The organism is Aeromonas sp. A35_P (assembly GCF_002259925.1).
Lineage (GTDB): Bacteria > Pseudomonadota > Gammaproteobacteria > Enterobacterales > Aeromonadaceae > Aeromonas > Aeromonas dhakensis.
On sequence record NZ_NEVB01000209.1, the window covers coordinates 27635 to 68424 of the forward strand.

A 40790-nucleotide genomic window follows, 5' to 3' on the forward strand; every position below is an offset into this window, starting at 1 on the left:
CAGGCGCAAGGCGACACCGCCGTGAGCGAGGGTGAAGAGGCCGTTGCGGCGGCCCCTGCTACCGCCCCGCAACCTGACGCTGCCGACGTGGATCCCAAGAAGGCAGCCATCGCTGCAGCCATTGCCCGGGCCAAGGCCAAGAAGGCCGCGGCTCAGGCGCAAGGCGACACCGCAGTGAGCGAGGGTGAAGAGGCCGTTGCGGCGACCCCTGCCGCCGTCCCGCAGCCTGACGCTGCCGACACAGATCCCAAGAAGGCGGCCATTGCCGCCGCCATCGCCCGCGCCAAGGCCAAGAAGGCCGCGGCTCAGGCGCAAGGTGACACCGCCATAAGCGAGGGTGAAGAGGCCGTTGCGGCGGCCCCTGCCGCCGTCCCGCAGCCTGATGCTGCCGACGCAGATCCCAAGAAGGCGGCCATCGCTGCCGCCGTGGCCCGCGCCAAGGCCCGGAAACTGGCGGCCGAGGCGGCAGCCCAGGCCTCCCCTTCTCCATCGACCGACAAGAGCCACTGATCCATGTTCAATATCGCGAGTGCGCCGTTTGCCCATAACCGCAAACAGACCCAAACCCTGATGTTGCTGGTGATGCTGGCCTGTCTGCCCGGTTTTCTGGCGCAAACCTGGTTCTTTGGCTGGGGCACCCTGATCCAGATCCTGCTGGCCCTGGTCACGGCGCTGGCCTCCGAAGCCCTGGTGCTGCGCCTGCGCCAACGCCCCGTCAAGCCAGCCCTGCTGGATGGCAGCGCGGCGCTCACCGCCGTGCTGATCGGTCTCTCCCTGCCGCCGCTGCTGCCCTGGTGGATGCTGGTGCTGGGCACGGCGTTTGCCATCATCATCGCCAAGCACCTCTACGGCGGGCTCGGCCAGAACCTGTTCAACCCCGCCATGGTGGCCTATGTGCTGCTGCTGGTCTCCTTCCCGGTGCAGATGACCAGCTGGCTGCCGCCGTCGAGCATAGCTGCCTACGACATCGGCTTTGGTGATGCGGCCTCGGTGATCTTCACCGGCTTCAGCCTGGATGGCTACAGCATGGCCCAGCTCAAGCAGGGGGTGGACGGGCTGACCATGGCCACGCCGCTGGATACCCTGAAAACCGGGCTGACCCAGGGCCTCACCGCCGGCGAGGTGATGACCCACAAGGTGTTCGAGGGCTGGGGCGGCATCGGCTGGAGCTGGGTCAACCTCGGCTACCTGCTGGGCGGTCTGTTCCTACTGCAACAGAAGGTGATCAGCTGGCGCATCCCGGGGGCCATCCTCGGCGCCCTGCTGCTGGCCGCCACCCTGGGTTATCTGGTGACGCCGGATGCCACCGCCACCCCCATGTTCCACCTGTTCAGCGGCGCCACCATGCTGGGGGCCTTCTTCATCGCCACCGATCCGGTGAGTGCCAGCACCACACCGCGCGGCCGCCTGGTCTATGGCGTGCTCATCGGGGTGCTGGTCTACCTCATCCGCCGTTTTGGCGGCTACCCGGATGCCTTCGCCTTTGCCGTGCTGCTGGCCAACCTGTGCGTGCCGCTGATCGACAGCCTGACACGCCCCAAAGTCTATGGAGCCCGCAGCAAATGATCTCGACAGCCAACGCCTGCATGGCTTGCTGGACAGACAGTCTGAGCTGTCCCAGCGCCCATGACGCCCGTCGTATGAGCGTCGCGCACACCTCACTCTCAGGAACGATGCAATGTTAAAGAGCATGCGCAAGAATGGCGTCACCCTGGCCATGTTCGCCCTGGCCTGTACCGCCCTGGTGGTGGTGACCAACGAATTGACCCAGGGCCGGATCGCCCATCAACAGCAGCTGGAGAAGCTGCGCACCCTCTCCGCCCTGCTGCCGGAGGGGAGCTATGACAACGATCTGGTGGCCAGTTGCAAGCTGGTGCAGAGCAAACGCTATCTGGGCAGCGACCAGCCGATGCCCCTCTACACCGCGACCCTGCAAGGCACCACCACCGGCTATGCGCTGGAAACCGTGGCCCCCGACGGCTACAGTGGGGCCATTCGCCTGATCGTCGGCACCGACGCCAAGGGCACAGTCAGCGCGGTGCGGGTGTTGACCCACAACGAGACGCCCGGTCTTGGCGACAAGATAGAGTTGAAAAAATCTGGCTGGATCAACAGCTTCGTCGGCAAGTTCCTCAACCGCGACAACGAATCCAGCTGGGCCGTGAAGAAGGATGGCGGCGAGTTCGATGCCTTCACCGGCGCCACCATCACCCCCAGGGCCGTGGTCAAGGCGGTGAAGAACCTGCTGTTGCTGCAACAGGAGCACCCCGAGCTGCTGCGGGACGCTCCCGCCTGTGACGCCACCCCCTAACGCCGGAGCACAAGCTATGGAACAAGTCGATGTGATTGACGGGCAGAGCCCGATCAGCGAGAGCAATGGCCGCCGTGAAGAGCTCAAGGAGCTGATGCTGCAGGGGCTGTGGAAGAACAACCCCTCCCTGGTGCAGGTGCTGGGGCTCTGCCCCACCCTGGCGGTCTCCTCCACCTTCACCAATGCGCTGGGGCTCGGCCTTGCCACCATGGCGGTACTGGTCAGCTCCAACCTGGCCATCTCCCTGGTGCGCAACTGGGTGCCCAAGGATATCCGCATCCCGGTCTACGTGATGATCATCGCGGCCCTGGTGACCAGCGTGCAGCTGTTGATGAACGCCTACACCTACGGCCTCTATCAGGCGCTCGGCATCTTCATCGCCCTCATCGTCACCAACTGCGTCATCATAGGCCGGGCCGAGGCCTATGCCTCCAAGAATCCGCCACTGCTGGCGGCCATCGATGGCTTCATGATGGGACTGGGCTTTACCCTGGTGCTGCTGGTGCTGGGGGGTCTTCGCGAGATCATCGGCATGGGCACCCTGTTTGACGGTGCCGACCTGCTGCTGGGTGAGTGGGCCAAGTCCCTGCGCATCGAGCTGTTCCACGCCGACGCCAGCCTGCTGCTGGCGATCCTGCCCCCTGGCGGCTTCATCGGTCTCGGCCTGATGATCGCCGGCAAGAACGCCATCAACGACTGGATGGGCCGCAAGCAGAGTGCCGAGAAGGCCCATTGCAGCGTGCCGGCCGCGGGCGCCCGCGCGACCCAGCTCTGAGCCAAGAGGGAGCCATGAACAACCAGAAACGCAGACTGATCCTGGAGCGACTGCGGGACGACAATCCCCACCCCACCACAGAGCTCAACTTCACCACGCCGTTCGAGCTGCTGATCGCCGTGCTGCTGTCGGCCCAGGCCACCGACGTGAGCGTCAACAAGGCCACCGACAAGCTCTACCCGGTGGCCAACACCCCTCAGGCCATGCTGGATCTGGGGGTGGACGGGGTCAAGGAGTACATCAAGACCATTGGCCTGTTCAACACCAAGGCCGAGAACGTCATCAAGACCTGCGCCATCCTGCTGGAGCGCCACGACGGCGAGGTGCCGGAGAATCGCGAGGCCCTCGAGGCCCTGCCCGGGGTCGGCCGCAAGACCGCCAACGTGGTGCTCAACACCGCCTTCGGCTGGCCCACCATCGCCGTCGATACCCATATCTTCCGGGTCTCCAACCGCACCGGCTTTGCGGTGGGCAAGAACGTCGATCAGGTGGAGGAGAAGCTGCTCAAGGTGGTCCCGGCCGAGTTCAAGCTGGATGTGCACCACTGGCTGATCCTGCACGGACGCTACACCTGCCTGGCCCGCAAGCCGCGTTGTGGCTCCTGCATCATCGAAGATTTGTGTGAGTACAAAGAAAAAGTCTACCCCGAGAGCTGATCCACAGGGCGAGGCCTGGCTCACAGGCGTCTGCGGACCCAGGCCGAGGGCCATGGATTCAAGGCAGTACCAATCACCAACCCGGAGAATTGAGCAATGAGAATTCTGCATACCATGTTGCGCGTCGGCGATCTGCAACGTTCCATCGACTTCTACACCCGTGTGCTGGGCATGAAACTGCTGCGCAAGAGCGAGAACAGCGAGTACAAGTACACCCTGGCTTTCGTCGGCTACGGCGACGAGAAGGATGAGGCCGTCATCGAGCTCACCTACAACTGGGGCGTGAGCGAGTACGAGCTGGGCTCGGCCTACGGCCACATCGCGCTGGAAGCGGACGACATCTACGGCACCTGCGAGGCGCTGCGCGCCGCCGGTGCCAAGATCACCCGCGAACCGGGTCCGGTCAAGGGCGGTACTACCGTCATCGCCTTCGTCGAGGATCCGGACGGTTACAAGATTGAACTGATCGCCAAGAAAGATGCCGGCAGCGGCCTTGGCGAGAGCTTCTGATCCAGGCTTGTCCCCGAAAGAACCAAAAAGAGCGCCGAGGCGCTCTTTTTTTATGGCAGAGATATCACTCAGATGGCGCCATTGCGGCCCATGTTGATCACCACCCGCCGGTTCTTGGCACGGCCACCCTCGGTCTCGTTGGAGGCGACGTGCTGCTTCTCGCCGTGCCCTTCCACCGAGATCTTGCCGGGATCGATGCCGAGATCGACGAACACCTTCTTGATGGCATCGGCCCGCTTCTCAGAGAGCTTCTGGTTCGGCCAGCGGCCACCGTAGCTGTCGCTGTAGGCGTCGATCACCACCACGTCGATGCTCTTGTCCACCTTCACGTACTCGCCGATCATCGCCAGCCGCCGCTTGGAGGCCAGCGACAGCTGATCGCTGTTCTTGTCGTAGGTGAGCACGCTGAAGGCGATGTCGTTGAAACTGTAGGGTAGCAGGCCGTTGACGCAGTCCATGAAGGCCTGGTACTTGACCCGGAAGTTGACCGAAGAGAGGGAGACCCGCACCGGCCGATTCTGGCGATACCAGTCCCGATACTGGAAGGTCGGCATGCGTCCCCCCTCCAGCTCGTCCAGCATGGTCCAGGCGGTCTGCCCCTCCACCAGACCATCAAACTGCTGGTAGAAACGCAGCTGGCTAATCTCTCGCCCGGCCAGGCCAGGGCGCCAGATGGGCGGCATGATGCCCAGACTCACCGTCTGGGTCTGGGCCTGCTGGCGCAGCCCCTTGAGTTCGAAATCCAGATTGATCTTGCGGCCGGCGCGACTGACGAAGGCCCCCGTGCCCCAACTGGGGATGGGATGCTCAAGCCGGCACTCCACCTGGGTATCAGAGGTCAGCCGCCAGACGGATTGATCCAGGCCGGCACCAAATTCGGTGACCCCCGCCTGCAACTGCATACTCACTGATATGCTGACCAACCCCAACACCCAAGCGTTCAACTGCCTGCCCTCCACACGATCTCTGGTTAGGTATCGGCAGGGGCAGGACAAGCTTTAGGGCAAAGCGCTCAATGGGGTGAAGATCCACCCATCAGCTTGAAGCTGGCGATGCGGCCCGCCAGCTCTCGTGCCAGCTGATCCAGCTCAACGCTGTTCTGCTGCAAGGTCTCCGAGTGCTGGCGATGCGCCTCGTACACCTCACGGATGGTCATCACGTTGTGCTGGATATCGTCGGTGACGTAGCGCTGCTCTTCGGTGGCGGTGGCCACCTGGGCTGTCATGTCGCTCACCTTGCGCACCTCGTTGACGATGTCGGTCAGCTCGCTGCCCGCCCGCTTGGCTTCGGTCACGCTCAGCCCCGCCTGCTCGGTACCCAGGTGCATGGCAGTCACCGCCTGATTGGCCCCCTGACGCAGGCGCGACAACATCCGCTCGATGTCGTCGGCGGCCTGCTGAGTGCGCGATGCCAGCGCCCGCACCTCTTCCGCCACCACCGCAAAGCCGCGGCCGGATTCGCCGGCACGGGCCGCCTCGATGGCCGCGTTGAGGGCCAGCAGGTTGGTGCGATCCGAGATCTGCTTGATGAGATTGAGGGCCTCCCCCACCGACTCGGTATCCTGATGCAGGCTGACCACCAGTTGCTGGGTATCGCTCAAGGTACCCGCCACCAGCTGGATGGCGTCTATGGTCTGATCCACCTCCTTGTCCCCCTGCCGGGCCCGGCCGATGGCCTGCTGGGTCGCCAGCGAGGTCTGGGTCGCGTTGCGCGCAATCTCTGCCACCGTCGAGGCCATCTCGGTGGCGGCGGTCGCCACCAGGTCCACCTGACCAAAGCCCCTGGCCACCCCGGCGTTCACCTCGGAGATGACGTTGGCCGAGGCGGCGGCGCTGCGGGTCAACACCTCGCAGGAGCGGCGCACCGCCAGCAACAAGCCTTCCAGGTGTTCGAGGAAGTGGTTCAGATCCCGCGCCAGCGCCCCCAGCTCGTCGCCGGATTGCCAGTTGACCCGCACCGTCAGGTCGTTCTCCTTTACCAGCCGCTTGAAGGTCTGGTGCAGCGCCGTGAAGCCCAGGTGCAGATCCCGCACCACCCGCCAGCAGACGAAGGTGGTCAGTGCCACGCACAGCAAGACCCCGATGGCAGCCCACCAGAAGTCGCTGGCACTCTGGGCCCGCATCTGGTCAACCCGCTCGGACAGCTGCTGATAGAGGCGATCCTCGCTCTGTTTGAGCAGGCCTATCTTGTCGGTACTCAAGGCAAACCAGGCTTCGGCATCGACACCGAAACCACCGGTGGCCGCCTTGTCGAGCGCCAGTTTCTCAATGGCGGCCACCTTGGCTACCACGGGCGAGGCCAGGCTGTCGGCCAGCAGCTGGCGCTGGGTGGGGCTCGCCACCGCCTGGAAGCGTTCAAGATAGGTATTCTGGGCTGCCAGCAGCGAGATGAACTGCTGCAGCAGTGCCGGCGTGAAGCTGTCTCGGCCGAACACGTTGCTCAAGGTTGCCCGCTCCAGCCCCATCCGCTCCTTGCTCTGCAAGAAAGCGGCATAGGCGTTGGTCTGCAGCGCTATGGTGGCATCCCGGCTGTGGATGCTTATCTCATCCACCACCGCCAGCAAGCGGGAGATGATCCGGCTGTAGACGCTGACCTGCTCCGCCACCTCCACCCCCAGCGCACTGACCCGCTCGCGCATGGCCGTCAGCCCGGCCAGCTCCTGCTGTACCTCGCTGAGCGCCAGCAGGGCCGGATCTTGCGCAAAACGCTGCAGCAGGCCATCCACCACCTTGCGCTGGGCCGGCAGGGCATCGCGGAACTTGTTGCCGCCGGAGCCGAGGAAGCCGGCCGACATGCCGCGCTCTTTTTGCAGCTCGTGGGCCAGTTGCGCCGCTTCCCGAACCACATCCAGCGCGGCCTGGGCCTGGCTCATCTCCTGTTCGACCCGATAGCGTTCATACACGTACCGGCCGGAGAAAAACAGCAGGGCCAGCAGTGGCAGGCAGACAACCAGCAACATCTTGTGCGCCAATCCCAGCTTCTTCATCCTTGCTCTCCATTCCATTGATTAAGTGGTCAATTATAAGCTCGCGTGTCGATAATAGAATCGGCTAGCGCCTGCGGGGCGGCGGAGATGGGACAAGGGCCCGCTTTTTTGCCATAATGCCGCCTCATTTCACGCCGACCGAGATACCATGACCGACGCAGTTCACACCCTCAAGGGCCGTTTTCGTGGCTTTTACCCCGTCGTCATCGATGTTGAAACCGCCGGGTTCAATGCCAGAACCGACGCTTTGCTGGAGATCGCTGCCCATACCCTCAAGATGGACGAGCAGGGCTGGCTCGTGCCCGATCAGATCTTCCATTTTCATGTCGAACCGTTCGAGGGCGCCAACCTGGAAAAGGCGGCGCTCGACTTCACCGGCATCGACCCCTTCAATCCCCTGCGTGGCGCCGTCAGCGAGAAAGAGGCGCTGACCGAGATCTTCAAGGGCATTCGCAAGGGGATGAAGGAGCAGGATTGCGGCCGCGCCATCATAGTGGCCCACAACGCTACCTTCGATCACGGCTTCGTGATGGCCGCCGCCGAGCGGGCCGGCCTCAAGCGCAATCCGTTCCATCCGTTTGCCACGTTCGATACTGCGGCACTCTCCGGCCTGGCCCTGGGTCAGACTGTGCTGGCCAAGGCGTGCCAGAGTGCCCGCATCCCGTTCGACAACAAAGAGGCACACTCCGCCCTCTATGACACCGAACGCACCACAGAGCTGTTCTGCCACATCGTCAACCGCTGGAAGAGCCTGGGTGGCTGGCCACCCGCTCACCCGGACAACGAGAGTGACGATGGGGGCGAATAAACCCCGATCTCAAGCAGGCTGCCACGGCAGCCGCTTTTCTTTGCACGGTTTGCCTCTGCTCGTTTATTCCTGATCTGGTTTGACCAGAATAGATAATAAAGTGCCATCCAGCGCCTTTTTTCACGCCTCCGACCCCGTTGTCGGCAGCAGGGCGCCGTGAATGCTGCTGATAGGCCATCAGCCTGATTTTTTACTCGACATTTGTCACATTTTTCGCAAACTAACTGCCTTTCACACGACAGACAGCAACACAAACTATAAGGAAATCAAATGAATCCTGTTGTTATCGCAGTGGCGCTGATGCTGGTGCTCAGCCTGCTGCGGATCAATGTGGTGGTCTCCCTCGCCATCGGCGCCATCGCGGGCGGCCTGATCGGGGGGCTCACCCTTGAGCAGACGCTCTCCACCTTTACCGGTGGCCTGGGTGGCGGTGCCGAGATCGCCCTCTCCTACGCCATGCTGGGTGCCTTCGCCGTCGCCATCTCCCGCTCCGGCATCACCGATCTGCTGGCCCGCAAGGTGATCAGCCAGCTCGGCAAGGATGCCAGCAGCACCCGCATTCTCTGGGTCAAGAGCCTGCTGCTCGCCTCCGTGCTCGCGGTCTCCGTCTCTTCCCAGAACCTGATCCCGGTCCATATCGCCTTCATTCCCATCCTGATCCCGCCGCTGCTGCACGTCATGGCCCAGATGCAGATCGACCGTCGTCAGGTGGCCTGCGTCATCACCTTCGGCCTGACCGCGACCTACATGCTGCTGCCGGTAGGCTTTGGCGGCATCTTCCTCAATAACATCCTGGCCAAGAACCTGATCGACAACGGCGTGCCGGTCGAGCTCGGCCAGCTGCCGATGGCGATGGCCATCCCGGTGCTGGGTATGTTCTGTGGCCTGCTCATCGCCGTCTTCTTCAGCTACCGTAAGCCGCGCCAGTACGATCTGGAGAAGATCCTGGCCGCCGAGCCGGAGACGGTCGAGCTCAACCTCAATCACATCTGGGTGGCCCTGCTGGCCATCGCCGTGGCGCTGGGGCTGCAACTGATGACCAACAGCATAGTGCTGGGGGCCCTGGCGGGTTTCGTCATCTTCACCTGTGGCGGCGTCATCAAGTTTCGCGAGAGTCAGGATGCCTTCACCCAGGGCGTGCGCATGATGTCCCTCATCGGCTTCATCATGATCTCTGCCGCCGGCTTCGCCGCCGTGATGAAGGAGACCCACGGGGTCGACAGCCTGGTGCAGTCCGTAGCCGGCATGATGACCGGCCACAAGGGGCTGGCCGCCCTCCTGATGCTGCTGGTGGGCCTGCTCATCACCATGGGGATCGGCTCCTCCTTCTCCACTGTGCCCATCATCGCCACCATCTATGTGCCGCTGTGCATCCAGCTCGGCTTCTCGCCCATGGCCACCATCGCCCTGGTGGGGGCAGCCGGCGCGCTGGGGGACGCGGGTTCGCCCGCCTCGGATTCGACCCTGGGCCCCACCTCGGGCCTCAACGCCGACGGCCAGCACGACCATATCTGGGACAGCGTGGTGCCGACCTTCATCCACTACAACATCCCGCTCATCCTCTTCGGCTGGATTGCCGCCATGGTGCTCTAAGCCGGGCAGCAAGAGACAAGACAACAAAAAGGCGACCTACGGGTCGCCTTTTTGTTGTCTTCATCATGCCATGTGTACGCCAGAATAAACGAGCGGACAGGTGAGGTACTTTTCCTTCCTAGCTGCTCTGTCGCCCCTCTCTTGTTCTGCTTCGCTCTCCCCTTCGCGCAGGTTCTGCTCGCAACGGCTCAAGGCGGCTCTTGGGCTGGCAACCTTAGTTACCATCCTGCGCCTGGCAGCAGATGCCGGGCCGCCTGTCGGCGATATCAACGGCGCTCAATGGGTGAGCCCCACCAGCACAGCCTGGGTAAACCACAGGCAACAAAAAGGCCGCTCGATGAGCGGCCTTTTTAGATAACCATCAGGGCTTAGCTGTCGCGGCGCTTGCCACCGAACTTACGACCCTTGTCGAAACCGCCTTCACGGCGATCCTTGTTGAAGGGACGGTCACCCTGCGGACGGCGATCCTTGTTGAAAGGACGGTCGCCACGGAACGGACGATCACCGCGCGGCGGACGGCTGCTGGTGTTGCCACCGGCCGGCACTTCGGTGTAGCGGCTGATCTGCAGCGGACGCTGGCAGACACGGGCCTTCTTGATCACTTCCAGCACGTCCGGGCTGATGCCCTTGGGCAGATCGACAGTGGAGAAGTCGTCAGCGATGTCGATGTTACCGATGAAACGGCTCTCGATGTTCGCTTCGTTGGCGATGGCGCCCACGATCTGACCCGGCTTGACGCCGTGATGGGCACCCACGTCTACGCGGTAGCGCTCCATCTCCACGTCCGGGTTGTCTTTGAGCGGACGCGGCTCCAGGGACGGCATGCGACGGGCCGGGCGATCGCCACGGTCACCGAAGTCACGACCGCCGCGGTCGTTGAAGTCACGACGCTCGAAACCACCGCGATCGTTGTTGTTGCTGAACAGCGGATCCGGGATGGAGTCATCCAGCAGCAGCGGCTGATCACCCTGTACCAGCTTGGCCAGGGCGGCAGCCAGCTCCAGCGGATCGGCAGAATCCTCTTCGATCAGCTCGTTCACCAGGTTCACGTAGATCTCGAGCTCTTCGCCCATCATGGTTTCGCGGATGCGCTCCTTGAACTTGGCCAGACGGTGCTGGTTGATGTCCTCGGTGCTCGGCATCTTCATCGGCTCGATGGCCTGACGGGTAGCGTGCTCGATGGCGCGCAGCATACGGCGCTCGCGCGGTGCCACGAACAGGATGGCTTCGCCCTTGCGACCGGCACGACCGGTACGGCCGATACGGTGAACGTAGGATTCGGTGTCGTACGGAATGTCGTAGTTCACTACGTGGGTGATGCGCTCAACGTCCAGACCACGAGCAACCACGTCGGTGGCGATCAGGATGTCCAGCTGGCCCTGACGCAGCTTGTCAACGGTACGCTCACGCAGCTTCTGCGGGATGTCGCCGTGCAGCGCTTCACAGGCGTGACCACGAGCAGCCAGCTTGCCGGCCAGCTCTTCGGCGGCGTTCTTGGTACGCACGAACACCAGCAGCGCTTCGTAGGGTTCCACTTCCAGCAGACGAGTCATGGCGTCCAGCTTGTGCAGACCGGTCACCTGCCAGTAACGCTGGCGAATGGTGGTGGCGGTAGCAGTCTTGGAGGCGATCTTGATCTCTTTGGGCTGCTTCAGGTGCTTCTGGGCCACGCGACGGATCTGCTCCGGCATGGTGGCAGAGAACAGGGCAACCTGACGACCGGCCGGGCACTGATCCATGATCCAGTCCACGTCGTCGATGAAGCCCATGCGCAGCATTTCGTCCGCTTCGTCCAGCACCAGGGCTTTCAGACCGGAGAGGTCCAGGTTCTTGCGACGGATCAGGTCCATCACACGGCCCGGAGTACCCACAACAACCTGAGCACCGCGACGCAGGGCGCGGGTCTGGGTTTCGTAGGAGGCGCCGCCGTAGATGGGCAGCACGTGGAAATCAGGCATGTGGTGGGCATAGCGTTGGCACGCTTCAGCCACCTGCAGGGCCAGTTCGCGGGTAGGCGCCAGCACCAGGATCTGGGTGTTGCGGTTACCAGCTTCCAGACGAGACAACAGAGGCAAGGCAAAAGCAGCGGTCTTCCCTGTACCGGTTTGCGCCTGCCCCAGCAGATCGTGGCCCGCCATCAGGTGGGGAATTGCTGCGGCCTGGATGGGGGACGGGCGCTCATAGCCCACGTCCTGCAGCGCTTTCAGTACAGGCGCGGCCAGTCCAAGCTCACTAAAAAGGGGCAGTTGTTCGGTATCAGACATAGATTCTTCCAGATTAAGGCAGGCGGCTAACACCGCGGAATAGCAAAAAGGCGGCGATTATAGCGCCACTTTGTTCTGCTGTCTTGAAAAATGTGATAGGCCTCTCAAGACGTTGGCAATTATAGAGGGATCTGACGACTATGGCTTGCTTATTTTTCACTCATGGTGCGTGATTGCGGATCACGCTTCGCCAGAGTCCTTGTCCCGCTTGTGCTTGAGCACCGCCATGGTGAGCCGGCTGGTGCACAATAAACGACCACGTTCATCGCGAATTTCTATCTGCCACACCTGAGTGGTCGCCCCCAGATGCAGCGGCGCGCAGCGCCCTGTCACCACCCCTTCCCGCTTGGCCCGCAGGTGGTTGGCATTGACCTCCAGCCCCACGCAATAACTGTCCGCCCCGACCGCCATGTTGGCCGCAAGTGATCCCAGCGTCTCCGCCAGCACCACGGAGGCGCCGCCGTGCAGCATGCCGAGCGGCTGATGGGTGCGGTGATCCACCGGCATGGTGGCCTCCAACCAGTCAGGGCCAAAGGCGGTATAGACGATGTCGAGGTGGGCCATCAGGGTATTGCGAGAGCTGGCGTTGAGCCCCTCAAGGCTCATGGGCTTGCGCCAGATGGGGGCGTTGTCTTGACTCATGACGAGCTGACTCCTTCTGTGATCAATGGGTTATCGCTGCGCGTAGCGGCAAACCAGCAGTGTCGGCGAAAAAGGCATAAAAAAAAAGATGCCCCGCTTGAGGGGGCATCTTCAGGGCTGGCCGGCTGGCCAGGCCCTGTCACCAGGGGTAGGTCACCCCAGGCCATTCGGCCCAGGGGACGTCCCGCCCGGGCAGGCTCGGCGCGGGCCACTGCCACACCTTGCCAAGCCAGGCGCGCAGTTCGGCCTCGAGTTCGGCATCGGTGAGCGGCGCCTCGGCCACCTTCCAGAAAAAGAGCTCCACCGCCACCTCCGGCAGCACCGAGGGATAGAGGTAAACCCCACCCCAGAACTCGGGCTCCCGCGCCGGGCTCCAGAGGCCATAGGCAAAAGAGCGCTTGGCCAGGAACTCGGAACGTTGCCACTCCAGATCGGCCTCGTGCTGGCTCAGGCTGAAACTGGCGGAAGGCCACACATCGTCCGGGCGAAACAGCTGATGAAGCTGGTCCCGTTCGCGCAGCATGGCGACGAACTCCACCACCGCCTGGGTCGGGCTGACCGGCAGCAGCAGGAAGTGCGGGTGCCGATAGGCTTGCGGCACCCTAAACCGCTTGGGCAGCGTCAGCATCAGAGCAGTTCCAGCAGGGCCTGCAACGGGTGCTTGAGTTTCTCCCCCTCCATCCGCTTGACCTGGCTGCGGCACGAATAACCGGTGGCCAGGCAGCGCTCCTTGGGCAGGCGCGCCAGCGGCTCGGCCCAGCTCAGGCCATAGATGCCCTTGGAGTTCTCCACCTGTTTGGCGTCGTGGCCATAGGTACCGGCCATGCCGCAGCAGCCCACCGAGACCGGCTGCAGCGTGGCACCGAAGCGGCGGAACAGAGTGCTCCAGTCGCCGTGGGTGGTGGGCTTGGCGGTCTTCTCGGTGCAGTGAGCGAACAGATACCAGGGTTCGCTGCCCGCCTCTTCCCGCACCGGCAGCGCCTCGGCCGGCAGGGAGAGCAGCCACTCCTGGGGCAACATCACCTGGAAGTCGCCACGAGCGGGGCCGAGTGCCTTCACGTATTCATCCCGATAGCAGAGCACCAGGGAGGGATCGACCCCCACCATGGGGATGCCGAGGGCCGCCACCTTGTTGAGGAACTGGGCGCTGCTGGCCGCGGTACGGGCAAAGGCGCGCAGGAAACCCTTCACGTGCTGGGGCTTGCCGTTGGGCTTGAACGGCAGCAGATAGGGCTGCAGGCCGAGCTTGCAGGCCAGTTTCACCAGATCACGCACCACGGGGGCGTCGTAGTAGCTGGTGAAGGGATCCTGCACGATGAGCACCACTTTTTGACGCTGCTCTGGGCTCATGGCCTCCAGCCCCGGCAGGTCGAAATAGCGGGCGCGGTGGTCGCGCAGCTCCTCGGCCAGGGTCGGCACGCTCAATAGCGGCACGTCCACCATGCCGATGCTCTTCTCGGTCGCCTTCTGGGCCCACTCTTTTTCGAGGAAGAAGTTGACCAGCTTGGGGGCCTTGGCCAGCAGAGGGGCATAGCTCTCCACCGTACCAACGAAGTAATCCTTGGGGCCGCGCAGATAGCGGCTGTGATAGAGCTGCATGAAGCGGGCACGGAAGGTGGGCACATCCACCTTGATGGGGCACTGGCTGGTGCACGCCTTGCACGCGAGGCACCCCTCCATCGCCTCCATCACCTCGTGGGAGAAGTCATACTGGCCGCGAGCGCGGGCCACCGTATTGCGAAACTTGTCGACAATCTGCTTGAAGCGCAGACCGCCGCTTTGCAGCGCCACCTCTTCGGCAAGAGGGTCGAAGCCCTGCTCTGCCAGCTGGCGCAGCCACTCGCGCATCAGGCCGGCCCGCCCCTTGGGGGAGTGGCGGCGATCGCGGCTGATCTTGACCGAGGGGCACATGGGGGAATCGGTCTCGAAGGTGAAACAGAGACCATTGCCGTTGCAATCGAGGGCCCGGGTATAGCTGGTGCGCACCGCCAGCGGGATCTGGCGGTCGAACTTGCCGCGCTTGGGCCCGTCCACCGACACCAGTTCGGCGCCGCTGCCGTAAGGCATGCAGATCTTGCCCGGGTTGATGCGATTGGCCGGGTCGAACGCCCCCTTGACCCGTTGCAACTCCTCCCACAGCTCGCCGAAGAAGGCGGGGCTGTATTCGGAGCGAAAGCCCTTGCCGTGCTCCCCCCACATCAGGCCGCCGTATTTGGCGGTCAGCGCCATCACCTGATCGGAGATGCGCCTCAGCAGCACCTCCTGCTCGGGATCGCACAAGTCCAGCGCCGGGCGCACGTGCAGCACACCAGCATCGACGTGGCCGAACATGCCGTAGTCAAGGCCGTGAGCATCCAGCAGGGCACGAAACTCCATAATGAAGTCCGCCAGGGATTCCGGCGGCACGGCGGTGTCTTCGGTGAAGGCCACCGGCTTCTTGCGCCCCTCGGCGTTGCCGAGCAGCCCCACCGACTTCTTGCGCATGCCGTAGATGGTCTCGATGCTCGGCAGGTGGTCACACACCTGATAGCCGATGACCCCGGCCTCTCCCCTCGCCAGCAGGCCGTCGATGCGCCGGCACAGCTCGGCCACCTTGGCCTTGTGCGCATCCTCGTCGGTGTCGGCAAACTCGACGATGTTGAGCCCCTGCAGATCCTTGCCGGGTACGTCCTTGATGAGATCTTTCACCGAGTGCCAGATGATGTCGGCCCGGGCCAGCCCCAGTACCCGGGAGTCCACCGTCTCCACCGACAGGGCATGCGCCTGCACCATAAAGGGAGCATTTCTGAGCGCAGAGGGGAAACTGTCGTACTTGACGTTGACGAGCGTTCGGTAGCGCGGAATGGGGGTGATGTTGAGTTTGGCCTCGGTGATGAAGCCAAGAGAGCCTTCCGAGCCGCACAGCACCCGGCTCACGTCCAGGGTGTCGGTATCCGGCTGATAGAGGTGCTTGAGATCGTAACCGGTCAAAAAGCGGTTGAGCTTGGGGAAGGTGGTCTCGATGTCGGCGCGCCGTTCGCGGCCGATGCGATAGAGGGTGCGATAGATATCCCCTTCGCGATTCTCAAGGGCCAACTTGGCTTCAAGACGCGAGCCATTGACCGGCTCGGTGGCCATGATGTCACCATTCTCCAGCACGGCCTTGAGACCCAGCACGTGATCCGAGGTCTTGCCGTAGACGAGCGATCCCTGCCCCGAGGCATCAGTGTTGACCATGCCGCCCAGGGTGGCGCGGTTGGAGGTGGAGAGATCCGGCGAGAAGAAGTAGCCGTGGGGTTTCAGATAGGCGTTGAGCTGATCCTTCACCACCCCGGCCTGGGCCCGAACCCACCCCTCTTCCAGATTAATTTCCATGATCTGGTTCATATGGCGCGAGAGATCGACGATAATGCCGCCGCCCAATGACTGGCCATTGGTGCCGGTGCCGCCGCCGCGAGGGAAGAAACTCAGGGTGGCAAACTGTGGCACACCGGCCAGCTTGAGCATCGCCGCTATGTCATCCGCACTGCGCGGATAGAGAACCGCTTGAGGTACGACCTGATAGACACTGTTGTCCGTCGCCATCGCCAACCGGCTTGCATAAGACTTTTCGATATCGCCACGGAATGCGCTGCGCCCCAATGAGTCAAGGAACTGCAGGGTTGTGGATGACAAACTGTCCTGGTAATCGAGTCTCGGGATCATGAATCCTTGTTCCCTTTATTTGCTTGATGCCGGAACTCCGGCGACAACGACTGGCCCACTGCCTCTCTGGGCACTCCGGACCAGTCCGCTCACATGTGAGCGGGCAGTATATCAGCTCAAAAATCCCTTGCGCGGGCAAAATATTCACCATTTGAAAGGAGGATTGTTATGGCTCACCACAGCCATGTTATCAGTACGCTGGTCACCACAGAGAAACAGGCCCTGACCCTGTCGCTGTTCGGCTGCATCTCGTTTGCGCTGTTCGGCATCGGTTACGGCCTCTTCGTCGGCTCCAACGCCATCATGCTCGATGGCATCTTCACCCTGTTCAGCATGGGGATGACGGGCCTGGGACTCGTCACTGCCTATCTCGTTACCCGCCCCTCCGATGAGCGTTTCCAGTACGGCTATGCCCACTTCGAGCCCATCACCAACGTCATCAACGGCGGCATCATCCTGCTGCTCTGTCTCGGGGCCCTCTACAGCGGCATCACTACCCTGTTTGAGGGAGGACGGGAGATCGATCTCGGCCACGCGCTCATCTATGCCGCCGTCTCCACCTTCTTCTGCGCCATCATCTACCTCATCGAGGCCGACGTGGCCGAGCGGGTCAATTCCGAGCTGGTGCGGGTGGACTCCAAGGAGTGGCTGGTGGATACCCTGCTCAGCGCCACCCTGCTCATCGGCTTCGTGGTGGCCATCGGCCTCGATGCCATCGGCTACGGCCACTACAACCGCTACATAGACCCGGTACTGGTCTCTCTGCTGGCCCTGTGTGCCACCCTCATCCCCATCAAGGTGCTCGGTCGCAACCTGCGGGAAGTATTGAAAATTGCCCCGAGGGGGGATGTCTCGCAGCGCGTCGCCCGGGAGGTGGACGCCCTGCGTCAGCGCTATGGCGTCGAGTGCTATAGCCATCTGGCGAAAAGCGGCCGCCGTTTCGATCTCGAACTCAACATTCTGGTGGCGCCGGATCAGGAGTGGCCCGTCGAGCGTCAGGATGCCCTTCGCCAGGAGCTCTGGTCCCGCCTCGGCGATACCCTGGGGGACGCCTGGCTGTCGGTCTGCTTCACCCGCGAAAAGCGCTGGCTGTAACCGCCGCTTGAACTGCCGTTTGGGGGAGGCCAGCCGCCGCCTCCCCCTGTCATCACATCTTCATGGCTTCCCTCTTGCCAAAACGGCGCCAACCGCTATCATCAGGGCTCACTTTTAACCCGAGGTTTTATTGCCCATCATGGACAATCCCCGAAGTTGCCCTTCGTTTCTTCCCGTCAAAACCTATCTTTATCTGCTTAATCAGCGCCTCTGAACAACGTCATAGCCTTGCTGTCACTACGGCCGTCGTGCGCCGTGATCACGTTTGCTCTGTCTGTTTTTATTGAGGTCACATAATGGAATTGCTGCTGGATCCCCATATCTGGATCGGTCTTTTTACCCTGATCATTCTCGAGATCGTGCTCGGGATCGACAACCTGGTCTTTATCGCCATCCTGGTGAAAAAACTGCCCCCCGCCCAGCGGGACAAGGCCCGCATCATCGGCCTGTCGCTGGCCCTGCTGATGCGCCTGGGGCTCTTGAGCGTCATGTCCTGGCTGGTCACCCTGACCACCCCCATCCTGCACATCTGGGATCACCCCTTCTCCGGGCGGGACCTGATCCTGATGGGGGGCGGCCTGTTCCTGCTGTTCAAGGCCACCTCCGAGCTGCATGAGCGGCTGGAGGCCAAGCCGCCCGAAGAGGGGCCGGTCGGCGTCTACGCCAGCTTTGGCGTGGTGATCACCCAGATCCTGGTGCTGGATGCCATCTTCTCGCTGGACTCCATTATCACCGCCGTCGGCATGGTGGAACACCTCGGCGTCATGATGGCGGCCGTGACCATCGCCATGGTGGTGATGGTACTCGCCTCCAAGCCGCTGACCCGCTTCGTCAACGCCCACCCCACAGTGGTGGTGCTCTGTCTGAGCTTCCTGTTGATGATCGGCTTCAGCCTGGTGGCGGAAGGGTTCGGCTTCCATATTCCGAAGGGTTACCTCTATGCGGCCATCGGCTTCTCGGTGCTGATCGAGTTCTTCAACCAGCTCTCCCAGCGCAGTGCCGAGCGCCACGAGGCCAAGCTGCCCCTGCGCGAGCGCACCACAGCCGCCATCTTCAAGCTGATGGGCAGCAAGGCGTATCAGGACAAACCGGACGACGATCTGGATGCCCCCGCCCCCGAGCCGGTGAGCTTTGGCGAGGAGGAGCGCTACATGGTAACCGGGGTGCTGTCGCTGGCCGATCGCTCCATCCGTACCATCATGACCCCGCGCTCCGAGATGGCCTGGATCGACGTCAACGACACCGACGACGAGATCCGCGCCCTGCTGAAGCAGGAGCCCCACAGCCTGTTCCCGGTCTGTGACGGCGATCTGGACGAGGTGATCGGGGTGGTCAAGGCGCGCGACCTGCTGTTTGCCCTCAACGAGGGACAGTCCCTGAGCGAGCTGGCCAAGCAGAACGACCCCATTATCGTGCCGCAGACCATCAACGTAATTAAGCTGCTGGCGGAGCTGCGCCAGGCCAAGGGCAGCCTCATCCTGGTGGCCGACGAGTTCGGCATCATCCAGGGGCTGGTGACCACCCACGACCTGCTGGAGGCCATCGTCGGCGAGCTGCCCGATGAAGACGAGACCCCGGACATGGTCCGCGACGGGGCTGGCTGGCTCATCAACGGCAGCACCAACATCCACCACGTGGAGCAGGTGCTGGAGCACGAAGGGCTGGTGAGCGAGAGCGACGAGTACGTGACCCTCGCCGGCATGCTGCTCTCCCACTTCGGCACCCTGCCCGCCCCGGGCCAGCAGCTGCAACTGCAGCAGCTCTGCTTCGAGGTGGTCGAGGTGAGCGAGCGGCGCATCGAGCGGGTGCGCGTCATGCCGCTGGCGGCCTGACGCCATCTCGTGAAGCCTGCTGCAAAAGGGGACCTTGTCGGTCCCCTTTTCTATTTATCCTCCCCCCTTCCTCCTCTCTCATTTCGCCATTGCTGTCATCAGCGCAATTCTCATCTGCAATTACCCCTCTTTTTCGCAAGGGATGCCGGCACTAGAGTGAGCCCATCATCACCATGAGGAATGCACCATGCACCACGATCACCTGTTCTGCCCCCTGCGTCTCGGCCAGCTGCACCTCAACAATCGCATCGTCATGCCCCCCATGACCCGCTCCCGCGCCAGCCAGCCCGGCGACGTGGCCAATGCCATGATGGCCACCTATTACGCCCAGCGCGCCGGGGCCGGCCTCATCATCAGTGAAGGCACCCAGATTGACCCCATGGGCAAGGGTTACGCCTGGACGCCGGGGATCCACAGCGCCGAACAAGTGGCCGGCTGGAAGCAAGTGACCGACGCCGTCCACGCCAAGGGCGGCACCATGTTCGCCCAACTTTGGCACGTGGGCCGGGTCACTCACCCTGACAACCTCGGCGGTGCCCAGCCCATCTCCTCCTCCGCCATTCAGGCGAAAGGGGTCAAGGTGTTCGTCGACAACGGCAGCGATGCCCCCGGGTTCGTCGAGACCGTCACCCCACGCGCCATGACCCAGGCCGACATCGACCAAGTGGTGGGCCAGTTTCGCCAGGCGGCCCGCAACGCCATGCTGGCCGGCTTTGACGGCATCGAGCTGCACGCCGCCAACGGCTACCTCATCAACCAGTTCCTCGACTCCGAGTCCAATACCCGTACCGACGGCTACGGCGGTTCGCTCGAAAATCGGCTGCGCTTCCTCAAAGAGGTGACCGAGGCGGTCTGCAGCGAGATCGGGGCCGACCGGGTCGGGGTGCGCCTTGCGCCGCTCACCACCTTGAACGGTACCGTGGATGCCAACCCGCAGGAGACCTACCTGGCCGCCGCCCGCCTGCTGGGCCGGCTCGACGTGGTCTACCTGCACGTTGCCGAGGCGGACTGGGACGACGCCCCGCTGATGGCTGAGAGCTTCAAGCAGGGGCTGCGCGATGCCTTCCCCAACACCCTCATCTACGCAGGCAAATACGACGGCGAGCGCGCCCGGGCGGCGCTCGAGGCGGGCTGGGCCGACATGATAGGCTTCGGTCGCCCCTTCGTGGCCAACCCCGACCTGCCCGAGCGGCTGCGCCACGGCTATCCGCTGGCCCCTCACGATCCGGCCACCCTGTTTGGCGGCGGCGAGAAGGGCCTGACCGACTACCCGACCTATCAGGCAGCCGCCCAGCCCCACACGGCCTGAATCAAACCCGCCCAGGCATAAAAAAAACGCGCCCACCATCACTGGTGGGCGCGCCGTTTTGGCTTTTCACGCCAGCCAACGCTCAGTAGAGGCTGACCCCGTAGCAGGCGGCGTAGCTTCTGATCTCCCGGGTCAGCCGCGCCTTGTCGGCCAGGCTCAACCAGCTCGCCTCGACGGCATTGAGTGACAAGCGGCAGAGCTGGTTCATGCTGGCTCCCAGCTCATGGGCCAGGGCCTGGAAGTTGGCGTTCATGTAACCGCCGAAATAGGCGGGGTCGTCCGAGTTGATGGTGACGCACAGCCCTTGCTCCAGCAAATTCAGTACGTTGTGGTGGGCCATCTGGTCAAACACCTTGAGGCGGGTGTTGGAGAGGGGGCAGACGGTGAGCGGCAGCCGGGTATCGGCGAGATAACGCAACAGCTCGGGATCGTCGACGCAGCGTACCCCGTGATCGATGCGCCGCACCTCCAGCTCCCGGATGGCCTGCCAGATGTAGTCCGCCGGCCCCTCCTCGCCGGCATGGGCCACCACAGGCAACCCCAGCTCGCGGCAGCGGGCAAAGACCCGGGCAAACTTGCCGGGCGGGTTGCCGAGCTCCCCCGAGTCGAGGCCGATGCCATGAATGCGCGACAGGAAGGGCTCTGCCTCTGCCAACGTGGCGAAGGCCTCCTCTTCGCTCAGGTGGCGCAAGAAGCTCATGATGAGCCGCCAGCTGATGCCAAACTCTTTCTCCCCGCGCTGCAGCGCCCGCTCGATGCCGCCCAGCACGGTGGCAAAGGGAATGCCACGGGCGGTGTGGGTCTGGGGGTCAAAGAAGATCTCCACGTGCACCACCTTGTCGGCGGCGCAGCGCGCGAGATAGGCCCAGGTGAGATCGAAGAAGTCCTGCTCGGTAACCAGTACGCTGGCCCCCAGGTAGTAAAGATCGAGGAAGGATTGCAGGCAGTCGAACTCGTAGGCGGCGCGCACGCTGGCCACATCTGGCCAGGGCAGGGCCACGCCGTTGCGCTGGCCCAGGGCAAACATCAGTTCCGGCTCGAGCGAGCCTTCGATATGGAGGTGCAGCTCCAGCTTGGGCAGACCGGCAATAAAGTTATCCATGATGACGGCTCCATCAGTGCACAGACAGCGGGACCCGCCAGTGGCAGAGCGGCTCCCTCCCCTGCAATTCATTGTGCACCTATCTCTGTTTATGGGGGAGACTTGTCATCAAACAGACTTATAATGGCGTCACAAAAACAACATAACTATTTGAAGATCTTGAGAGTTGGCGCAACTTTCCGCCGCCTCTTGCGCCTACACAAGGAGTCCCCATGAAGAAAAGCGTCATCTGCGACATCGACGGCGTCATCCTGCACAACAACGATCTGGTGCCGGGCGCCGACCGCTTCGTCCACCGCCTGCTGGAGCAGGGCAGCAAGCTGCTGTTTCTGACCAACTACCCGGCCCAGACCCAGAAAGATCTGCAAAACCGCTTCCGCTCCGCCGGGATCGAGGTGCCGGAGGAGTGCTTCTACACCTCTGCCATGGGTACCGCCGACTTTCTCAAGCGTCAGGACGGCAAGAAGGCCTATGTGATCGGCGAAGGGGCACTGACCCACGAGCTCTACAAGGCCGGTTTCACCATCACCGACATCGACCCCGACTTCGTGGTGGTGGGCGAGACCCGCAACTACAACTGGACCATGATGCAGCTGGGGGCCAAGTTCGTCGATCAGGGTGCCCGCTTCATCGCCACCAACCCGGATACCCACGGCCCCATGATGCACCCGGCCTGCGGCGCCCTGTGCGCCCCCATCGAGCGGATGACCGGCAAGAAGCCCTTCTACGTCGGCAAACCGAGCGCCTGGATCATCCGCGCGGCGCTCAACCGGATGGAGGCCCACTCCGACGACACCATCATCATCGGCGACAACCTGCGCACCGACATTCTGGCTGGCTTCCAGGCCGGCCTCGAGACGGTGCTGGTGCTCTCCGGGGTGAGCAAGGTGGCCGACATCGACCGCATGCCGTTTCGGCCGAACCACATCTTCGACTCAGTAGTGGACATCGACATCGTCTGACCCGCTACCCAGGATAGAGAAGAGGGCAGGCAGGCCCTGCCCTCGCAGGAAACAACATGGAACCCATTCTTATCGCCGTGGCCTTCGGCTGCGGCATGCTGGTCAACCTCATCGGTCTGCCGCCCCTGCTGGGCTTTCTGGCCGCCGGCTTCATCCTCAACGCCATGGGCTATCACAACACCCCGGCCCTCAGCGAAGTGGCCGATCTCGGCGTCACCCTGCTGCTGTTCACCATCGGCCTCAAGCTCAACGTCAAGATCCTGATGCGGCGTGACGTCTGGGGCACCACCAGCCTGCACCTGCTGCTCTCCACCCTGCTGTTTACCGTGGTGCTGCTGGTGTGCAAAGGGCTCGGACTGGCGCTGGCCATGTCGCTCGACTGGCAGCTGGCGCTGCTGCTGGGCTTTGCCCTCTCCTTCTCCAGTACCGTGTTTGCGGTCAAGGTGCTGGAGGAGCGCAGCGACATGAACGCCCTCTATGCCCGCCTCGCCATCGGCGTGCTGGTGATGCAGGATTTGTTCGCGGTGGCCTTCCTGGCGGTCTCCAGCGGCGAGTGGCCCAGCATCTGGGCGCTCTGGATCCTGGGCCTGCCGCTGCTGCGCCCCTTGCTGCTGAAACTGCTGGAGCGGGCCGGTCACGGCGAGCTGCAGGTGCTGTTCGGGATCTTCCTGGCACTGGTGGTGGGGGCCGCCGGCTTCGAGGTGGTGGGGCTCAAACCGGATCTGGGGGCACTCATCATCGGCATGCTGATCGCCTCCCACCCCGCCTCCGCGGGACTGGCCAAGTCGCTCTTTAACCTCAAAGACCTGTTTCTCATCTGCTTCTTTCTCACCATCGGCCTCAACGGCCTGCCGACCCACGACACTATGTTGTTGGCGCTGGCACTGGTGCTGGCCCTGCCGCTCAAGAGCGCGCTCTACTACCTGGTCTACAGCGGCGCCCACCTGCGGGTGCGCACCGCCCTGCTCTCCACCCTGGCGCTCACCAACTTCTCGGAGTTCGGCCTCATCGTCGCGGCCATCGCTGCCAAGGCGGGCTGGATCTCCCACGAGTGGCTGGTTGCGCTCTCTCTGGCGCTGGCAGCCAGCTTCATGATCTCGGCCCCCCTCAACGGCCAGAGCGAGCGAATTTACCATCGGCTCGGCAACTGGCTGCGTGGCATGCAGGCCACCACCCTGCACCCGGAGGACAGGCCCATCGAGCTCGGCGATGCAGAGGTGATCATCCTCGGCATGGGGCGGATCGGCCAGGGGGCCTACTTCGAGCTGGAGAACAAGTACGGCACCGTGATCCTCGGGGTGGAAAACGACAGCGACAAGCTGCCCACCCTGCGCGCCCAGGGGATGAACGTCATCGAGGGGGACGCCACCGATACCGACTTCTGGGACAAGGTGCTGCTCTCCAACCAGGTCAACCTGGTGCTGCTGGCCATGCCTCACCACTCGGGCAACCTCTACGCCATCGAGAAGCTGCGCAGCCACGGCTTTGCCGGCAAGATTGCCGCCATCGTCCGCTTCGAGGACGACATCGCCTCCCTGAGAGAGCAAGGGGTGGATGCGGTGTTCAACGTCTACGACGAAGCGGGCAGCGGTTTCGCCCGTCACGTCATCAAGCGGCTGCAACCACGCTGACGGGCGGGAGCAGCCCCTTGGCAAGGAGGGTGCTATCGTTTACGTTATGCACAACCTCGTTTAATAAAACGAACAATCACGGGGCCTGGATGGCCCCGTTTTTTATCCCTTGCCAAGGAGGCAGCATGAAGACCCTCAACGACTGGATCCTGCTCAGCAGCCACGAGGTGGCCCCCACCCCGCTGATGCCCGCCCCCGAGCGCCTGCGCGCCGGCAACCCACGCCAGACGGTGTGGAACCACTACTCGGATCCGAGCCAGCAGTTCCACGTGGGCTTCTGGAGCTGTGAGCCGGGGCGCTGGGCCATTCACTACACCGAGCATGAATACTGCCAGCTGCTGGAGGGCGAGGCGGTGATCCACGACGGCCAGGGCGGCAGGCTGCCCCTCAAGCCCGGCGATCAGTTCGTCATCCCCGCCGGCTTTGTCGGCGAGTGGGAGACCCTCACCCCCTGCCGCAAGCTCTATGTGATCTTCGAACCAGCCAGCTGACGTTCACGTCAACCTCTTCTCTTTTTTCCGGCGGCCGGACGGGTCGCCGCACTCCTCTGTCGGCTTGACGCTTACGGCATGATTTTCTGCGGTTTTCCCGCTTGCAAAAGGTTTTTGCACTAGGCATTGTGATTGGCGAGGAATGTAAATGGAATTTCGAGCCCGAACGTGGGGGGCTCATATAAAAATCAAGAGGATTACCGCCAATGTGTTCTATTTTCGGCATTCTGGACATCAAATCCGATGCGGCCGCCCTGCGCAAATCGGCGCTGGAGATGTCCAAGCGATTGCGTCACCGCGGTCCTGACTGGTCCGGCGTCTACAGCTCCGACAAAGCCATACTGGTGCACGAGCGCCTGGCCATCGTCGATCCTGGCAACGGCGCCCAGCCGCTCTACAACCCCGAGCGCACCCATGTGCTGGCCGTCAACGGCGAGATTTACAACCACAAAGAGCTGGAGAAGAACCTCAAGGTCGACTTCCAGTTCCAGACCCACTCCGACTGCGAGGTGCTGCTGGCCCTCTACAAGGAGAAGGGCCCCGCCTTCCTGGATGACCTGAACGGCATCTTCGCCTTCATCCTCTATGACGCAGAGCAGGATGCGTATCTCATCGGTCGCGACCACATGGGGATCATCCCCCTCTACACCGGTCGCGACGAGCACGGCAACTTCTACGTCGCCTCCGAGATGAAGGCGCTGGTACCGGTCTGCAAGAGCGTCGAAACCTTCCCGCCGGGACACTATCTGTGGAGCAAGGATGGCGAGCTTAAAACTTGGTACAAACGCGACTGGATGGAGTACGGCGCGGTCGAGCACAACGTCAGCGACAAGGCCGAGCTGAAAGCCGCTCTGGAAGCGGCGGTCAAGCGTCAGCTGATGTGCGACGTGCCCTACGGCGTGCTGCTCTCCGGCGGGCTGGATTCCTCCGTCATCTCCGCCATCACCAAGCTCTATGCCGCCCGTCGGGTTGAAGACGATGGCAAGAGCGAGGCCTGGTGGCCCCAGCTGCACTCCTTCGCCGTGGGTCTGGAAGGCTCGCCGGATCTCGCCGCCGCCCAGAAGGTCGCCGATCATTTGGGCACCATCCACCACCAGATCCACTTCACCGTGCAGGAGGGGCTGGATGCCCTGCGGGACGTCATCTATCACCTCGAGACCTATGACGTCACCACCATCCGAGCCTCCACGCCCATGTATCTGATGGCCCGCTACATCAAGGCGATGGGGATCAAGATGGTGCTCTCCGGCGAAGGCTCCGACGAGCTGTTCGGCGGCTACCTTTACTTCCACAAGGCGCCCAACGCCCGCGAGTTCCACGAAGAGAACGTGCGCAAGCTCGCCTCTTTGCACCTCTATGACTGCCTGCGCGCCAACAAGTCGATGGCCGCCTGGGGGGTCGAGGGTCGCGTGCCCTTCCTCGACAAGGAGTTCATGGACGTGGCGATGCGTCTGCAACCTGCCGACAAGATGTGCGGCAAGGGCAAGATCGAGAAGCACATCCTGCGCGAAGCGTTCGAGGATCTGCTGCCCCATGAAGTGGCATGGCGCCAGAAAGAACAGTTCTCCGATGGCGTAGGCTATTCGTGGATCGACAGCCTGAAAGCCATGGTCGAGCAGGAAGTGACGGATCAGATGTTCGAGGCGGCAGCCTTCCGCTTCCCCGTCAACACCCCGCTTACCAAGGAGGCCTACTACTACCGCGCCATCTTTGACGAGCACTTCCCGCTGGAGTCCGCCGCCCGCACCGTGCCCTATGGCAAGTCGGTCGCCTGCTCCACCCCGACCGCGCTGGAGTGGGATGCCAAGTTCAAGGAGATGGCCGACCCGTCCGGTCGCGCCGTGATGGATGTCCACCAGCAGGGTTACTGATCTGCTGGCGTCCTCCCTTGCCTCAATGCCAAGCCCCTCCTGCGAGGGGCTTTGTTTTTCCCGCCGACCCATTCCCGCTTTTTGCATAACAAGGGCCCATCTCGCCCTTGGCGACCGGGCTCGCTCGTGTCACATTGTTGCGGCTTGGAAGCAACCACAACGACACAAGGAGCACGTGATGAACCGACTGCTATTGCCGCTGGTGCTTGGCACCGCCCTGTTTCATGGCGAGGCGTACAGCGCCGACCACCTCTGGAGCCAGACCCTGCCCGATTACAGCCAGGGCTATGACGAGCAGCGGGACCCGGCCCGCGATCTCGCCGCCGCCACCACCAAGGCCAGTGCCGAGGGCAAGAAAGTCCTGCTGCTGGTGGGCGGCGAGTGGTGCAGCTGGTGCCAGGAGATGAACCACTTTCTGGACCGGGAGCCCAAACTCGCCGGCCAGTTCAACCGCACCTTCGTGGTGGTCAAGGTGAACGTCAGCAAGCAGAACAAGAACGAATCCTTCCTCAAAGATTATCCCGAGTACCTGGGGGTGCCCCACTTCTACGTGCTGGATGGCAAGGGCAAGCTGCTCGAATCCTTCAACACCGGGCTGCTGGAGAAGGGTGACAGCTACGACGGGGAGAAATTCGGCAAGTTCATCGCCTTCTTCCAGCCCAAGCCCACCCGCGGCTAGCGAGCCCCTGATATGAAAGCCCCGCACGGTCGGCTGACGGTGCGGGGCTCGATAATTGGAACCTGGCAGGAAGGCGCAGCTTCAGGGCTGGGCATCCTGCTGATTGGCGGGGGCGGCCTTGATAAAGGCCTGCAACTGCTCGCAGTTGGCGACGATGCGGTTGATGGTGGGATAGTCTTCCAGCGACATGTCGTAGCGACGGGCGTTGTAGACCTGGGGCACCAGCATGCAGTCCGCCAGGGTCACCTCGTTGCCGACGCAATAGATGCCGGCGGTGGTCATCAACAGCTGCTCCAGCGCGCTGAAGGTTTCGTCAATCCAGTGGCGATACCAGGCCGCTTCCTGCTCCTTACCCGCCCTGAGATGCTCTCCCAGGTAATTGAGCACCCGCAGGTTGTTGAGGGGATGGATGTCGCAGGCGATCATGTTGACGATCTGGCGTACCCGGGCCCGCTCCTCGGGGGCGGACGGCATCAGCGGGTGAGCGGGGTAGGTTTCGTCGAGGTACTCCATGATGGCCACCGACTGCCCCACCTGCACCTCACCATCCACCAGAAACGGCACCAGCCCCTGGGGATTGAGCCGGCGATAGGCCTTCTCGCGCTGCTCGCCCTGCCGCAGATTGACCGGATGCTGCTCGTAGTCGAGCCCCTTGAGCTGCATCACGATCCGTACCCGATAACTTGCCGATGAACGCCAATATCCAAACAACTGCAACATACTTTGTCCCTGTGTTGACAGGTGCATGGACACCTGCCGCTCACCCGTCGGCCACGTGCCCATGCCGCCCCCTTCACTTCGTCTGACTGGCCTCTGCCGGCGTGACCCGCTGCAAAATGGTGCCAAACAGACTCATCCCGTTGCGATCCTGCATCGCGATGGACACTGTATCACCAAAGCGCAGAAAGGGTGTAGTGGCTTGACCTGACTCGATAATTTCCAGCATTCGCAGCTCGGCGAGGCAGGATGAGCCGCGACTTCTGTCGTAGTTGGAGACGGTGCCCGAGCCGATGATGCAGCCCGCCCCGAGGGGCCGGGTCTTGGCGGCGTGGGCGATCAGCTCATAAAAGTTGAAGGTCATGTCCACCCCGGCATCGGGGGCCCCGAACAGGGCGCCGTTGAGGTGGGTCTCGAGGGGCAGATGCACCTTGCCGTCGCGCCAGTCATCTCCCAGCTCGTCCGGGGTGATGGCCAGCGGCGAGAAGCTGCTGGAGGGCTTGGACTGAAAGAAGCCAAAGCCCTTGGCAAGCTCACCCGGGATGAGGTTGCGCAGGCTCACGTCGTTGACCAGCATCAACAGCTTGATGTGACCGGCGGCGGCCTGCGGGCTGGTGCCCATCGGCACGTCGTCGGTGATGACGGCGATCTCCGACTCGAAATCGATGCCCCACTCCTCCGACCCCATCGGGATGGTGCCACGGGGCGGCAGGAAGCTGTCCGAGCCCCCCTGATACATCAGGAGATCGTGCCAGAAGCTTTCCGGCATTTCGGCGCCGCGCGCCTTGCGCACCAGCTCCACGTGGTTGACGTAGGCGCTGCCGTCGGCCCACTGGTAGGCGCGCGGCAGCGGGGAGAGACAGACCGTCTCGTCGAACGGGAAGGCGTCAGGGCTGGCGCCATCGTTGAGCTGCTGATAGACGGCGGTCAGCTTGGGCGCAAGCTCGGCCCACTCGTCGAGGGCCGCCTGCAGGGTAGCAGCAAGGTGCGGCACGCGCACCGCGCGGCTCAGATCGCGACTCACCACCACTAGGGCGCCGTCCCGTTTGCCATTGTTCAGGGTTGCCAGTTTCATAGGGATTCCTTTTATTTGCCGTTGGTGGCGGGTGTGAGTTCCGGGCGCAACCAGCTGGTGACGTAACGCGGGTTCTCCACCCCGTCACACAGGCTGCCGACGTTGAGTGCATCGCGGGTATCCAGCATCACCGCCACCTCGTCGGTGAACTTCTTGGCGTAGGCCTGACCCGCCGCAAACGCCTTGGGATGGGGACCGTGGGTAAATCCGGCGGGATGGAAGGTGACCATACCCCGCTCTATGTTGTCCCGACTGAAGAAATCCCCGGCGTGATAGAAGAGCACCTCGTCGTAGTCGTCATTGCTGTGGTAGAAGGGCACCTTGAGGGCGCCGGGATCGCTCTCGATGGGGCGCGGCACGAAGGTGCAGACCACGAACCGGCTCGCCACGAAGGTGGAGTGAGCCGACGGTGGCAGGTGATAGCGGTGGCTCATCAGCGGGCGGATATCTCGCCAGTTGAGGCGCACCACGCAGAGATCCCCGTGCCACCCTTGCGCATCCAGCGGATTGAACGGCCAGGTGATGACCGACACCTGGTTGTGCCGCTTGACCTGCAGCGACCAGGGATTCTCATCCTGCTGGGCCAGGAAGCGCTCGTTGATGGCCGGCACGTCCAGCGCCGCCGGGTCGAAGATGGCGTGATTGCCCACCAGCCCCTTGTCCGGCAGCTGGTAGCTGTCGTTGGTCGCCTCGATCATCAGGATGAACAGGGGCGCCGTCGGCTCGATGCGCCACATGGTGCCGCGGGGGATCACCAGGTAGTCGCCATCGCGCAGGGTCAGGTGACCGTAATCGCAGTAAAACTCGCCGCTCCCCTCGTGGATGAACAGGAGCTCGTCGCCATCGGCGTTGCGCACCAGGAACGGCATGGGCTCATGCAGACGCCAGATGCGGTAACGGCAGTGGGGATTGCTCAGAATATCCGGCATCACCCAGGGGGAGAGGGAGCTCACCTCCTCGCCGAGGGCGTTGAGATCGAACAGGCGCGGGCGCAGCGGCCCCTCCCAGTTGATCCAGTCGGTGGGGGCATGCTTGTGGTGCATGTGGGTGGCCGGCCCGAAAAAGCCGGAGCGGCCCAGTTCACGCTCATAGATGGCCTGCTCGGGCAGGTCGGCATGAGCCTGGCGGGAGTGGGTCCCCTCCCGGTGGGGAAAGTTAATCCAGTTACGCATTGCCAACCTCCCTTGCCTGACCGACAACCTGCACGTGGCGGCTTTCGTTACGCATCATTGAGCACCCCGCGACGGATCTGATCCAGCTCGATGGATTCGAACAGTGCCTGGAAGTTGCCCTCGCCAAAGCCTTCGTTGCCCTTGCGCTGGATGATCTCGAAGAACACCGGGCCGATCACGGTATCGGTGAAGATCTGCAGCAGGATGCCGTCCTTGGTGGGAGAGCCGTCGATGAGAATGCGCAGCTCTTTGAGCGCCGCCAGATCCTCCTGATGCCCCTCGACCCGGCTGTCCACCTTCTCGTAGTAGGTGTCCGGGGTCGGCATGAAGCCGGTGCCACGGCCGCGCAGGGTACGGATGGTGTGGTAGATGTCGCTCGACGCCATGGCGATGTGCTGGATCCCCTCCCCCTTGTACTGGCGCAGGTACTCCTCGATCTGGGACTTGTCGTCGGAGGATTCGTTGATGGGGATGCGAATTTTGCCGCAGGGTGCCGTCATGGCGCGAGAATGGAGCCCGGTCAGCTTGCCCTCGATGTCGAAGTAGCGGATTTCGCGGAAGTTGCCGATCCGCTCGTAGAAATTGGACCAGACATCCATGTTGCCGCGCTGCACGTTGTGGGTCAGGTGGTCAATCTCGTAAAGACCTGCATCCACCTCGGCCATGCGCGCCTGCCAGTCGGGATAGAAGACAAAATCCACGTCATAGATGGAGCCCTTGTCGCCGTAGCGGTCGACGAAAGAGAGGGTGCTCTCGCCGATGCCGTAGATGGCGGGGATGTTGAGCTCCATGGGGCCAATCTTGCCGACGAACGGCTTGGCACCCTTGCCGATGGCGTACTGCTGGGCCTTGCCTGCATCGCTCACCCGAAACGCCATGCCGCAGACGCTCGGCCCGTGCAGGCTGGCAAACTGCTCGGCCTGGGAGTGGGGCTCGGCATTGACCACGAAGTTGATGTCGCCCTGGCGGTAGAGCCAGCACTGCTTGTGCTTGTGCTGCGCCACCTCGGCAAAGCCCAGCGAGACGAACAGCGCCTTGAGGGCGGCAATGCCCTTGGCATCGGGCGCCGTGTACTCGACGAATTCGAAACCATCGGTGCCGAGCGGGTTGATGGTGTGAGTACGGGCAGAAGAAGTGGTCGTCATGATGCGCTCCTTGCGATTGACTGATAACGAAACGGGTCACACCGGGGCGCTGCGGGCAGCTGCCACCGGCATTGTTAACAACTTGTTTCATTAGAGGCAGGGGCGTAGCGGAAGAAAAGAGGCGGCGTTCAGATAGTTTGACGGGGGAGACGCCCAAAAGATGTAAATAGATTGTGACATTGAGGGCGCAGCCTTGTGGCGCGCTCGGTGGCGGCCCACAAGGCTGTCAGTTTTGCCTTACAGGGACCAGTATCTGGGCTCGATGCGGGGCAGTGACTGCCGCGCTTGTTGCAGCCGCGCCGGGGTGGGGTTGATGAGCCAGGCCGCCTGCCCCTCTGCCAGCAGTGGCAAGTCGTGCAGGCTGTCGCTCAGGGCCAGGGTGGCGCTGAGGGCCTGGATCCCGGGCAGGATCTTGTGGCGGCCGTGACAGTAAAAACGTGGCATCAGGCCGCCGAGGCGATAGTGCATCCGCGAGCCCAGAATACGATGGGGCAGTTGGCCGGGCAGCTGCTGATGGAGCTGACCCCGCACCAGGGCGCGGGGGCTGGCGGAGAGCACCCAGCAGCGCAGCCCTTCGGCCAGCAGCAGGGCGCGCGCCTCCTGAAACAGCCCAGGTCGGGTGCGGCAATAGGCCCGCACCAGGCGGCGCCACGCCAGCGGCGAGAGCCCCAGGGTGATGGCCCACCAGATCAGTGAAATGCCGCGCCTGCGCTGGCTTGGCAGCAGATAGACCAGCCCCCCCAGCGCCATCACAGGCCACAGCAGTAGCGGCCAGATCCGGCGGCGCAGGATGAAACGCAGCAGCCCGGCATGGCTGTCATCCGGCGCCAGGGTGTCGTCAAAATCGGCCAGGATCCAGCCGCTGACGGGCAGATCCGGTGCGACTGGCACTGTTGTCCCCATCATTCGGCAAGCCCCGCGATGGCTGTATACAGCTCGGGCAGCACAAACAGCGCGCCTTCGTCGGGCGGACAGACAAAGTCGAACGCCTCCCCCGCCAGGGTGAAGGCGAGGCGCCAGGCGTGCAGATAGCCGCGATCGGCCGCCGTGCCGCCGTAGCGCTCATCCCCGAGGATCGGCGCCCCCACGCTCTTCAAGGCCACCCGGATCTGGTGGGTCTTGCCGGTCTGAGGCTTGATGCGATAAAGGCGCAGCCCCTCGCGCACCGAGACGGAGTCGAACCAGCTGATGGCGGGGTTGTCGAGTGTGCGGGTCAGCATCCAGCTGCCCCCCCGCCCCTTTTGCATGTCCCCCTTCACCCAGCCCTGCTTCTTCTTCGGCTTGCGATCGGAGAGGGCCAGATACTGCTTGCTCACCTCCCGCGCGGCAAAGGCCATGCTGAGGGCCCGGTTGGCCTCGGTAGTGCGCGCCAGGAGCACCAGCCCGGAGGTCATCTTGTCGAGCCGATGCGCTGGATAGAGCTGCAGACCCGTGTCCGCCTTGACCCGGCTGACCAGGCCAGGATGGAGCAGACCGGACTCGTCGGTCTCGTCGTGCATGCCGAGCCCGGGTCCCTTGTTGATAACCATGAAATCTTTGTGCTGCGCTAGTATCCGGTACATCAATAACCCTTTAGAATGTTTTTAATTACAAGAAGATGACCCTGCGGGGTCGCACCCCATGAACACTCAGAACAAGACTCGCACGGATGAAGAGATGCTTGCTTTGGCTGCTGCTGATCGGTATCAGCCATGCTGTTCCCCTGCGGGCCAGCGAATCCCCCCTTGAGGCCCCGGAGCGAGTAGTGCTCCAGTTGCGCTGGCTGCACCAGCCCCAGTTCGTTGGCTATCACATGGCCAAGGCCAAGGGCTTCTATGCCAGTGCCGGGCTGGACGTCGAGATACGGCCCGGCGGCAAAGACATCAGCCCGGTAGCAGAAGTGCTGAGCGGGCGGGCCGACTTCGGGGTCGGTAACACCGAAGTGCTGACCAGCTACGCCAATGGCAAACCGCTACTGGCGCTCGCCAGCGTCTATCAGCACTCGCCGTCCATCTTTCTGGCCCGCCGTGACAGCGGCATTCTCACCGTTGACGACATGCGTGGCAAACGGATCATGATGTTTTCGGCCCATCAGGACGCCGAACTGCTGGCCACCCTCTTCTATCAGGGGCTGAGCGAGCGTCAGCTCATCCCGCTGCCCACCTCGGTCAACATCGAAGATCTCGTCGAGGGGCGGGTCGACATCTTCAACGCCTACCTCAGCAACGAGCCCTTCTATCTGGAAGAGCGCGGCATTCCCGTCTCCGTCATCAATCCGCGCAACTACGGCATCGATTTTTACAGCGACATCCTGTTCACCACCCAGGCCCAGGAGCACGCCCATCCGGATCGGGTGGCCCGCTTTCGTGCCGCGAGCCTGGCCGGCTGGCGTTATGCCCTGGCCCACCCGCAGGAAGCCATCGCCCTGCTGCGCAAGGAGTATGGCGTCAACCGCAGTCAGGCCCACATGGAGTACGAGCTGCAGGTGAGCAAGGAGATGATCCAGCCGCTCTATGTGGAGATCGGGTATATGAATCCGGACCGCATGGCCCATATCATGCAGCAGCTGGTGGAGATCGGGTTGGTGCCAAAGCCGGTCTCCTTGAGCGACTTTCTCTACCAGGCCCCCTCCGAGCAGTGGATCTTCTGGCGCCCCTGGTTCCTGCTGAGCTTGGCGGCCAGCGTGCTGATCCTGCTGCTGGCCCTCTATCTATTGATGTGCAACCAGCGGCTCAACCGCGAAATTGCCCTGCGCCGTCAGCGGGAGGAGGAGATCTGGCAGTTGGCCCGCCGCGACCCCCTCACCAACCTGCCCAACCGGCTGAGCCTGATGGAGCGGCTCGCAGCCCAGATCAAGGGGCCGGCGCCAGGCTGCCTGCTGTTTTGCGATCTCAACGACTTCAAGCAGGTCAATGACGACTTCGGCCACAGCCACGGCGATGCCCTCCTCTGCCAGCTGGCGGAGCGGATCAGCCGCAGCCTCGGGCCACTGCACTTCTTTGCCAGGCTGGCCGGCGACGAGTTCGTGTTGCTGTTGCCGGGCCATGATCAGGCGCAGGCCGACGCCATCGCCGAGCAGATCAGGGCCACCATGCAGCCGCCGTTCGAGGTAGAAGGGATCCCGCTGGCGGTCGGCATCAGCGTCGGCATCAGCCAGTACCAGCCGGGCTGGCGTCCCGAGCAGTGGTTGATCCAGGCCGATCGCGCCATGTACCACGACAAGGGAAACCCGCTGAGCCAGGCCACTGCCTGATCGACACGCCAGACAGCACAAGGCCACCCGCAGGTGGCCTTGTTGTATGGATGTCAGCGAGGGCTAACCGAAGGTCTGCCCCAGGGATTTGAGCTGTCTGGCCTTGGTCAGCAGGATCTCGCTCGACTCGTCCACGTCCTGCATCTTGTTGCTGTTGGCGTGGGAGTGCTGCGAGATGAGGTTGACGTTCTGGCTGATGTCCTCCACCACCGCCTGCTGCTGCTCCGCCGCCGCCGCCGCCGAGATCTGGGCCGAGAAGTCCATCACCAGCTCGATCTCCGCCAGCACCTGATGCAGGCTATCCGACCCCATCCGGGTCATCTCCACGCAGGCCTGAGTCTGTTGCAGGTTGTTCTGCATCATCCCCTTCCAGCCGTTCAGGGTGCGCTGGATCTGGCCGATACTGCCCTGGATCTGTTCGGTGGCCTTGTGGGTGCGGGTAGACAGGGTGCGCACCTCGTCCGCCACCACCGCAAAGCCGCGCCCCTGCTCGCCGGCCCGCGCCGCCTCGATGGCGGCGTTGAGCGCCAGCAGGTTGGTCTGATCGGCAATGCCCTGGATCTCCCCCATCAGCACCCCGATGCGATCCGACTCGCTGGCCAGCGCCACCGCCGAGGCAAAGGCGTGCTCCGCCTCCTTCGCCAGCTCGGTGATCTTGTGCTCGGTCTCGAGCAACTGCTGATCCGTGTGCTGGCAATGAGCCTTGGCCTCGGCAATCTGGCTGTTGGTCTCCTGGATGTTGCGGGCGATCTCCTGCGCCGTGCTCGCCATCTCGGTGATGGCGGTCGCCATCTGCTGGGTCTGGGCATCCTGCTCGGCAATGTCCGAGCTCGCCTCGCTGGAGGCGCTCTTCAGGTGTACCGCCAGATCCTGCAGCGAGTGCGTGGCGTCGTCCACCCGGCCAAGCACGGTGCGGATGCGGGCCTGCAGCAGCTTGATGTGAAAGTCGGCGATGGCGCTCGGCTCCTGCCCCGAGTAGATGAGGCGGGTCAGGCTGTCATACTCGCCGGCCAGTTGCTGCAAGTAACGGGGGGTGGTGATGAGCTCGTGGCGATAGAGCAGCCCCAGCAAGATAAGCGGCAGCGCCATGTAAAGAGCGGCCCAGCCGCCCAGTTCTACTGTGCCGAGCCAACCCAGTGCCAGCAGCCCGGCCACCGCCACCCCGTGACGCAGCCGCGCCAACGAGAGCCTGGGCCTGCCGCCTCCCTGCTCCGCCGCCCGCAGCCGCGCATAGGTGCGAGCGGCGATCTGCTTCATCTGCGGATCGGCGCGGCAGCGCACCGACTGGTAGCCGCTGATCTTGCCCTGCTCGAAGATAGGGGTGACATAGGCATCCACCCAGTAGTAGCGACCATCCTGGCAGCGGTTCTTCACCATGCCGCGCCATGGCTGGCCTTGCTTGAGCTTGCCCCACAGGTCGGCAAATGCCGCCTTGGGCATGTCGGGGTGGCGCACCATGTTGTGGTGCTGCCCTACCAGCTCGGCCCGGCTGTAACCGGCAACCCGGCAGAAGTTGTCATTGGCGTAAGTGATCACGCCCCGCAGATCCGTGGTGGACACCAGCTGTTCATCAGCGGCGAAATCCACTTCCTGATCAACTAGATGAGCTATTTGTTCGCGCATGCAGCCCCCTCTACTGTTTTATTTCTCAATAGAGTGTTGGGAAGCAATCCACAGCTGTAAAGGCGAAATCAAAAAGAAACAGGCCGGTTTGGTACAATCCGGCCTGGCAGAGAATAATCTTTGATTTACATCAAGTTTTTTGCCCGCGCGCACACTTACTGCAGGTTAAGATGGCTGGCGATGGCCTTGAACAGCACAGGGTAGTCATCCTCGAAATGGTGGGCACCTGGCAGGATCACAGTAGTCACGTTGGGCTGCTGCAAGTGGGGGCAGAGCCGTACCGGCGAGTCGTCATCCGCCCCCTGCAGGCAGAGCATCGGCAGGGAGTGAATGGCGTTGACCTCTGGCTGGGTGGGATAGCTGCCCGCCTTGTCGCGGGTCACTATGTCGCTGACGTGGATCTCGAAGTCGGAGGCGGTCGAGGGGGAGAGCATCACGGCCCCGACCAGGCTCTTGCGGTAGGGTTCGGGCAGCCGGTTGATGACGAAGGGCACGATCTCCGCCCCGAAGGAGAAACCCACCAGCAGCCAGCGCTGGCGCCCCCAGCGGGACTGGTAATCGTCCAGGATCCGCACCAGATCGGCGGTAACCTGCTCTGGATCCTTCTTCTTCCAGTAGTAGGTGAGCGAGCTCCAGCCCACCACCGGCATGCCGTGCTGCTGCAACTGGGCGCTGAGCCCCTTGTCCAGCGCGGCCCAGCCGCCATCACCACTCAGAAACACCACCATGGGGGCACTCGAGGCTTGCGCCACCGGCAGCTCCACCAGCCCGAGATCTTCTTTCACCGGCGCGGCCGAGAGCGAGAAGGCGCAGCACGCCAGCAGCAATAACAGGATCCTCATGAACGACTCCTACTTTTTGATGAGCCCGAACGGGCCTCGGCTGATCAGGGAGATCAGGTTGGTCAGCACCCGCGGCAACACCAGCTTGCTGGCGCAGAGCAGGTAGCGCGGCTCCCAGTCCGGCGAGAACTTCTCCTTGTAGCGCCTGAGCCCCTGAAAATTGTAGAAACGGCTGCCCCGGGTGAAGATGGTGTTGCCAAGCTTGGTCCAGTAACCGCTCAGGGGGTGATCGTTGAAGCCAGACATGGGCGCCATGCCGAGGTTGAAGCTGGCGTAGCCCTCGCCCTTGCCCCACAGCAGCAGCTCGACGAACAGGAAATCCATGATAGGGGCCGTGCCCGTGTCCAGGCTGTAGCGCATCAGATCGATGGAGAGGCTCTCCTTGTTGTCGCTGACCAGAGGTTGGCAAAACCGACGATCTGCCCCTCGTGACGCACCAGGGCGGCCGGGCTCAGGCTGAGGTAGGCCGGCTCGAAACTGCCCACCGAGAAGCCTTTCTCCTTGCCCTGTTTGCTCTGCAGCCAGGTGTCCGACACCTCCTTGAGGCGTGGCAACAGTGCAGGTACGCATTCAGGCGCCACCACCTCGAACGACAACCCCTCCCGCTTGCCCTTGGCGTGGCTCTGGCGCAGGTTGCGCAGCCGGCTGCCAGCCAGCTCGAAGGCCGCCAGATCGACGATGGCTTCCTCCCCCAGCTTGAACGGGATCAGGCCCAGCTCCAGGTAGAGCGGCAGGTAGCGGGCCGACACCTGGTAGAACACCGGGCTGGCATCGTGCTGGTCGCACAGCTCGCGAAACTGCCAGAGCAGCTCCTCGATAAGCTCAGGCTGACCGATGGGATCCCCCATCACGATCCAGCCATTGCCCTCGACGCCGTACATCAAAAACGCCTCGCCGCCGGGATGAAACAGCAGCGACTTGTCGCCAAGCTGGGCCAGGTAACCGTGACCGCCCCCCTCGCGCAGCACCAGGGCATGGGCACGGGCCAGCTCCTCCGGCTCCGGCTTGCGCCCGGAGACCCGCAGCGGCGCCAGCAGCTGGGCCACCCCCACCACCGCCAGTACCGCCACCACGCTGCCCATGGCCCGTAGCCCGCGGGAGGCGGCGCCATGGGGCGAGAAGTGGAACCAGAGGGCATGGTCATACTCCACCTGGCGATAGGAGAAGAGCAGCAGCCAGAGCGCCCCCAGCAGCACGGCCCCCACCGAGATGAGCCAGCCTGGGGTAAACTGGGCGTGCAGCAGGGAGCCCTTGCGATAAAATAGCGAGCGGCAGGGGGTGATAATGAGCAGGAACAGCCCGAGCAGCAGGGCCGACTCCCAGTCGAACCCCTTGAGCAGGGAGAAGATCATCCCCAACCCCAGCAGCAGCTGGGTGATGCGAAACGCCGCATCGTGGCGCCGGTAGAGGCTGCGGGCCAGCAGGATCAGCAGCACGCCGCTGACGCTGCCAAGCACATGGGAGAGCTCCAGCAGGTGCAGCGGCAATACCTGCAGGAACATCTCGATGCGCCCGCGCATGGTGGGGATCATCCCCGAGCAGAGCAGCAGGCTGCCCGCCGCGAACGCCCCCAGGCTGATCAGCGCCGGCAGGAACTCCCACACCGCGGTCATGATGCCCTGCAGCCGGCTCCAGCGCGCCTTCTGCTGCAGCAGCTCCTGGCTGGTGAACAACAGTAAGGCGCACAGGAAAGGCAGCACATAGTAGATGCAGCGATAGAGCAGCAGGGAGGCCAAGAGCTTGTCCACCGGCAGGTACTTGGCCAGCAGCAGGCTCATGCTCGCCTCGAACACCCCGATCCCGCCTGGCACATGGGCCAGCACCCCGAGGAAGCTGGCCAGCACGAAGGCACTGAGCAGCACCGGATAGGAGACGCTGTCCGCCGGCAGCAGCACATAGAGCACGGCTGCAGCGGCCATCCAGTCCAGCAGTGCCACCAGCAGTTGCAGCAACCGGGTTCTGAATACCGGCAGCACCAGCTCGTGGCCGCGCCAGACCAGCACGGGCTTTGGCCAGAACAGGTAGCCAAGCACCGCCAAGAGTGCCAGCCCCCCCGCCAGGTTGAGCAGCTGATCGGCCCACAGCGGCCAGTCCGGCAGCAGAGTGGTGGCCTGCCCCACCAGCAGGGCCGAGCCCCCCCAGGCCAGCAGGCCGAGGAAGAAGGTCACCGAGCAGAAGAGGATGATCCTGGCCACCTCCCCGGTGTTGAGCCCGAGGGCCGAGTAGATGCGATAGCGCACCGACGAGCCGGTCAGCAGGGCGAAACCCAGGGTATTGGAGAAGGTGTAGGCGATAAACGAGGTGACCCCCACCTGCTGCCAGGGCAGCCGCTTGCCGAGGGCGTGCACCGCCAGCATGTCGTAGCAGCAGAGACAGCCATAGCTGAGCAGGGTCAGCAACAGGGCACCACCTAACAGCGGCAGCGGCAAAGACCAGATGGCCAGCCGGATGTCGTGCCAGTGCCAGAGGTGGGTCAGACGATAGAGGACGACCAGCGCCGCCCCCAACAACAACAAGCTACATAACGGGCCTAACCAGATAAACAGATGACGCCGCATTGCCAATCCCTACCGACGCGGCTGATGGCTGCCTGCGTCATGTTGCTGAACATTGCACCGAGGCGGACAGTGCCCCTGGCACGTCCTCGCCCCTTGCTCTTTGAATGCTGTGTGATGCGCCATAACGGGCGAGCGGGAAGGTGAGCGTGACGCTTGTTCGTCCGGCAAACCAGCGCGCCCCAGCATGGCATCCCACTTCCTGATTACCCATGACCCTCAGCCAGCTTCAAGAGCCGATATGGCATCGGAGGGCTTGCCACGACTGCATGCCCCAATTCAACCAACATGCTTTTGAGGTCAAAACGATGATTAAACCGGAAGCAGTATTCAGCAAGATGTCTCGGTAAATGCTTCGCTCCGAGCGTATGGCAACTGCCCCGCAGCGAGTTCTTCACATTCCCTATCATCGTGTTTACCCAGTTGAATGCCGGATGATCCAGCAAGTCAAGGTTGCCCCCGGTGACAACACCCAGGTGCTCACAATTGGCCTCCTTCACCGCCCTGAAACAGGCCAATCCATCGGATATCACCGCGCTACCACTGGCAACATGCCGTTTTGCCCAATCAGCAATGGACTTGGTTTTGAAACCATCGACCACCGTCATCCGCATCTTGATTGGATGCCCTTCCTTGTTCAGGGCCACTGCTGCCACAAATGGCGTCTTGCCTGCCGCGCCCCGACCCCGTTTGCCACCACGGTGCTCGCCACCCCAGTAGACATCATCGAGCTGAATGATGCCGCTGATGGGCTGCTTGTCATCGGACTCTTTCATGGCTTGCAGCAGCTTGTGCTTGAGCATCCAGGCGGTGTCATATTTGACGCCCAACTGGCGCTTTAGCTCCATCGCTGACAAACCTGTTTTGGTTTGTGACAACAGGTGCATCGCCAGAAACCACTTGGTCAGCGGGAGCTTGGTGTTTGCGAAAATAGTGTTCCCAGTCAATGACATCTGGTGATGGCAGTGATTGCATTGCAGCACGCGTGGCCGACTTTTCAGGTGACAACAGGTCTTGTTGGCACATTCAGGGCAGACAAAGCCGTGAGGAAAACGCCAAGTGAACAACGCGTTTTCGCACTGAGCTTCAGTGCCATAGTCCTTGAGAAGCTCAAACAGGCTGTAGCCTTTCTGGAATTGGACTTTGCTTTTGGCCATGATCTCGCTCCTCGATAACTGTGCATAAGATCAGTATAGTTCGGGGTGACTGCTAATCATGGGTAATCAGG

Annotated in this window: 32 protein-coding genes and 2 pseudogenes; 17 read left to right on the forward strand and 17 right to left on the reverse strand. The window is 62.9% G+C overall.

Annotation, left to right across the window (positions count from 1 at the left end; all coding sequences use genetic code 11):
• The 6 genes and pseudogenes from CAK78_RS23160 to gloA form a co-directional block, all read left to right on the forward strand.
• Nucleotides 1–510: pseudogene (locus tag CAK78_RS23160) on the forward strand (electron transport complex subunit RsxC); the annotation flags it as partial.
• Nucleotides 511–513: 3 nt separating this feature from the next.
• Nucleotides 514–1566: an electron transport complex subunit RsxD gene (gene rsxD / locus CAK78_RS15490; RefSeq protein ID WP_094697858.1), complete on the forward strand. Its 1053-nt coding sequence runs from the start codon at nt 514–516 to the stop codon at nt 1564–1566.
• A gap of 112 nt (nt 1567–1678) precedes the next feature.
• Complete coding sequence (rsxG, locus tag CAK78_RS15495; RefSeq protein WP_094697859.1) at nt 1679–2311, forward strand: electron transport complex subunit RsxG; 633 nt, start codon at nt 1679–1681, stop codon at nt 2309–2311.
• A 16-nt stretch (nt 2312–2327) separates the two neighbouring features.
• Nucleotides 2328–3086, forward strand: coding sequence for an electron transport complex subunit E (locus tag CAK78_RS15500; protein ID WP_017764207.1), 759 nt, complete (start codon nt 2328–2330; stop codon nt 3084–3086).
• 14 nt (nt 3087–3100) lie between these two features.
• Nucleotides 3101–3742 (forward strand): endonuclease III, encoded by a 642-nt coding sequence (nth, locus tag CAK78_RS15505; protein WP_094697860.1) that lies wholly within the window; start codon nt 3101–3103, stop codon nt 3740–3742.
• 96 nt (nt 3743–3838) lie between these two features.
• Nucleotides 3839–4252: a lactoylglutathione lyase gene (gloA, locus tag CAK78_RS15510; protein ID WP_005302282.1), complete on the forward strand. Its 414-nt coding sequence runs from the start codon at nt 3839–3841 to the stop codon at nt 4250–4252.
• Between the two features lie 68 nt (nt 4253–4320).
• Here gloA and CAK78_RS15515 read toward each other — a convergent pair whose 3' ends face one another.
• Nucleotides 4321–5196 carry a flagellar protein MotY gene (locus CAK78_RS15515; RefSeq protein ID WP_005302285.1) on the reverse strand — a complete coding sequence of 292 codons (876 nt, stop codon included), beginning with the start codon at nt 5194–5196 and terminating at the stop codon, nt 4321–4323.
• A gap of 68 nt (nt 5197–5264) precedes the next feature.
• Nucleotides 5265–7238, reverse strand: coding sequence for a methyl-accepting chemotaxis protein (locus CAK78_RS15520; protein WP_094697861.1), 1974 nt, complete (start codon nt 7236–7238; stop codon nt 5265–5267).
• Nucleotides 7239–7386: 148 nt separating this feature from the next.
• Between CAK78_RS15520 and rnt the strand changes: the two genes are divergently transcribed.
• Both rnt and CAK78_RS15530 read left to right on the forward strand, forming a co-directional pair.
• A complete protein-coding gene (gene rnt / locus CAK78_RS15525) occupies nt 7387–8046 on the forward strand; it encodes a ribonuclease T (RefSeq protein WP_010633628.1) in 660 nt (219 codons plus the stop codon).
• 270 nt (nt 8047–8316) lie between these two features.
• Nucleotides 8317–9639: a Na+/H+ antiporter family protein gene (locus tag CAK78_RS15530; RefSeq protein ID WP_017784871.1), complete on the forward strand. Its 1323-nt coding sequence runs from the start codon at nt 8317–8319 to the stop codon at nt 9637–9639.
• Nucleotides 9640–10007: 368 nt separating this feature from the next.
• Here CAK78_RS15530 and CAK78_RS15535 read toward each other — a convergent pair whose 3' ends face one another.
• The 4 genes from CAK78_RS15535 to ydiJ all read right to left on the reverse strand — a co-directional run bounded on the left by CAK78_RS15535 (nt 10008) and on the right by ydiJ (nt 16229).
• Nucleotides 10008–11903 carry a DEAD/DEAH box helicase gene (locus tag CAK78_RS15535; protein WP_176452817.1) on the reverse strand — a complete coding sequence of 632 codons (1896 nt, stop codon included), beginning with the start codon at nt 11901–11903 and terminating at the stop codon, nt 10008–10010.
• A gap of 180 nt (nt 11904–12083) precedes the next feature.
• Nucleotides 12084–12545 (reverse strand): hotdog fold thioesterase, encoded by a 462-nt coding sequence (locus CAK78_RS15540; protein ID WP_065017975.1) that lies wholly within the window; start codon nt 12543–12545, stop codon nt 12084–12086.
• A 139-nt stretch (nt 12546–12684) separates the two neighbouring features.
• The gene (locus CAK78_RS15545; RefSeq protein WP_094697863.1) at nt 12685–13173 is read right to left on the reverse strand and encodes a hypothetical protein; all 489 of its coding nucleotides are present in this window, start codon (nt 13171–13173) and stop codon (nt 12685–12687) included.
• Nucleotides 13173–16229, reverse strand: coding sequence for a D-2-hydroxyglutarate dehydrogenase YdiJ (gene ydiJ / locus CAK78_RS15550; RefSeq protein ID WP_094697864.1), 3057 nt, complete (start codon nt 16227–16229; stop codon nt 13173–13175). Before ydiJ ends, CAK78_RS15545 begins: the two co-directional genes overlap by 1 nt.
• A gap of 168 nt (nt 16230–16397) precedes the next feature.
• Between ydiJ and CAK78_RS15555 the strand changes: the two genes are divergently transcribed.
• From CAK78_RS15555 to CAK78_RS15565, 3 genes are all read left to right on the forward strand, one after another.
• A complete protein-coding gene (locus CAK78_RS15555; protein WP_094697865.1) occupies nt 16398–17324 on the forward strand; it encodes a cation diffusion facilitator family transporter in 927 nt (308 codons plus the stop codon).
• Nucleotides 17325–17620: 296 nt separating this feature from the next.
• Nucleotides 17621–19156: a TerC family protein gene (locus CAK78_RS15560; protein WP_094697866.1), complete on the forward strand. Its 1536-nt coding sequence runs from the start codon at nt 17621–17623 to the stop codon at nt 19154–19156.
• 187 nt (nt 19157–19343) lie between these two features.
• A complete protein-coding gene (locus CAK78_RS15565; protein ID WP_094697867.1) occupies nt 19344–20465 on the forward strand; it encodes an alkene reductase in 1122 nt (373 codons plus the stop codon).
• Nucleotides 20466–20547: 82 nt separating this feature from the next.
• Here the strand turns inward: CAK78_RS15565 and CAK78_RS15570 are convergent, their stop codons facing one another.
• Nucleotides 20548–21567, reverse strand: coding sequence for an adenosine deaminase (locus CAK78_RS15570; RefSeq protein WP_094697868.1), 1020 nt, complete (start codon nt 21565–21567; stop codon nt 20548–20550).
• Nucleotides 21568–21779: 212 nt separating this feature from the next.
• On the opposite strand from CAK78_RS15570, the gene CAK78_RS15575 reads away from it, so the two are divergent.
• The 5 genes from CAK78_RS15575 to CAK78_RS15595 all read left to right on the forward strand — a co-directional run bounded on the left by CAK78_RS15575 (nt 21780) and on the right by CAK78_RS15595 (nt 27201).
• Nucleotides 21780–22529, forward strand: coding sequence for an HAD-IIA family hydrolase (locus CAK78_RS15575; protein ID WP_005302324.1), 750 nt, complete (start codon nt 21780–21782; stop codon nt 22527–22529).
• A 56-nt stretch (nt 22530–22585) separates the two neighbouring features.
• Nucleotides 22586–24160 (forward strand): cation:proton antiporter family protein, encoded by a 1575-nt coding sequence (locus CAK78_RS15580; protein WP_094697869.1) that lies wholly within the window; start codon nt 22586–22588, stop codon nt 24158–24160.
• Nucleotides 24161–24285: 125 nt separating this feature from the next.
• On the forward strand, nt 24286–24651 hold the full coding sequence (locus tag CAK78_RS15585; RefSeq protein ID WP_094697870.1) for a cupin domain-containing protein: 366 nt from the start codon (nt 24286–24288) through the stop codon (nt 24649–24651).
• Nucleotides 24652–24857: 206 nt separating this feature from the next.
• Entirely contained in the window at nt 24858–26522 is a 1665-nt protein-coding gene (gene asnB / locus CAK78_RS15590) for an asparagine synthase B (protein WP_094697871.1), read from the forward strand.
• 178 nt (nt 26523–26700) lie between these two features.
• Nucleotides 26701–27201, forward strand: coding sequence for a thioredoxin family protein (locus tag CAK78_RS15595; RefSeq protein ID WP_094697872.1), 501 nt, complete (start codon nt 26701–26703; stop codon nt 27199–27201).
• Nucleotides 27202–27282: 81 nt separating this feature from the next.
• On the opposite strand, the gene maiA is transcribed toward CAK78_RS15595, so the two are convergent.
• The 6 genes from maiA to CAK78_RS15625 all read right to left on the reverse strand — a co-directional run bounded on the left by maiA (nt 27283) and on the right by CAK78_RS15625 (nt 32872).
• Complete coding sequence (gene maiA / locus CAK78_RS15600; RefSeq protein WP_176452818.1) at nt 27283–27921, reverse strand: maleylacetoacetate isomerase; 639 nt, start codon at nt 27919–27921, stop codon at nt 27283–27285.
• 73 nt (nt 27922–27994) lie between these two features.
• Nucleotides 27995–28993, reverse strand: coding sequence for a fumarylacetoacetate hydrolase family protein (locus CAK78_RS15605; RefSeq protein WP_094697874.1), 999 nt, complete (start codon nt 28991–28993; stop codon nt 27995–27997).
• 11 nt (nt 28994–29004) lie between these two features.
• Nucleotides 29005–30165 (reverse strand): homogentisate 1,2-dioxygenase, encoded by a 1161-nt coding sequence (locus CAK78_RS15610; protein ID WP_005302352.1) that lies wholly within the window; start codon nt 30163–30165, stop codon nt 29005–29007.
• Nucleotides 30166–30212: 47 nt separating this feature from the next.
• Nucleotides 30213–31310: a 4-hydroxyphenylpyruvate dioxygenase gene (gene hppD / locus CAK78_RS15615; RefSeq protein WP_017408053.1), complete on the reverse strand. Its 1098-nt coding sequence runs from the start codon at nt 31308–31310 to the stop codon at nt 30213–30215.
• Between the two features lie 237 nt (nt 31311–31547).
• Entirely contained in the window at nt 31548–32216 is a 669-nt protein-coding gene (locus tag CAK78_RS15620; protein WP_094697875.1) for an HAD family hydrolase, read from the reverse strand.
• Nucleotides 32213–32872, reverse strand: coding sequence for a TIGR01621 family pseudouridine synthase (locus CAK78_RS15625; RefSeq protein ID WP_094697876.1), 660 nt, complete (start codon nt 32870–32872; stop codon nt 32213–32215). The genes CAK78_RS15620 and CAK78_RS15625 overlap by 4 nt, the downstream gene beginning before the upstream one ends.
• A gap of 86 nt (nt 32873–32958) precedes the next feature.
• On the opposite strand from CAK78_RS15625, the gene CAK78_RS15630 reads away from it, so the two are divergent.
• Nucleotides 32959–34542, forward strand: a complete 1584-nt coding sequence (locus tag CAK78_RS15630) for a GGDEF domain-containing protein (protein ID WP_094697877.1) — start codon at nt 32959–32961, stop codon at nt 34540–34542.
• 63 nt (nt 34543–34605) lie between these two features.
• Here CAK78_RS15630 and CAK78_RS15635 read toward each other — a convergent pair whose 3' ends face one another.
• The 4 genes and pseudogenes from CAK78_RS15635 to CAK78_RS15650 all read right to left on the reverse strand — a co-directional run bounded on the left by CAK78_RS15635 (nt 34606) and on the right by CAK78_RS15650 (nt 40719).
• Nucleotides 34606–36165, reverse strand: coding sequence for a methyl-accepting chemotaxis protein (locus tag CAK78_RS15635; protein ID WP_094697878.1), 1560 nt, complete (start codon nt 36163–36165; stop codon nt 34606–34608).
• Between the two features lie 155 nt (nt 36166–36320).
• Nucleotides 36321–37007, reverse strand: coding sequence for an AcvB/VirJ family lysyl-phosphatidylglycerol hydrolase (locus CAK78_RS15640; protein ID WP_094697879.1), 687 nt, complete (start codon nt 37005–37007; stop codon nt 36321–36323).
• A gap of 9 nt (nt 37008–37016) precedes the next feature.
• Nucleotides 37017–39565, reverse strand: a pseudogene (gene mprF / locus CAK78_RS15645) (bifunctional lysylphosphatidylglycerol flippase/synthetase MprF).
• Between the two features lie 203 nt (nt 39566–39768).
• On the reverse strand, nt 39769–40719 hold the full coding sequence (locus CAK78_RS15650) for an IS1595 family transposase (protein WP_094697266.1): 951 nt from the start codon (nt 40717–40719) through the stop codon (nt 39769–39771).
• Nucleotides 40720–40790: the final 71 nt, after the last annotated feature.

What these genes read in the sequence shown, in the direction of transcription:
- rsxD (WP_094697858.1), top strand. Translation starts at nt 514, where the DNA reads ATGTTCAATATCGCGAGTGCGCCGTTTGCCCATAACCGCAAACAGACC.
- asnB (WP_094697871.1), top strand. Translation starts at nt 24,858, where the DNA reads ATGTGTTCTATTTTCGGCATTCTGGACATCAAATCCGATGCGGCCGCC.
- CAK78_RS15530 (WP_017784871.1), top strand. Translation starts at nt 8,317, where the DNA reads ATGAATCCTGTTGTTATCGCAGTGGCGCTGATGCTGGTGCTCAGCCTG.
- rsxG (WP_094697859.1), top strand. Translation starts at nt 1,679, where the DNA reads ATGTTAAAGAGCATGCGCAAGAATGGCGTCACCCTGGCCATGTTCGCC.
- CAK78_RS15565 (WP_094697867.1), top strand. Translation starts at nt 19,344, where the DNA reads ATGCACCACGATCACCTGTTCTGCCCCCTGCGTCTCGGCCAGCTGCAC.
- CAK78_RS15585 (WP_094697870.1), top strand. Translation starts at nt 24,286, where the DNA reads ATGAAGACCCTCAACGACTGGATCCTGCTCAGCAGCCACGAGGTGGCC.
- CAK78_RS15560 (WP_094697866.1), top strand. Translation starts at nt 17,621, where the DNA reads ATGGAATTGCTGCTGGATCCCCATATCTGGATCGGTCTTTTTACCCTG.
- gloA (WP_005302282.1), top strand. Translation starts at nt 3,839, where the DNA reads ATGAGAATTCTGCATACCATGTTGCGCGTCGGCGATCTGCAACGTTCC.
- CAK78_RS15520 (WP_094697861.1), bottom strand. Translation starts at nt 7,238, where the DNA reads ATGAAGAAGCTGGGATTGGCGCACAAGATGTTGCTGGTTGTCTGCCTG.
- rnt (WP_010633628.1), top strand. Translation starts at nt 7,387, where the DNA reads ATGACCGACGCAGTTCACACCCTCAAGGGCCGTTTTCGTGGCTTTTAC.
- CAK78_RS15570 (WP_094697868.1), bottom strand. Translation starts at nt 21,567, where the DNA reads ATGGATAACTTTATTGCCGGTCTGCCCAAGCTGGAGCTGCACCTCCAT.
- CAK78_RS15605 (WP_094697874.1), bottom strand. Translation starts at nt 28,993, where the DNA reads ATGAAACTGGCAACCCTGAACAATGGCAAACGGGACGGCGCCCTAGTG.
- CAK78_RS15595 (WP_094697872.1), top strand. Translation starts at nt 26,701, where the DNA reads ATGAACCGACTGCTATTGCCGCTGGTGCTTGGCACCGCCCTGTTTCAT.
- CAK78_RS15575 (WP_005302324.1), top strand. Translation starts at nt 21,780, where the DNA reads ATGAAGAAAAGCGTCATCTGCGACATCGACGGCGTCATCCTGCACAAC.
- CAK78_RS15580 (WP_094697869.1), top strand. Translation starts at nt 22,586, where the DNA reads ATGGAACCCATTCTTATCGCCGTGGCCTTCGGCTGCGGCATGCTGGTC.
- CAK78_RS15540 (WP_065017975.1), bottom strand. Translation starts at nt 12,545, where the DNA reads ATGAGTCAAGACAACGCCCCCATCTGGCGCAAGCCCATGAGCCTTGAG.
- nth (WP_094697860.1), top strand. Translation starts at nt 3,101, where the DNA reads ATGAACAACCAGAAACGCAGACTGATCCTGGAGCGACTGCGGGACGAC.
- maiA (WP_176452818.1), bottom strand. Translation starts at nt 27,921, where the DNA reads ATGTTGCAGTTGTTTGGATATTGGCGTTCATCGGCAAGTTATCGGGTA.
- CAK78_RS15650 (WP_094697266.1), bottom strand. Translation starts at nt 40,719, where the DNA reads ATGGCCAAAAGCAAAGTCCAATTCCAGAAAGGCTACAGCCTGTTTGAG.
- CAK78_RS15610 (WP_005302352.1), bottom strand. Translation starts at nt 30,165, where the DNA reads ATGCGTAACTGGATTAACTTTCCCCACCGGGAGGGGACCCACTCCCGC.
- CAK78_RS15640 (WP_094697879.1), bottom strand. Translation starts at nt 37,007, where the DNA reads ATGAGGATCCTGTTATTGCTGCTGGCGTGCTGCGCCTTCTCGCTCTCG.
- hppD (WP_017408053.1), bottom strand. Translation starts at nt 31,310, where the DNA reads ATGACGACCACTTCTTCTGCCCGTACTCACACCATCAACCCGCTCGGC.
- CAK78_RS15555 (WP_094697865.1), top strand. Translation starts at nt 16,398, where the DNA reads ATGGCTCACCACAGCCATGTTATCAGTACGCTGGTCACCACAGAGAAA.
- ydiJ (WP_094697864.1), bottom strand. Translation starts at nt 16,229, where the DNA reads ATGATCCCGAGACTCGATTACCAGGACAGTTTGTCATCCACAACCCTG.
- CAK78_RS15535 (WP_176452817.1), bottom strand. Translation starts at nt 11,903, where the DNA reads ATGTCTGATACCGAACAACTGCCCCTTTTTAGTGAGCTTGGACTGGCC.
- CAK78_RS15620 (WP_094697875.1), bottom strand. Translation starts at nt 32,216, where the DNA reads ATGATGGGGACAACAGTGCCAGTCGCACCGGATCTGCCCGTCAGCGGC.
- CAK78_RS15635 (WP_094697878.1), bottom strand. Translation starts at nt 36,165, where the DNA reads ATGCGCGAACAAATAGCTCATCTAGTTGATCAGGAAGTGGATTTCGCC.
- CAK78_RS15545 (WP_094697863.1), bottom strand. Translation starts at nt 13,173, where the DNA reads ATGCTGACGCTGCCCAAGCGGTTTAGGGTGCCGCAAGCCTATCGGCAC.
- CAK78_RS15630 (WP_094697877.1), top strand. Translation starts at nt 32,959, where the DNA reads ATGAAGAGATGCTTGCTTTGGCTGCTGCTGATCGGTATCAGCCATGCT.
- CAK78_RS15625 (WP_094697876.1), bottom strand. Translation starts at nt 32,872, where the DNA reads ATGTACCGGATACTAGCGCAGCACAAAGATTTCATGGTTATCAACAAG.
- CAK78_RS15500 (WP_017764207.1), top strand. Translation starts at nt 2,328, where the DNA reads ATGGAACAAGTCGATGTGATTGACGGGCAGAGCCCGATCAGCGAGAGC.